The sequence below is a fragment of the Flavobacterium sp. genome, from assembly GCF_965284515.1.
Taxonomy (GTDB): domain Bacteria; phylum Bacteroidota; class Bacteroidia; order Flavobacteriales; family Flavobacteriaceae; genus Flavobacterium.
This window is the reverse complement of record NZ_OZ260089.1, coordinates 1,095,758-1,153,428: the sequence shown is the minus strand read 5'-3', so window position 1 is coordinate 1,153,428 and position 57,671 is coordinate 1,095,758. Positions and strand designations below refer to the sequence as shown.

Annotated in this window: 51 protein-coding genes (2 of these 51 running past the window's edge); 12 read left to right on the top strand and 39 right to left on the bottom strand. The window is 31.1% G+C overall.

What is annotated here, in order from left to right; genetic code table 11:
• The 8 genes from clpX to ACQ65T_RS05225 all read right to left on the bottom strand — a co-directional run.
• On the bottom strand, positions 1-770 hold the 5' portion of the coding sequence (gene clpX / locus ACQ65T_RS05260) for an ATP-dependent Clp protease ATP-binding subunit ClpX (protein ID WP_430400049.1). 463 nt of this gene lie to the left of the window's left edge; 770 of the gene's 1,233 nt are visible here — the first part of the coding sequence; its start codon is at positions 768-770; its stop codon lies beyond the left edge, outside the window.
• Between the two features lie 78 nt (positions 771-848).
• Complete coding sequence (gene clpP, locus ACQ65T_RS05255) at positions 849-1,523, bottom strand: ATP-dependent Clp endopeptidase proteolytic subunit ClpP (RefSeq protein ID WP_430400048.1); 675 nt, start codon at positions 1,521-1,523, stop codon at positions 849-851.
• An 88-nt stretch (positions 1,524-1,611) separates the two neighbouring features.
• Positions 1,612-2,937: a trigger factor gene (tig, locus tag ACQ65T_RS05250; protein ID WP_430400047.1), complete on the bottom strand. Its 1,326-nt coding sequence runs from the start codon at positions 2,935-2,937 to the stop codon at positions 1,612-1,614.
• Positions 2,938-3,038: 101 nt separating this feature from the next.
• Positions 3,039-3,383, bottom strand: a complete 345-nt coding sequence (locus tag ACQ65T_RS05245; protein WP_430401330.1) for a phage holin family protein — start codon at positions 3,381-3,383, stop codon at positions 3,039-3,041.
• Between the two features lie 70 nt (positions 3,384-3,453).
• Positions 3,454-4,950, bottom strand: a complete 1,497-nt coding sequence (locus ACQ65T_RS05240) for a G-D-S-L family lipolytic protein (RefSeq protein ID WP_430400046.1) — start codon at positions 4,948-4,950, stop codon at positions 3,454-3,456.
• A 16-nt stretch (positions 4,951-4,966) separates the two neighbouring features.
• A complete protein-coding gene (locus ACQ65T_RS05235; RefSeq protein WP_430400045.1) occupies positions 4,967-6,202 on the bottom strand; it encodes an OmpP1/FadL family transporter in 1,236 nt (411 codons plus the stop codon).
• 119 nt (positions 6,203-6,321) lie between these two features.
• The gene (locus ACQ65T_RS05230) at positions 6,322-7,086 is read right to left on the bottom strand and encodes an alpha/beta fold hydrolase (RefSeq protein WP_430400044.1); all 765 of its coding nucleotides are present in this window, start codon (positions 7,084-7,086) and stop codon (positions 6,322-6,324) included.
• Positions 7,086-7,799, bottom strand: coding sequence for a pyridoxine 5'-phosphate synthase (locus ACQ65T_RS05225; protein WP_430400043.1), 714 nt, complete (start codon positions 7,797-7,799; stop codon positions 7,086-7,088). Before ACQ65T_RS05225 ends, ACQ65T_RS05230 begins: the two co-directional genes overlap by 1 nt.
• Positions 7,800-7,891: 92 nt before the next feature.
• Here ACQ65T_RS05225 and ACQ65T_RS05220 point away from each other — a divergent pair, with 92 nt between their 5' ends.
• From ACQ65T_RS05220 to murI, 8 genes are all read left to right on the top strand, one after another.
• On the top strand, positions 7,892-8,551 hold the full coding sequence (locus tag ACQ65T_RS05220; RefSeq protein WP_430400042.1) for a CBS domain-containing protein: 660 nt from the start codon (positions 7,892-7,894) through the stop codon (positions 8,549-8,551).
• A gap of 10 nt (positions 8,552-8,561) precedes the next feature.
• Positions 8,562-9,437, top strand: coding sequence for an NAD kinase (locus ACQ65T_RS05215; RefSeq protein ID WP_430400041.1), 876 nt, complete (start codon positions 8,562-8,564; stop codon positions 9,435-9,437).
• 109 nt (positions 9,438-9,546) lie between these two features.
• A complete protein-coding gene (locus tag ACQ65T_RS05210; RefSeq protein WP_430400040.1) occupies positions 9,547-10,230 on the top strand; it encodes a DUF6089 family protein in 684 nt (227 codons plus the stop codon).
• A gap of 1 nt (position 10,231) precedes the next feature.
• Positions 10,232-10,975 carry an isoprenyl transferase gene (locus ACQ65T_RS05205; RefSeq protein WP_430400039.1) on the top strand — a complete coding sequence of 248 codons (744 nt, stop codon included), beginning with the start codon at positions 10,232-10,234 and terminating at the stop codon, positions 10,973-10,975.
• Between the two features lie 4 nt (positions 10,976-10,979).
• Complete coding sequence (gene bamA / locus ACQ65T_RS05200; protein ID WP_430400038.1) at positions 10,980-13,607, top strand: outer membrane protein assembly factor BamA; 2,628 nt, start codon at positions 10,980-10,982, stop codon at positions 13,605-13,607.
• A gap of 117 nt (positions 13,608-13,724) precedes the next feature.
• Complete coding sequence (locus tag ACQ65T_RS05195) at positions 13,725-14,714, top strand: OmpH family outer membrane protein (protein ID WP_430401328.1); 990 nt, start codon at positions 13,725-13,727, stop codon at positions 14,712-14,714.
• Between the two features lie 25 nt (positions 14,715-14,739).
• Complete coding sequence (locus tag ACQ65T_RS05190) at positions 14,740-15,243, top strand: OmpH family outer membrane protein (RefSeq protein ID WP_430400037.1); 504 nt, start codon at positions 14,740-14,742, stop codon at positions 15,241-15,243.
• 71 nt (positions 15,244-15,314) lie between these two features.
• Entirely contained in the window at positions 15,315-16,094 is a 780-nt protein-coding gene (gene murI / locus ACQ65T_RS05185; RefSeq protein WP_430400036.1) for a glutamate racemase, read from the top strand.
• 4 nt (positions 16,095-16,098) lie between these two features.
• Here murI and ACQ65T_RS05180 read toward each other — a convergent pair whose 3' ends face one another.
• A complete protein-coding gene (locus ACQ65T_RS05180; RefSeq protein ID WP_430400035.1) occupies positions 16,099-16,614 on the bottom strand; it encodes a gamma carbonic anhydrase family protein in 516 nt (171 codons plus the stop codon).
• A gap of 68 nt (positions 16,615-16,682) precedes the next feature.
• Complete coding sequence (locus ACQ65T_RS05175; protein ID WP_430400034.1) at positions 16,683-17,681, bottom strand: PorP/SprF family type IX secretion system membrane protein; 999 nt, start codon at positions 17,679-17,681, stop codon at positions 16,683-16,685.
• Positions 17,682-17,883: 202 nt separating this feature from the next.
• On the opposite strand from ACQ65T_RS05175, the gene ACQ65T_RS05170 reads away from it, so the two are divergent.
• Positions 17,884-18,783, top strand: a complete 900-nt coding sequence (locus tag ACQ65T_RS05170) for a NifU family protein (RefSeq protein WP_430400033.1) — start codon at positions 17,884-17,886, stop codon at positions 18,781-18,783.
• A 60-nt stretch (positions 18,784-18,843) separates the two neighbouring features.
• On the opposite strand, the gene ACQ65T_RS05165 is transcribed toward ACQ65T_RS05170, so the two are convergent.
• Positions 18,844-21,090 carry an inorganic phosphate transporter gene (locus tag ACQ65T_RS05165; RefSeq protein WP_430400032.1) on the bottom strand — a complete coding sequence of 749 codons (2,247 nt, stop codon included), beginning with the start codon at positions 21,088-21,090 and terminating at the stop codon, positions 18,844-18,846.
• A 148-nt stretch (positions 21,091-21,238) separates the two neighbouring features.
• Between ACQ65T_RS05165 and ACQ65T_RS05160 the strand changes: the two genes are divergently transcribed.
• Both ACQ65T_RS05160 and ACQ65T_RS05155 read left to right on the top strand, forming a co-directional pair.
• Complete coding sequence (locus ACQ65T_RS05160) at positions 21,239-21,439, top strand: dodecin family protein (protein WP_430400031.1); 201 nt, start codon at positions 21,239-21,241, stop codon at positions 21,437-21,439.
• Positions 21,440-21,540: 101 nt separating this feature from the next.
• On the top strand, positions 21,541-22,359 hold the full coding sequence (locus tag ACQ65T_RS05155; protein WP_430400030.1) for a mechanosensitive ion channel family protein: 819 nt from the start codon (positions 21,541-21,543) through the stop codon (positions 22,357-22,359).
• On the opposite strand, the gene tsaB is transcribed toward ACQ65T_RS05155, so the two are convergent.
• The 3 genes from tsaB to ACQ65T_RS05140 all read right to left on the bottom strand — a co-directional run bounded on the left by tsaB (position 22,360) and on the right by ACQ65T_RS05140 (position 25,752).
• On the bottom strand, positions 22,360-23,019 hold the full coding sequence (gene tsaB, locus ACQ65T_RS05150; protein WP_430400029.1) for a tRNA (adenosine(37)-N6)-threonylcarbamoyltransferase complex dimerization subunit type 1 TsaB: 660 nt from the start codon (positions 23,017-23,019) through the stop codon (positions 22,360-22,362). It lies immediately after the preceding gene.
• Positions 23,020-23,124: 105 nt separating this feature from the next.
• On the bottom strand, positions 23,125-24,426 hold the full coding sequence (locus ACQ65T_RS05145; RefSeq protein WP_430400028.1) for an efflux RND transporter periplasmic adaptor subunit: 1,302 nt from the start codon (positions 24,424-24,426) through the stop codon (positions 23,125-23,127).
• A gap of 3 nt (positions 24,427-24,429) precedes the next feature.
• A complete protein-coding gene (locus tag ACQ65T_RS05140) occupies positions 24,430-25,752 on the bottom strand; it encodes a TolC family protein (RefSeq protein ID WP_430400027.1) in 1,323 nt (440 codons plus the stop codon).
• A gap of 101 nt (positions 25,753-25,853) precedes the next feature.
• Between ACQ65T_RS05140 and ACQ65T_RS05135 the strand changes: the two genes are divergently transcribed.
• Positions 25,854-27,245 (top strand): DUF4403 family protein, encoded by a 1,392-nt coding sequence (locus ACQ65T_RS05135; RefSeq protein WP_430400026.1) that lies wholly within the window; start codon positions 25,854-25,856, stop codon positions 27,243-27,245.
• Position 27,246: 1 nt separating this feature from the next.
• Here ACQ65T_RS05135 and ACQ65T_RS05130 read toward each other — a convergent pair whose 3' ends face one another.
• The 25 genes from ACQ65T_RS05130 to ACQ65T_RS05010 form a co-directional block, all read right to left on the bottom strand.
• Positions 27,247-27,489 carry a hypothetical protein gene (locus tag ACQ65T_RS05130; protein WP_430400025.1) on the bottom strand — a complete coding sequence of 81 codons (243 nt, stop codon included), beginning with the start codon at positions 27,487-27,489 and terminating at the stop codon, positions 27,247-27,249.
• Complete coding sequence (locus ACQ65T_RS05125) at positions 27,479-28,021, bottom strand: DUF420 domain-containing protein (protein WP_430400024.1); 543 nt, start codon at positions 28,019-28,021, stop codon at positions 27,479-27,481. The genes ACQ65T_RS05130 and ACQ65T_RS05125 overlap by 11 nt, the downstream gene beginning before the upstream one ends.
• Positions 28,022-28,023: 2 nt before the next feature.
• Complete coding sequence (locus ACQ65T_RS05120) at positions 28,024-28,653, bottom strand: SCO family protein (RefSeq protein ID WP_430400023.1); 630 nt, start codon at positions 28,651-28,653, stop codon at positions 28,024-28,026.
• 1 nt (position 28,654) lies between these two features.
• A complete protein-coding gene (locus ACQ65T_RS05115) occupies positions 28,655-29,362 on the bottom strand; it encodes a hypothetical protein (RefSeq protein WP_430400022.1) in 708 nt (235 codons plus the stop codon).
• Between the two features lie 71 nt (positions 29,363-29,433).
• Positions 29,434-29,784: a cytochrome C oxidase subunit IV family protein gene (locus tag ACQ65T_RS05110; RefSeq protein ID WP_430400021.1), complete on the bottom strand. Its 351-nt coding sequence runs from the start codon at positions 29,782-29,784 to the stop codon at positions 29,434-29,436.
• A gap of 19 nt (positions 29,785-29,803) precedes the next feature.
• Complete coding sequence (locus ACQ65T_RS05105; RefSeq protein WP_430400020.1) at positions 29,804-30,775, bottom strand: cytochrome c oxidase subunit 3; 972 nt, start codon at positions 30,773-30,775, stop codon at positions 29,804-29,806.
• 44 nt (positions 30,776-30,819) lie between these two features.
• Positions 30,820-31,407, bottom strand: a complete 588-nt coding sequence (locus ACQ65T_RS05100; protein WP_430400019.1) for a cytochrome c oxidase subunit 3 — start codon at positions 31,405-31,407, stop codon at positions 30,820-30,822.
• A 1-nt stretch (position 31,408) separates the two neighbouring features.
• A complete protein-coding gene (cyoE, locus tag ACQ65T_RS05095; protein WP_430400018.1) occupies positions 31,409-32,311 on the bottom strand; it encodes a heme o synthase in 903 nt (300 codons plus the stop codon).
• Positions 32,312-32,402: 91 nt separating this feature from the next.
• On the bottom strand, positions 32,403-34,556 hold the full coding sequence (locus ACQ65T_RS05090) for a gliding motility protein RemB (RefSeq protein WP_430400017.1): 2,154 nt from the start codon (positions 34,554-34,556) through the stop codon (positions 32,403-32,405).
• Positions 34,531-35,274, bottom strand: coding sequence for a deoxyribose-phosphate aldolase (gene deoC / locus ACQ65T_RS05085; RefSeq protein WP_430400016.1), 744 nt, complete (start codon positions 35,272-35,274; stop codon positions 34,531-34,533). Before deoC ends, ACQ65T_RS05090 begins: the two co-directional genes overlap by 26 nt.
• Positions 35,275-35,349: 75 nt before the next feature.
• Positions 35,350-36,099 carry a TonB family protein gene (locus ACQ65T_RS05080; protein WP_430400015.1) on the bottom strand — a complete coding sequence of 250 codons (750 nt, stop codon included), beginning with the start codon at positions 36,097-36,099 and terminating at the stop codon, positions 35,350-35,352.
• Positions 36,100-36,193: 94 nt separating this feature from the next.
• Positions 36,194-36,928, bottom strand: coding sequence for an energy transducer TonB (locus ACQ65T_RS05075; RefSeq protein ID WP_430400014.1), 735 nt, complete (start codon positions 36,926-36,928; stop codon positions 36,194-36,196).
• A 38-nt stretch (positions 36,929-36,966) separates the two neighbouring features.
• Positions 36,967-37,275 (bottom strand): VanZ family protein, encoded by a 309-nt coding sequence (locus ACQ65T_RS05070; protein ID WP_430400013.1) that lies wholly within the window; start codon positions 37,273-37,275, stop codon positions 36,967-36,969.
• Between the two features lie 58 nt (positions 37,276-37,333).
• Complete coding sequence (gene gcvH / locus ACQ65T_RS05065; protein WP_430400012.1) at positions 37,334-37,714, bottom strand: glycine cleavage system protein GcvH; 381 nt, start codon at positions 37,712-37,714, stop codon at positions 37,334-37,336.
• An 84-nt stretch (positions 37,715-37,798) separates the two neighbouring features.
• Positions 37,799-45,025 carry a cell surface protein SprA gene (sprA, locus tag ACQ65T_RS05060; RefSeq protein WP_430400011.1) on the bottom strand — a complete coding sequence of 2,409 codons (7,227 nt, stop codon included), beginning with the start codon at positions 45,023-45,025 and terminating at the stop codon, positions 37,799-37,801.
• A gap of 3 nt (positions 45,026-45,028) precedes the next feature.
• Positions 45,029-45,610, bottom strand: coding sequence for a Holliday junction branch migration protein RuvA (gene ruvA / locus ACQ65T_RS05055; RefSeq protein WP_430400010.1), 582 nt, complete (start codon positions 45,608-45,610; stop codon positions 45,029-45,031).
• Positions 45,611-45,647: 37 nt separating this feature from the next.
• Positions 45,648-47,939 carry an NADP-dependent malic enzyme gene (locus ACQ65T_RS05050; RefSeq protein WP_430400009.1) on the bottom strand — a complete coding sequence of 764 codons (2,292 nt, stop codon included), beginning with the start codon at positions 47,937-47,939 and terminating at the stop codon, positions 45,648-45,650.
• Between the two features lie 208 nt (positions 47,940-48,147).
• The gene (gene ruvB / locus ACQ65T_RS05045; RefSeq protein ID WP_430400008.1) at positions 48,148-49,170 is read right to left on the bottom strand and encodes a Holliday junction branch migration DNA helicase RuvB; all 1,023 of its coding nucleotides are present in this window, start codon (positions 49,168-49,170) and stop codon (positions 48,148-48,150) included.
• 75 nt (positions 49,171-49,245) lie between these two features.
• Positions 49,246-51,015 (bottom strand): cytochrome c oxidase subunit I, encoded by a 1,770-nt coding sequence (locus tag ACQ65T_RS05040; RefSeq protein ID WP_430400007.1) that lies wholly within the window; start codon positions 51,013-51,015, stop codon positions 49,246-49,248.
• A gap of 28 nt (positions 51,016-51,043) precedes the next feature.
• Positions 51,044-52,189: a cytochrome c oxidase subunit II gene (locus ACQ65T_RS05035; RefSeq protein ID WP_430400006.1), complete on the bottom strand. Its 1,146-nt coding sequence runs from the start codon at positions 52,187-52,189 to the stop codon at positions 51,044-51,046.
• A gap of 19 nt (positions 52,190-52,208) precedes the next feature.
• A complete protein-coding gene (locus tag ACQ65T_RS05030; protein WP_430400005.1) occupies positions 52,209-53,525 on the bottom strand; it encodes a quinol:cytochrome C oxidoreductase in 1,317 nt (438 codons plus the stop codon).
• Positions 53,526-53,553: 28 nt separating this feature from the next.
• Complete coding sequence (locus ACQ65T_RS05025) at positions 53,554-54,114, bottom strand: c-type cytochrome (RefSeq protein ID WP_430400004.1); 561 nt, start codon at positions 54,112-54,114, stop codon at positions 53,554-53,556.
• Between the two features lie 9 nt (positions 54,115-54,123).
• Positions 54,124-54,648, bottom strand: a complete 525-nt coding sequence (locus tag ACQ65T_RS05020; RefSeq protein WP_430400003.1) for a DUF3341 domain-containing protein — start codon at positions 54,646-54,648, stop codon at positions 54,124-54,126.
• Between the two features lie 4 nt (positions 54,649-54,652).
• On the bottom strand, positions 54,653-56,062 hold the full coding sequence (gene nrfD, locus ACQ65T_RS05015; RefSeq protein ID WP_430400002.1) for an NrfD/PsrC family molybdoenzyme membrane anchor subunit: 1,410 nt from the start codon (positions 56,060-56,062) through the stop codon (positions 54,653-54,655).
• 28 nt (positions 56,063-56,090) lie between these two features.
• A protein-coding gene (locus ACQ65T_RS05010; protein WP_430400001.1) for a TAT-variant-translocated molybdopterin oxidoreductase crosses the window boundary here: on the bottom strand, positions 56,091-57,671 show its 3' portion. The gene runs 1,455 nt beyond the window's last position; 1,581 of the gene's 3,036 nt are visible here — the last part of the coding sequence; its start codon lies off the right edge, out of view; its stop codon occupies positions 56,091-56,093.

Here is a 57,671-nt window from a genome sequence, read left to right as displayed (position 1 = left end):
AATCTTTTAGAAATTACTTTATCAATACCATCAAATGCGCCACCAGCTATAAATAAAATGTTTTGAGTATTTACCTCAACGAATTTTTGATCTGGATGCTTTCTCCCTCCTTTTGGCGGAACATTAACAACAGTTCCTTCAAGCAACTTTAACAATGCTTGTTGAACACCTTCTCCAGAAACATCTCTCGTAATTGATGGATTATCACTCTTACGAGCAATTTTGTCAATCTCATCAATAAAAACAATACCTCTTTCAGCTTTAGCTACATCATAATCCGCAGCTTGTAATAAGCGAGTTAAAATACTTTCTACATCTTCTCCTACATAACCAGCTTCAGTTAAAACAGTTGCATCAACAATCGCCAAAGGTACATTTAACATCTTAGCAATTGTTTTTGCTACTAATGTTTTTCCAGTTCCTGTTTGTCCAACCATGATAATATTAGATTTTTCAATCTCTACATCATCATCTGTTTGTTTTTGCAATAATCTTTTATAATGGTTATAAACCGCTACACTCATTACTTTTTTAGTTTGATCTTGTCCAATTACATAATCATCTAAAAAAGCTTTAATTTCTTTTGGTTTAAGCAAAACAGTATCTGCTAGCAAATCGGTATTACCTGTTTGTTTAATTTCTTCTAAAACTATTCCATGTGCTTGCTCAATACATTTATCGCAAATATGCGCATCAATCCCAGCAATCAACAAACTAGTTTCTGGCTTTTTCCTACCGCAAAATGAACACTCTAAAATTTCCTTCGCCATCTTTATTCTTGGTTTTGGGTTATTGGCTTTGGGTTATTAGCAAACTAATACCTAATACCCTAGCCCTATTCCCTCTTTTTAACTTCTTACTAAAACTTCATCAATCATTCCGTATTCTTTTGCTTCACTAGCAATCATCCAGTAATCTCTATCACTATCATTATGAACTTTATCAATTTCTTGACCAGAATGCTTCGCTATAATTTCATATAGTTCACCTTTTAATTTGATGATTTCACGAGCAGTGATTTCGATATCAGAAGCTTGACCTGATGCTCCTCCAAGTGGTTGATGAATCATCACTCTTGAATGAGGCAAAGCACTTCTCTTCCCAGCAGCACCAGCACATAATAAAACCGCTCCCATTGAAGCTGCCATACCAGTACAAATTGTAGCCACATCTGGCTTAATAAACTGCATAGTATCGTAAATACCTAGACCTGCATAAACACCTCCACCTGGAGAATTTACATAAATTTGAATGTCTTTAGATGCATCCAAACTTTCTAAAAACAACAATTGAGCTTGTACTATATTTGCAATTTGATCGTCAATTCCTGTCCCTAAAAAGATAATTCTATCCATCATTAAACGTGAAAAAACGTCTAACTGAGTTACATTCATTTGGCGTTCTTCCATAATATATGGAGTCATACCTATTGGAGTAATTTTACTTACGATTTTATCGTAATACATATTGTTTATTCCGTGGTGCTTAGTAGCGTAATTTTTAAATTCTTTTCCGAAATTCATATTGACTTTACTTTTATGTATTGTTTAAACTAAGAACGTCAAACTTATTTAAGCCTGACGTTCAAAGATAATTATTTTTTATGAGAATTTATTCTCCGTACATTTCTTTTACAAATTGTTCATAAGAAACATCTTTTGCTTTTGCAGCAACTTTATCTTTAAATAACTCAAGCATTTTAGCGCTCATTACTTGCTCAGACAATCTCTTAGCCTCTTCTTGATTAGAAAGCACTCTTGCAACAATTCCTTCAACTTCTTCATCAGTTGGGTTTAATTGTCCAAACTGAGCCATTTGTTGTTTGATTAAAACTGATGTATGTGCTTTTAAATCTTCAAATTTGATTTGCAAATCATTTCCTGCAATAATCTTACCTTCAATTAGTTGATAACGTAAACCTTTCTCTGATTTTTCGTACTCTTCATTAGCTTGCTCAACAGTTAAGGGGTTTTCCCCAGCAGACATAATCCATTTTTTTAAAAATTCAGCAGGCAAATCGAATTTTGTGTTCTCAATTAAGTTTTCAATTACATCACTTAAGAATTTTTGATCTGCTTGTTGAGCAAATTGTCCTTCTGCATCTTCTTTAATCTTAGCTTTTAATTCATCTACAGAAGAAATTGTTCCTTCTCCGAATAATTTATCAAACAATTCTTGATTTAATTCAGCCTTTTCAACGTTGTTAATTTCTTCAATAGTAAAGTTTACTACAATATCTAAACCATGAACATTGTCATGATCTACTTTTAAATAATCCATTAATTTATGGTCATCATCAAATAAACCTTTTGTAGATAATTCAACAATATCACCGACTTTCTTGCCAATGAATAATTTAGCTGTTTTTTTATCACCAAAAATATCTAATGTAATATTTGTTGTGTTATTGATATTTGCTTCTTCATTTGAAAAAGTACCTCTTAATGTAAAATCTTGTTCAACTTTATCTTGAGGAATTAATTTACCATATTGCTTTTGAATACGCTCAACTTGTTCGTTTAGCATTTTTTCATCTGCTATAATGTTAAATTTATTTACTTTTTTCACAGAAGCTAAATCTACATTGAATTCTGGAGCTAAGCCTAATTCAAATTCAAAAGTAAAATCTTCTTTTTCCCAATTAAAATCTTCAGTAATTTTAGGCAATGGATTTCCAAGTATATCTAATTTCTCTTTAACTAAGTAATCATTTAAAGACGATTGTAAAATTTTATTTACCTCATCTAAAAGAACTGCTTTTCCGTATTGTTTTTTAATCATCCCAGCTGGAACTTCTCCTTTTCTGAAACCTGGTATATTAGCATTTTTTCTATAATCTGCTAATATTTTTTCAACTTTACTAGAATAATCTTCTTTAGAAATCGCAACTGTAACAACAGCATTTAACGCATCTACATTTTCTCTTGTAATATTCATTTTATATTATTTAAAGGTCATAAAATTTGGGTTGCAAAATTATACATTTTTTCCAACTCAAACAAGTTTTTAATTATTTGAATTTCAATTGTCTAAAAAAATTATTTCTCTGAAATAAAAATTCCATTCATGACAGATTGACTTAATGAGAGCAGTATACTAAATATAAAAGCACTCCAAAAACCATCAACAAGAAACCCATCTACTAAATAGTCTCCAACTAAAATTACTACTGCATTTATTACTAATAAAAACAGACCTAAAGTAAATATTGTCGCAGGTAGCGTTAGCAGAATAAGAATAGGCTTTAAGAAAGCGTTTAGAATACCTAGTACTAATGCAACCCACAAAGCTGATGTATAATCTTGAACAGAAATTCCTGGTAAAAAATGAGCCAGAACAACAACTAAAATAGTTGTAATAATAAGTCTAATTAATATATTCATATCTATTTGATTTAAGTATATAAAAAAAGGCACCAAAAATGGTGCCTTTTTTAAATTTTATTAAATTTTATTAGTTTGATGGCAGAATTGTAGCTCCAGGGAATCCAGCCGCACTAACTAATGGAATATTAGCATTATAAAAAGAGTTAATAACTTTGATTATTTCATTAGAAATAACGGCATAACCTCTTGCATTAGGATGAACTCCATCTAAAGAGAACAAAACACTTGATGCTGTAGTTGAAGAAAAATAATTAGCTGTATAAATCGTTCCATCTTCAACAGTTAATCCTCCTTTTAACTTTGTCATGATAGCATTCATATCTGCTACAGCAATGTTTTTTGACGCTGCTATTGAAACAATTGCACTATTATAAGCCGCAGTTGCATTTGCAACTAACATTTTTTCATCTTTAGACAAAATCCATTGATCAGCTAAAGGAACACTTACTCCGTTAACTTGTAAAGGATCACCTCCTACTAATGTCCCAATAAAAGACATAGCTGGTAAAACGACTAAATCATTATAAGTAGCATGACGATATGAAGGAAGCCCTAAGCCCGATAAATCAGTCAAATACTCATCAACCATTACCACAGCATTCTTACCCGCTTTAAAGTTAATTATTCTACTTGCGAATTCTTCACGAGTAATAAAACTATTGTCATATGCAACTCTTAATCCAGCATTATATGCTGCATAACCAGAATTTAGCTGAGATGCTGTTGCAGCATCTAATGGAACTGCATTATAAGGAACTGTTGTAAAATAAGGAATTGCTGTAACTTCTGGAATTGTAGCTACAACTCCTTTAGCTCCACCTGAAGTCAAAGTATTTACTAACGTAGAATAAACACTAGCAAAAACTTGAGGATCAGTTATGTCATTAGATCCATAAGTTGCAGGATTTAAATTTCCTAATTGATCAACTCCTAATCCACCAGAAGTAGCGAATGATAAAACATCGTTATTTCCTATCCAGTTAGTAAAAAAAGTTGGATTCATTTGCATTGCATCTCCTAAAACTGTTGCAGTTGCAGAAGTAGCATGACGAACAAAATAAGGATTAGACTGACCTAAAGCAACGCCAGCAATATTTCCATATCCTGCAGAAAGCAAGTGGAATGATTTAGCACCGGGAACTCCCATATTGTGATATGGAGTAGCTTGTAAATTTGAAACTTCAATAGTTGAAGACCCTGCAATATTTTCAGGCCCACCAGCAGAAGCATCAATTACAAGTCTTGTACCTGCAATAGGAAATCCTCCTAAAGTTAATCCTCCTAAATTATCAACATCATCAGCAAATGATGGTTGTGTAAACATTCCACCACCAACAACTGCGAATTGACCTGCAAGAGTATTAGGAAAAGAATATGATTGACCTACTCTAGAAACAGACCCATCCATATATCCTGCAGTTAATGAATTACCTACAGCAACATAAGAAGAAAAATCAGCATCTCCAGAAGTGTAACTTGCGTCTGAAACTTCGTTCTCAAATTCTGGCTCACAAGAAATAAAACCTGCAGCCAAAACAGCTAAGTATATAAATTTATTTTTCATTATCATTTTTTTTAAATTAGAAACTATAAGTTACACCTACACCAGGTGAAAATACACTAGATTTATAAGTACCTCCAAAACTACTTCCATCATTAAAATGGTCATACGAGTTGTCAATTTCGTCAAAGTGCAAGTAAAGGAATGAGAAATCAACTCCTAATTTTTTGTTAACTTGATATGTTAAACCACCTGTGAATCCCATAGAATCATTTCTTGGAGTTTCTGGTGCAAAGTAACCATCCTGTACTGGACTTTCATCAAAATACCATCCAGCTCTAAATGTGAATTTTTCTGTAGCAGCATATTGCGTTCCCACTCTATAAGTACTAGCGTTTTTATAATTTCTTGGATTAACAGAAGTAGGTAATCCGTTATTAAACTCAACATCTAATGATTTATATACATTCCAAAGAGTGTAATTATAATCAAATGCTAACAACCATTTATCAGTAACTTGATAAGACAGACCTGTTGTTAATTCTCCTGGTAATGGTAAATCAGCATTAAAAGTAGTATTTGTCAATGTACCAGCAGCATAAGCAGGAACATCACTAAAAGTTGCATCACCATCTCTAGCCTCCATAATAATTTCTGAACGATAGTTAACCCCTAATCTTAATTTATCAGTTGGATTAAACATAAATCCAGCGGTATAACCCCAAGCAGTGATTCCTTTTGCACTAATAGATAAATCTGTTCTGTTTCCGTCTTCATCAGTAGTTGTTCTATCAACATTTCTATTAAAATCAACTGAACCAGTAACATATATTGGACCTCCACCTATACTAAATTTTTCTCCAATTCTAACAGAAACAGTAGGTTGAACAAAAATAGCCTTTAAATCGATATTATTTACTAAGTGAGATCCTTGCCAATCTTGATCCCATTCTACAGCACTTCCATATGGAGTATAAATTGCCATACCTGCTGTTAACCAATCATTAATTTTATACGTTGCATAAACATTAAATGGAGTACCCAAATTACTAGTTGAAGCTGTCCAATTATACGTAGAATTTTGAAATTTTGTTTCTGCAAAAAGCGCATTAGCTCCTACAGACAAATTAAATTTATCTTCTAAAAAAGACATACCTGCAGGGTTAAAGAATGTAACCTCAGCACTATTAACCACAGCAACACCAGTGTGCCCCATAGCTAATTGTTTTTGACCTTGTATAGCTACTCTGTATCCACCGGCAAAAGCAGTAGAGCCCGCCAAGGCTAATAATGTTAAAGAAAGTAATTTTCTCATAATTTTAAAATGTGTTAGTTTTATTCTGAATTTATTCAAATCAATTATTCAAAATTATAATAAAATATGGAATTACCAATATTTTGTTAAAAAATATTATGCGTTCATAGTAAATTTGTTTAAGAATTTAGATATTTAACTACATATTCATAAAAATCCTTTGGATTTTCAGCATGCAACCAATGACCAGCATTAGTAATTGTATTCAAACTCATTTTTGGAAAATGCCTTTTAATGATATCTACATCTTCATTTAAAATATAATTTGACTTGTTCCCTCTTAAAAAAAGAGTTTCTTTTTTAAATATTTTTTCATCAGACAATTCCTTTCCAATTTCATCAATATTATTTACCAAATACTTAACATTAAATCGAAAATCTAATTGCCCAGGTTCTTTCCAATACAAGCTTTTAAGCAAAAATTGTCTGGTTCCATAATCCTTAACATATAAAGACAAAAGATCATCGACTTCTATTCTCGAAGGTTTTAAAGAAAAATCAATTGACAACAATCCTTCAAGAATGGATTGGTGATGGCGAGGATAAAATTTCGTTCCAATATCTGCAATAATTAGTTTTTCTATCAAACTAGGCCAAGTAGCAGCAAACTCCATTGCAACTTTTCCACCCATTGAGTGTCCTAACAAAACAATTTCTTTAAGGTCATTCTTATCACAATACTCCTTCACATCTTGAGCCATAACTTGGTAATTGAACTCTGGTGATTGAAAACTTCTTCCGTGATTTCTCAAATCCAACATGTGTACTTGAAAGTTTAACTTAGAAAACTCTAATCCAAGAGTTTTCCAGTTATCAGACATTCCGAGAAACCCATGTAAAATTAAAAAAGGTTTTCCCTCTCCTTCAATTTTTGAATACAACATTATTTTAATTTTTGAAGATACATATTTACAACATTCTCTAATCCTAGATACAAAGATTCAGAAATTAAAGCATGACCAATTGAAACCTCTAATAAGTTTGGAATATTATCCTTGAAAAATTTTATATTGTTTAAACTTAAATCATGACCAGCATTTATTCCAATACTCAATTCATTAGCTCTGATTGCTGCTTTAACAAATGGCTCAATTCCTATTTTATTACCTAATCCATATTCATGAGCAAAGCTTTCTGTATACAATTCAATTCTATCTGCTCCTGTTTCTTTAGCTCCTTCAACCATTTTCTCATCAGCATCAACAAAAATTGAAGTTCTAATTCCATTACGTTGAAATTCTTGAATAACTTCTTTCAAATAAGATTGATTTTTAACTGTATCCCAACCAGCATTAGAAGTCAAAGCTCCAATTGCATCCGGAACCAATGTAACTTGTGTCGGTTTGCATTCTAAAACTAAATCAATAAAATTATGTTTTGGATTTCCTTCAATGTTATACTCTGTATACACAATGGGTTTTAAATCACGAGCATCTTGATAACGAATATGCCTTTCATCTGGTCTTGGATGAATTGTTATTCCTTCTGCGCCAAAAGCCTGAATATCTTTAGCTACTTTTAATAAATTTGGAACATCCCCGCCTCTTGAATTTCTTAAGGTTGCAATTTTATTGATATTTACAGATAATTTAGTCATACTATATTTATTAATTTTACAAAAATACAAACTATAATATAGGAATAATAAGCAATTTTTGATTATTTTGCATTAAAATTGAACCACTATAAATGAACATCATTTTAGAATACATCAATAACGATGTAAAACCTTTAAAATCTAACCAAACAATTAATGAGGCTCATGAATTATTTATGGACTTCTCATTTACTCATTTTCCAGTCATAGAAAACAATACTTACATTGGTTGTTTAAGTAAAGAAGACGCAGAAACACTGAATCCTGAATCCAAAATCGAATCCAATAAAATCAATTTAGAACGATTTTTTGCAAAAAACTCAATGAGTTGGCTAGATATTCAAGAACTTTTTGCTCGCAATCAGACAAATATTATGCCTGTATTAGACGAAAAGAACAATTATGCAGGTTATTTTGAAATGGAAGATATTATACGAATTTTTAATGAAACTCCATTTTTAAAAGAAGAAGGCGGTATTATTGTGGTTAAAAAAAAACAAGACGACTTTTCAATGAGTCAAATAACCCAAATTGTTGAGAGCAATAATGCAAAATTACTTGGATTATTTATTTCAAAAATTGAAAACAATGAAATTGAAATAACTCTAAAAACAAGCCTAGGAGGGTTAAATGACATTATTCAAACTTTCAGACGATTTGACTACAATATAATTTCGCAACATCAGGAAGATTCATATATTGAAAACCTTAAAGAACGATCGGACTATTTAGACAAATATTTAAACATCTAATCTTAATACTATGAAAATTGCAATCTTTGGTCAAAACTATCAAGGCAATACTGAAAGTATAGTTTCAGAAGTCATTAAGATTCTAGAAATAAATAACATTGAAATTATTATAGAAAAAAAATTCAAAGATAGTTTTAAGAAAATACAATATGCTTTTGAGACTTTTACATCACATGATCAACTTGACAATTCAACTGATGTTTTAATAAGTATTGGAGGTGACGGCACAATTTTAAGAGCCACAACTTTTGTGAGAGACAAAAACATTCCAATAGTAGGCATCAATACTGGCAGGCTTGGATTCTTAGCAACGGTACAAATTGAAAACATTAACTTATTAATAAATAAAGTTATCAATAGAGATTTTACAATTTCAAAAAGAAGTTTATTAAACCTTCAATGTACTCCTAGAAATCCAGACCTAGTTGATTTAAATTTTGCATTAAATGAAGTTACCGTTTCTAGAAAAGACTCAACCTCTATGATTACCATAGAAACCTATTTAAATGGCGAATATTTAACTTCTTATTGGGCTGATGGATTAATTATATCAACCCCAACAGGGTCAACAGGCTATTCTTTAAGCTGTGGAGGCCCAGTATTAATGCCAGACGTTAACAGCTTAGTAATTACGCCCATAGCACCTCATAACCTAAATGCCCGACCATTAGTTATTCCAGATGACACAGAAATTGAATTAAGAGTTACTGGTAGAGAAGAACAATATCTAGTTTCTTTAGATTCAAGAATTACTTCTGTAACAAACGAAACGTTACTTAAAATAAATAAAACCTCTTTTCAAGTAAATATGATTGAATTTAAGGATGAAGGATTCTTGAAAACGATTAGAAAAAAACTGCTTTGGGGTGAAGACAGAAGAAATTAAACCTTCCGTACAAGAAAATCATTTTTTTGCGTTTTAATATAACTTATAAAATTTACTATAAAATGTGGTAAAGAAGTCAATATTGTTATATTTGCAAACTATTATAAAAATGAGAAGAGTATACCTATATATATGTTTATTGTTTTGCGCCTTAAATTCTAATGCTCAAATCAACGAATTAGGCGTTTTTTTAGGAGGAAGTAATTATATTGGCGATGTGGGGCCAACTGATTATATATCTCCTAACGAACCTGCTTTTGGTGTAATTTACAAATGGAATAGGAGCACGAGACATTCCTTTAGATTTTCATATTACCAAGGTAACATTACATCAAGAGATATTGACAGTGATGTTCCAGGGCGGAAATTAAGAGGATATAGTTTTAAAAACAACATTAAGGAGTTTTCAGCAGGAATCGAATTTAATTTTTTAGAGTTTGATTTACATAATAATGAAAAAACAACTACTCCCTATGTCTTTACTGGCATAAACCATTTTATTTATGACGAAATATTTATTTTAGGAAATGAAAGTAAAAAAGATTACAGACATAGTTCTTTTTCTATACCTATGGTAATAGGATTAAAAACAAGGCTAGTGAAAAATTTTATAATTGGATTTGAAGTTGGTGCTCGATACACTTTTACTGATAATCTTGACGGAAGCAACCCAATTAATGATAATTTTGAAAACTTAAGATTTGGAAATCTTAATAGTAATGATTGGTATGTGTTTTCAGGTTTTACACTAACCTATACTTTTGGAAAAAACCCTTGTTTTTGTACTGAATAATATGAGTTTACTAAACAACATAGATAAAAACAACATTCCCAACCATTTAGCAATAATCATGGATGGAAATGGGCGTTGGGCAAAACAAAAAGGTTTGTTGAGAACAATTGGACATGAAGGAGGAACAAAATCAGTAAAAAAAACAGTTGAATCTAGTGCTAAGCTTGGAATAAAAAACCTGACACTTTATGCTTTTTCAACTGAAAACTGGAATAGACCAAAACTTGAAGTTGACACTTTAATGAAATTACTTATTTCATCTCTAAAAAAAGAATTAAAAACGCTTCAGGAAAACAACATCAAATTAAATGCAATAGGAAATTTAACAAATTTACCTTCAAAAGTACAAAGAGAATTAAACGAAGTTATTTCTAAAACTTCAACAAACAACAGAATGACACTAACCTTAGCACTAAGTTACGGGTCTAGAGAAGAAATAATTCAAGCTGTTAAAAAAATTAGCGAGAAAGTTAAAAATAATATAATTTCCAATGAAGCTATTGATGAATCAATTATTAATCAGCATCTTTACACACAAGATTTACCTGATGTAGATTTAGTTATCAGAACGAGTGGTGAACACAGAATAAGTAATTTTTTGTTATGGCAAATAGCATATGCTGAATTTTATTTTACAGATATATTATGGCCCGACTTTAGTGAAGAAAACTTATACGAAGCAATTGTAAGCTATCAAAAAAGAGAGAGAAGATTTGGAAAAACAAGTGAACAAATTTCAAAGTAAAAAAATGTTAAATAAAGGAATAAAAACGATACTTACCTTATTACTTATAGGTAGTTTCAACACAATAGTTGCTCAAGAAATTAAATTTGAAAACGGTAAAGAATATATTTTAGCTGAAGTTGAAGTCACAGGCAAAGTAAGCTATAATGAACAAACAGTAGTTACATTCTCAGGACTTGAGAAAGGACAAAAAATATTAGTTCCAGGTGAGGACATTAGTTCAGCCATAAAAAAATTATGGAAACTTGGTTTATTTAGTGATGTAAATTTTTACATTAATAAAATTGAAGGAGATAGTATTTTTTTAGAATTAAACTTAAACGAGTCTCCAAAATTATCTGATGTAAAAATCATTGGGCTAAAAAAAGGGAAAGCTGACGAAATCATTAAGCAAGCCGATTTAAAAAAAGGGAAAATAGTAAATGAAAATTTAATCACTACAACAAAAAACTATATTGAAAGTAAATACCGCAAGGAAGGTTTTTATAATACTAAAGTTTTAATTAGTAATTCACCAGATTCTACAGGAAATAATGTAAAAATGCTTGTTAACATTAACCGTGGTGAAAAAGTAAAAGTTAAAACAATTGAATTTATAGGAAATTCTGAAATTAAAGATAGTAAACTTAAAAAAGCATTTAAAAACACAAAACAAAAAAACCCTTTACATCTTTTCAAAAGATCTAAATATATTAAAGATAAATACAAAGAAGATTTAGTAACTGTTATTGATAAATATAAAGAAAAAGGATTTAGAGATGCAAGAGTGCTATCGGACTCTATATCTTATGATAAAAAATCAAACACTATAGCTATAAAAGTAAATCTTGAAGAAGGAAAAAAATATTATTTTGGGAACATACGTTACCTAGGAAATACTGTATATACTGATCAGCAATTAGACAGAATACTTGCTATCAAAAAAGGAGATGTATATAATGGAGTTATGCTTCAAAAAAGAATTGCAGACCAGTCAAAACCTGACGGAGAAGACATTACAAATCTTTACCAAAACAATGGATATTTATTTTCAAGCATCAACCCAGTTGAAGTAAAAACTTATAACGACACTATCGATTTTGAAATCAGAATCACTGAAGGACCAATCGCTTATTTTAATAAAATATCTGTTGTTGGAAACGATAAAACGAATGATCACGTTATTTATAGAGAACTTAGAACTAAACCTGGTCAAAAATATAGCAAAGAAGAACTAATTAGATCTATTAGAGAATTAGGCCAACTAGGATTTTTTGATCCTGAAACAATAAAACCAGACTTTAAAAATGTTGATGCTCAAGCAGGAACTGTAGATATTGAATATAGTGTTGTAGAAAAAGGATCAAGTCAAATAGAACTTCAAGGAGGTTACGGCGGTGGAGGTTTCATCGGAACCCTAGGTCTTTCTTTTAACAATTTCTCCGCAAGAAACATGTTTAAAAGAGGTGCTTACAAACCATTACCTATGGGAGATGGTCAAAAAATGTCTCTTAGATTACAAGGTAGTTCATATTTCCAAACATACAGTCTTTCATTTTCAGAACCATGGTTCGGAGGTAAAAAACCAGTTAGTTTTTCAACATCTATATCTCACAGTAAACAATTTTTATACAATTTTCAAACAAGAGATGTTAATAGACAGCAAAGTTTTAATATTACATCGTTATCTGTTGGATTAGCGAAAAGATTAACTGTACCAGATGATTTCTTTGTATTATCACACACAGTTTCTTTCCAATACTACAAACTAAACAACTATAATACTGGATTATTTACATTTGGTAATGGAGCCTCTAGAAACTTAGCATATACAATAGGCTTAAGTAGAAATAGTAAAGGAACAAACCCAGTTTTCCCTACTTATGGATCTGAATTTAGTATTTCAGGGAGATTTACTCCACCCTATTCACTTGTAAATGGTATTGATTATGCCAATTTAGAAAACAAAGAAGAATACAAACTTAGAAACACTACAGGAAACGGTTACTTTAACGCTAACAACAATTGGGTTCCTACTAATGCTTATTTAGATGCAAATGGAGATGCAGTAACCGACTTTAACGATGCTGTTGCAGACCAAGCAAAAGTGGATCAAAAAAAATACAATTGGTTAGAATATTATAAAATAAAATTTAAAGCAGATTGGTATACTAGAATCTATGACAAATTTGTATTAAGATCCTTAGGAGAATTTGGTTTTCTTGGAGCATATAACAACGATAGAGGCCTTGTTCCTTTTGAACGATTTTTCTTAGGAGGTGATGGACTAGCAAATTTCGCTCTAGATGGAAGAGAAATTATTCAACTTAGAGGGTATCCAAATAATTCATTATCGTCAACTGATGGAGGAACGGTATATAACAAATTTTCTTTAGAATTAAGATATCCAATAACACTTAAACAAGCAGCGTCTATATATGCTTTATCATTTGTTGAAGCTGGTTCTGCTTTCGATAATTTTAGAGATTACAACCCATTTAACTTACAAAGATCTGCAGGATTTGGTCTAAGAGTATTTATGCCAGCATTTGGTTTATTAGGTATAGATTTTGCACATGGATTTGATGCGATTCCTGGCCAAAATATAAAAAGTGGTTGGCAAACACATTTTATCATCGGACAACAATTCTAAATTAAATGCGTTTATATAAAATATAAATTTTTGAATTTTTACTTAAAAAAACATTTCATATCTTTCGGAATGTTTTTTTAGGTTTTTAAAAATGCATTTAAACTTTAAAATATGAGAATAAATAAACATATATCTACTGTTATTTTATTAATTTCCGTTTTATCTTTCTCTCAATCTAGAGGTGTTAAAATAGGCTATATAGACATGGATTACATACTAGAAAAAGTCCCAGATTATGCTGAAGCAAAAAACCAACTAGAACAGAAAGCTCAAAAATGGAAGCAAGAAATTGAAGTTAAAAAGAATGATGTTAAAGCACTAAAAGAAGCTTTAAATACAGAAAAAGTACTTTTAACAAAAGAATTAATTGAAGAAAGAGAAGAAGAAATAGCTTTTTTAGAAAAGGAATTATTAGATTATCAAGAAAAAAGATTTGGAGCGAGAGGCGACTTAATTATTCAAAAATCATTATTAGTAAAACCGATACAAGACCAAATTTTTACAGCAATTCAAGATATTGCTGAAACAAAAAAATATGATTTTATTTTTGATAAATCATCAGACTTGACAATGCTTTTTGCAGCTCAAAGATTTGACATAAGCGACCAAGTTGTTAGGATTCTTACTAGAATTCAAAAAAGAGAACAGCTATCTAAAAAACAGCTTAAAGAGCAAGACGCCAAGGAAGCAGAAGAAGATATGATTGATGAAAATCCTGCAATGGCTGAAAGACAAAGAATATTAGATGAGAGAAAAGCTGCTAGAGAGAAACTATTAGAAGAAAAAAAACAAGCGGCTGAAGAGAGAAAAAGATTAGCGGCTGAAAAAAGGCAAAAACTAATTGATGAGAGAGAAGCTAAAAAAAATGGCACAGTAATTGAAACTAACAATTCAGACAAGGAAGATAAAAATTCAAATACAGGCGAAAAAGATGCGTCTAAAGAAAAAGAACTAACTGCAGAAGAGAAAAGGCAATTAATAATTGAAGAAAGAAAATTAAAAGCTGAGGAAAGAAAAAAAGCATTAGAAGAGAAAAGAAGAAAAATTTTAGAAGAAAGAGAAGCCGCTAAGAAAGCAAAAGAAGAAGAAAACAAAAAAGAAGAATAATAACCTAAATAAATTAATCCTAAGAATGAAACAATTAAAAACTTTAGCAATTGCATTAGTAATGTTTATTGGTACACAAGTATCTGCACAAACTAAAATGGCACATATTGATGTTCAAGCATTAATGACTGCTATGCCTGAAATGAAAACAGCACAAACTCAAATTGAAAAAGTACAGGCTACTTATGACAAAGAGTATAAAACTATGGTACAAGAATACCAAACAAAATTACAAAAATATGAGCAAGAAGCTCCAACAGTTGGAGAAGCAGTAAATGAAACTCGCTCAAAAGAAATGCAAGATATGGGTGGAAGAATTCAACAATATCGTGAAAATGCTACAAAAGAATTACAACAAAAAGAATTAGATCTTATTAAGCCTATCATGGAAAAAGCGCAAGCTGCTATTAAAAAAGTAGCTAAAGCTAAAGGTTTTCAATATGTTTTAGACTCTACTACTGGAAGCGGAGTATTGGTTGCTGATGGAACTGATTTATTAGCTGATGTAAAAAAAGAGTTAGGTTTCTAATTTGAAATCTTTAAAAAATTTAACTGCTCAAACTTCAATTAGTTTGAGCAGTTTTTTTTTACATTTGTTATATGAGTAATACAAACCCTATAGGATTATTTGATTCTGGAATTGGTGGAACATCAATTTGGAAGGAAATCCATTCTCTTTTGCCATTTGAAAACACAATTTACTTGGCAGATAGTAAAAATGCACCTTATGGAATTAAATCGAAGGAAGAGATTATAGATTTGTCAATTAAAAATACTGAACTTTTATTAAACAAAAACAGTAAACTAATTGTCGTAGCCTGTAATACAGCAACTACTAATGCAATTAAAGAATTAAGATTAAAATACAAAGTTCCATTCATCGGTATTGAACCTGCAATAAAACCTGCGGCAAATAAAACCAACACTCACACAATAGGAATTTTAGCAACAAAAGGAACACTTAATAGTGAGTTATTTCATAAAAACGTAGAAAATTTCTCTGACGTAAAAATAATTGAGCAAGTAGGCCATGGTTTAGTCCAACTAATTGAAAATGGTGACATTGAATCAACCGAAATGACTTTACTATTAAAAAGCTACATTGAACCAATGCTAGAACAAAATATTGATTATTTAGTTTTAGGTTGTAGTCATTATCCTTATTTAATTCCACAACTAAGAAAAATAATACCTACAAACGTAAAAATAATTGATTCTGGCGAAGCTGTTGCAAAACAAACGCAACATATCTTAAATCAATATAAATTAACAAATAGTTCAAATGAGCAAAGCTATCAACACTTTTATACTAATAGCGATTCTAAAGTTTTAAAAACCATATTAAAGAACGACTCTACTGTTTTTGAAAAAAACTTTTAATTATCTATTCTTCTTTAAACCAACTTGAATACATTACATAATTATTAGATATTCTATCTATTTCTCCTGCAAAGTCACTTTGATCAATATCCTTAACCTTTTTTGCAGGAATTCCAGCATAAATAGCTCCAGACTCTATTACAGTATTCTGAGTAACAACTGAACCTGCACCAACTATAGAATTACTGTGTATAACGCAATTATCCATTACAATTGCCCCCATTCCAATTAATACATTATCATGCACTACACAGCCGTGAACAATCGCGTTATGACCTATCGAAACATTATTACCAATAATAGTTGGATGCTTTTGATAAGTACAATGAATTACTGCTCCATCTTGAATATTCACTTTGTTACCAATTTTAATAAAATTTACATCTCCCCTTATCACAGCATTAAACCAAACACTGCATTTTTCTCCAAAAGAAACATCACCTACAATAGTAGCATTTTCTGCAACAAAACAATCAGAAGGAATACTTGGTGACTTACCATTTACATCTTTAATTAACATACATTCTAATTTAAAAAAAATGTCCTGAATAAAATTCAGGACATATATATTATATAAATATTAATTCTTTAATTAACCGCAGGACAATTACAATCCCAATCAGCAGCTCTACAAAATATATCAAACCCAAGAGTGATTTGATGGAAACCACCATTATCAAACTTAATATCTCCTAATAAATGAGAATAAGTATATGAGAACATGAATTTTTTATAATTCACACCAATAATTGGAGTAATATATTGTAATTTTTGTTCTTTAACTGTCGATCCACTTAAATACTCAGCTCCATCAAAACTTCTTCTATAAGATACACCACCCCATAGTCTTCCAAAGTCAACATTCTTATAAACCTTAAGATTTAAATCAATTGATTTTTCAGAAGTTTCTTCAACCATTTGAAACATAAATGAAGGCTCAAACATTAATTTATCACTATCGCCAAAAACGGCTCCAGCACTCCAAAGATATTTTCTTAAGTTATCAGATTCAATTTCACTAGTATATAACTCTCTTCTATTTGCAAGAAAATTTTTAACTGTCAAATGTGTGAAAAAATCCATATAATGATATGAAGCTCCAATATCAACATTAAAATAAGCGTCTTTCTGAATAACACCTGGAACTATTACTGGATCAAAACCAGTAAAATCTGTACCATCAATATTACTCTGAACGAATGCAGCACTTAAACCAAAAGATAATTGATTTAAATCTGAAGTTCCTCTAGAAAATCTTAAATGATGAGCATATGTCAACTTAGCACCTCTTTGAGAATGATATCCATTTCTATCATTAAACAAAATCATACCAACTCCTGAAACACCATCTTCATCCAAGGCAGTATTAAAACTTATTGTTTGTAAAGCAGGAGCGTCTTCTTGTCCAAGCCACTGTTGACGACCCGTTAAACGAATTTTTCCACAATTTGCAGCTCCAGCCATTGAAGGATGAATTAAGTAATAATTATCCGACAAATAATCTGAATAAACAGCTACTCCTTCTTGTGAAAAAGTAATTTGAGACAATGCAAAAGCAAAAATTAAAAAAATCTTTTTTAAATTCATTTTCAATAATTTAATGTAAACAACTGTTTATCAGCTGATATATATAAGCTTTAAAGCCCGTAAAAATTACGAACTTGCCAAAGATATAAATTTTAATTTAAGTTTAATAACTTATTTTTATCTAAAATGAATGTTAAAAGTTAAAAAAATAAAAATGAAATATGTATCCAGGTTTTGTTTATTACCTTTGTAAAAAAAGAAAATGCACAAAATCGCCATAAAAGAAACTAACAATCCATTAATTATTAAATTTGAATTAGAGGAATTTATTGTAAAAAATCAAAGTTTTGAATTTAAAAACATTGACGAAACAAAAAACTCACCTCTTGCTCAACAATTATTTTATTTACCTTTTGTAAAAACAGTTTATATATCTGGTAACTTTATTGCAATTGAACGATTTTCAATTGTTGAATGGAAAGATGTTCAAGATGAAGTAGCAGAACAAATTGAAAATTTTATAAACTCTGGAGGAGTTATTGTAAAGGTTGAAGAAAACAGCACTAAAAAAACTCCAGTTTCAATTTATGCTGAAAACACACCAAACCCTGCGGTTTTAAAATTTGTAAGCAATAAATTACTTACTAAAACAATGGTTGAATGCAAGAATATCGATGATACAATTGCATCTCCTTTAGCTAAAGAATTATTTAAATTTCCATTCATAAAAGAAATTTTTATTGATGAAAATTATATTTCAATTACAAAGTTTGAAATTGCAAATTGGGACGATGTTACCTTAGAAGTTAGAACCTTTATTAAAGAATTTATAGAAAAAGGCAATGTTGTTGTTGATGAATCTCTTATCGTTAAAACAGAGAACCATAAGAAACAACAAGAAGAATATTTTGACAAGCTTGATGTTACTTCACAACAAATAATTAATATCCTTGAAGAGTATATAAAACCTGCTGTTCAAAGCGATGGCGGAAACATTATGTTCGAATCGTTTGATCCAACAGAAAAAAGAGTAAAAGTAATTTTACAAGGAGCTTGTAGCGGCTGCCCTTCTTCTACATTTACTTTAAAAAACGGAATTGAGAACATGTTAAAAGACATGCTAAAAGATCAAGACATAAAAGTTGAAGCAATAAATGCTTAAAATGTTTTAATAAAAAAGGGAACCAATCGGTTCCTTTTTTTATTGGCTTTACTTTAAATACTACTTAACTTTATTAGCGGCATATTGATTAAAATCTTTAAACAATTCTAACAAACTCATTGTAGCCTTAATTAAATCATTAGTTTCTAACAATAATGCAAAATACAATTTACTATTTTTAGGACTATTTTCAGTAGTTCTAATTCTTTCAATTTGTTTTTGAATCAAGTCAGAAATTTTATCTAATGTTACATTTTTCTCAGCTAATATAGTATCAATGTTTTTAAAATCTTTATTATTAAAGACCAAAACAATATTATTGAATAATTCTAAAACTTGTAATTCAACACTTTTTAAATCTCTAGTTTGATTAAACTTTAATTGTTTATGGTTATTATTTACATGGGAATAGCCATTTTGCGCTATGAAACTCATTGACTGCGAAATATCTTGTAAATAACCTAATATTAATATATAAAATTTACTTCCTTCAACCGAAGTTTCATCTAAATTTTTAATAAAATAATATACGTTATTCTTTAGGTCATCAACTTGTTTTTCAAGTTTTTTAATTGCCTTTTTATTTTCCTTTAAAATCAACAAATCTTGCAAACTTAAGCCGCTTATAACTCCACTATAAATTTTATTAGACTTGTTAATTAGGCTAGCTATTTGATCTGAACTCTCATTAATAACTTCATTAATTGTTACGATATCTTCTTTGTTTAACAAAGTTTCTTCTTCTTTTTCTTTAGATTTTTTGATATGGTTTCTTGAGCTTCTATACATTAAAATAGCTACAGCAATCATTAAGGCAAAAAAGGCAAAAACCCCACCAAATTGTAAAAACAAAGTTACTAGACCCGCTGTTAGAAACGCAGCAAAAGCAGTAACGAACCATCCTCCAATAACATTAATAACTCCAGCAACTCTAAACACAGCACTTTCTCTATCCCAAGCCCTATCTGCAAATGATGTACCCATAGCTACCATAAAAGTAACATAAGTAGTTGAAAGTGGTAATTTCATAGAAGTTCCTATAGCAATAAGAATACTAGCTACCATTAAATTAACCGATGCTCGAACCATATCAAATGCTGCTTGATCGGCTTTTCTTGATTTTAATTCAGGTTTTTCGAACCTTTTATCAATTTTAATTTGAATTGATTTTGGCAAAACATAATTAATCATTTGACCAATATACATAACGCCTCTAACTACAACTCTTGATAAATTATTAGCATCAAACTTCTCAGTTCCCTCACTTTGTCTTGACAAATCAACTCCAGTTGCAATTACATCTTTAGCTTTTTTTGATGTCCAAATAGTATACACCATAATACCACCACCAAAAAGCAATAACCAAAAATTAGCTTTTAATTCTGAAGAAGCTAGTGCACCCATAAGCATAGAAGAATCGCTCCCGTTTGCGACATAAATTTCATATGATTGCAAAGCTGCTATTGGAACACCAATAAAGTTTACTAAATCATTTCCTGCAAAAGCTAATGCAAGCGCAAAAGTCCCTATAACAATGATTATTCTAAATATATTTACTTTAAATGAAATGAATATTTGAGAAAGGATAGTCCAAAAAACAAAACTTACACCAATAATCAACAATTGATGTGTACTCATATAATCTTTTATATTAGCAGATAAAATGGTTGAACTTTTAAGTCCTTTGAAAAGAATAAAAAAAGAGATGGCCGTTATACCAATACCTCCAAAAATAGCTCCAAAATACTTTACCTTTTTCTCGTACTCAAAAGAGAACAATATTCTTGAAATATATTGAACAAAAGCCCCTATAGAAAAAGAGAGGAGTACCGATAATAAAATACTTGTTACAATTTCTGTTGCTTTCTTTTGATTAATATACTGCAAAATACTACCTGTAGCAGAAGTATCCGATAATAGTTTATATGCCCCTAAACACACAGCACCTCCCAACAATGAAAACACAATAGAAACCGTTGTAGAAGTAGGTAGTCCTAGTGAATTAAACAAATCTAGCAATAGTACATCAGTAACCATCACTGCAAGAAAAATAATCATTACATCATTAAAAGTAAACATTGAAGGTGTAAAAATTCCACTACGCGCAATTTCCATCATTCCACTTGAAAACAAAGCCCCTAATGCAATTCCAACACTGGCAACAATCATTAAAGTTTTAAAAGAAACAGCTTTTGAACCTATACCTGAATTTAAAAAATTTACAGCATCATTAGCTACTCCAACCATTAAATCGATTGATGCTAGAATTGCAAGAGCAACAAGCATTATCACATAAATTTGTTCCATCTAATTGTATATAATTATTTTATGCAAAATTCCTTTAACTAATTATATCTAATGTTAAGTTAATGTTATTAATTAAAAAAAGAAATTTGCAAAAGTTCTTTGCGTTTTGTAAATTGGTTACTTATTAACAATCTTAAAAAAAACAGTAATGGCAATTTTAAAAGTTATCGAAGTATTATCTAGTTCAGAAAAAAGCTGGGAAGATGCAACAAAAAAAGCAGTTACACATGCGTCTAAATCATTAAAAAACATTCGTTCTGTTTACGTCCAAGATCAAAGTGCATCAATAAAAGACAATGCAGTTGCAGAATTTAGAGTAAATCTAAAAATTACTTTTGAAATAGAATAACTTTTCAAAAGACGTACAACAAAACATTCTATTTATAGGATGTTTTTGTTTTATAAGACCATTTGAAAAATTACCTTTGTAAACAATACAAAAAACAAAAAATGATTGACAATAAAATAGAAGGCTTCTTCGAAGTATTTAAAAAAATTATTATACAATATTCTCCTAAAATTATTTTTGCTTTATTAATTCTTTTTATTGGTTTGTGGGCAACGAGTATCATAACCAAATTAGTAAAGAAAATTTTAAAAAAGAGACATGTAGAAGAAACCTTAGTTAATTTTGTTGGAAACCTCCTTTTTTGGACATTAAGAATCCTTGTATTTATAACTTTTATTTCAAAACTTGGAGTTGAAACATCTTCTTTTGTAGCCATTTTAGGAGCTGCTGGTTTAGCCGTTGGTTTAGCCTTACAAGGTTCACTATCTAATTTTGCAGGTGGAATTTTGATTATTTTATTCAAGCCATTTAAAGTAGAAGATGTTATTGAAACCCAAGGCGCAATTGGTAGTGTTAAAGAAATTCAAATTTTTAATACCAGATTACTAACTGCCGACAATAAAACCATTTATATCCCAAATGGAATTTTATCAAACGGTGTAGTTACAAATTATACACAAGAAGGAATTAGAAGAGTTGACATTGTTATTGGTGTTGATTATAGCTCAGATTTACAATTAGTAAAAAATACTATTGAAGAAGTAATGAATAAAAACGCTCAAGTTTTAAAAGAGCCCGAAGCAGCCACTTTTATATTAGATCTTGCAGACAGTAGTATTAATATGGCAATTAGACCATGGGCAAAGGTTGACGATTATTTCAAGGTTCGTTCAGAAATACTAGAAGAATGTAAAATTGCTTTTGACAAAGCAAACATTGAAATTCCATTTCCTCATCAAGTGGAAATTAAAAAGAAATAACTATTTATTTAACACAAAATCTTTTAAATAATAAGGTTCAAAGTAAGCGACATTTTCAAAGTCGCTTTTTTTGTACTTTTCAAACGCCAAACAACTCATTTCATTTGCAGAAGGATAAACAACATCTTCGTAAAATTTAAACTTGTCATTAGTTAGAGTTTCTTTAAACTTTAATGCTCCATCTCCTACTAAATGGACCTTGCTTTCAATTTCTGAAAAGGAATTTTCATCAACAATTAGTGCTTCTACTTCTTTAATCATTTTAAATTCAGGATTAAAAACAGCCGTATACACTTCCATTCTTCGGGCATCAATCATTGGTACAATTACACCTTCTTTGACAGTAATTTGTCTTGCTAATAAAGTTAAAGTATCTATTGAAATTAAAGGAATATTTAAAGCATAACACAAACCCTTAGCTGAAGAAACTCCAATTCTTAAGCCCGTGTATGAACCTGGACCTTTACTAACCGCAAGTGCAATTAAATCTTTAAAAGTAATTTGATTTTCAGTTAAAATCTCTTCAATAAAAACATGGAGTTTTTCTGCATGAGAAAAATTTTGGTTTGCAATTTCTTTTAATGCAATTGTTTTCCCTTCTTTCGACAATGCGATTGAACAGTTTTTTGTTGCAGTTTCTATACTTAATATAAAGCTCATTCCTTAAAAATATTATGATGCAAAAATACGAAGTTTAGCGTTAGTATTCCAATAAAAAAGAGGCGTGATATTCACACCTCTTTTTCACTAAATTATATCAACAAATTATTCTTTCTTCTCTGACTTGTCTTCTAGTTTAATCTTATCATTAGAATTTAATTCTTTTGAAACCATTGTATAAGGTCCGGTAATAATTTCGTCCCCTTTTTTCAAACCAGAAATAATCTCAATATTCGTATCGTCTTGAATTCCTGTTTTTACAACTCTAATCTGAGCTTTATCTCCATTTTTAACAAAAACACATTCAAACTTTTGATCAGATTTATAGGTTCCGTTTTTTTCTTTTACTTCTTTATCTAACTCAGCAATAATATCTTTCTTTACTGAAGTAGTATCGTCTTTGATTACAACTGCACTAATTGGCGCACCAATAACTTTCTCTTTTCTATTTGTTATAATATCTACCGTTGCAGTCATCCCTGGTCTAAAGGGAGAATACGTTTCTGGTTTCCCTTCAATCAAATCCATATAAGACTCTTTTAAAATTCTAACCTTTACTTTAAAGTTAGTCACCTGATCAGCTGTTAATGCAGAACTAGCTGAATTAGAAATACTTGTAACAATTCCTTTGAATTCTTTTTTCAAATAAGCATCAACTTCAATTTTAGCCGAATCACCAACACTTACCTTAACAATATCATTTTCGTTTACATCTACTTCAACTTCCATATGGTTTAAATTAGCCACTCGTAAAATCTCAGTTCCTGCCATTTGCTGTGTTCCTAGTACTCTTTCACCTAGTTCAACAGAAAGTAATGAAATGGTTCCATCTGCAGGTGCATAAATCGTAGTACGACCTAAATTATCTTTTGCTTCTGTTAAAGTTGCTGAAGCACTTTGAACATTGTAATATGCTGATTGTTTCGATGCTACTGCAACTTCATAAGCAGAAACAATTCTGTCCCATTCAGATTTTGAGATAACTCCTTTTTCAAATAAAGATTTATTCCTATCATAATTAGCTTGAGCTTCTTTAACTTGAGCTTCTGCCTGACTTAACCCTGCTCTAGTATTTGATACCGATGCAGCAGTTCTATTTACTCCTGAAACATAGATGTCTGGATTTATTTTCACCAACAAGTCACCTTTTTTAACCTGCTGTCCTTCTTTTATAGGTAAATCAATAATTTCTCCCGAAACCTCAGAAGAAATCTTAATTTCTACCTCTGGTTGAATTTTTCCAGTAGCAGAAACTGTTTCTACAATTGTCATTTCATTGACTTTTGCTATTTCCACAACTTTAACATCTTCATTATTCCCTATAACTCCTGCATTTTTCAACACTAATAATACAGCTATAAAAGCAATTACAGATCCAACTGTAATGAATATTGACTTCTTTGTCATAATTTATTGTTTTTCAATTAATGGTATTCCGAAATAAAACTCTAATATTTTTGTTCTAAATATGTAATCATATTTTGTTCTTAAGACATCTGATTGTGCATTATCTAATGCGATAGAAGATTGAGAAAAATCATATGTATTTAATAGGCCTACTTCATATCTTTCTTTAGAAAACTTAAAAGCTTGTTCTCGAGCTTGTAATGTTTTTTGTGCTGCTTCATAGCTCTTTTTCGCATTAACAACATCATTATAAGCCTGATATACTTTACTTTCTAAATCTAACTCTGCTTGCTTTAATTGATATTCTGAACGCTCTTGATTAATTTTCGCCCTCTGAACTCTACCTCTTGTAGCAAAACCATTAAGAATTGGAACATTTAATTGTAATCCAATAGCAGTTCCATCAAATAATGACAATTGATCAACAAAGTTAAAGGGAGTGCTTTCTGACCAACGAGTATTATAGCCTACAAAACCAGATAAAGTTGGTAGATATGATGAGCGAGAAAGAGCAACATCCTTCTTTGCAATATCAACATTAGATAGCGCAATTTTAATATCATTTACAGACTCTTTTGCTTTTGCTAGTATCTCTTGTTGTGAAGCATTACTTAAATCCGTCAGTGGCATATCTAAAATTTCATCAGAAACATCAAACGAAGTATATTCATTTATTAACAACATTTGACACAAAGCAATTTTTGAAATTAACAGTGTATTTTCTGTACTAATAATCTGTTGCTGTTGAGAGGCATCTGTTGCCTGTAGCTCATATATATCTCCCGCTGGTAATGAACCCGCATCAATTAACTGTTGAGTTCTAATTAAATTCTCTTTAGTAATACTATTTTGGTTAATTAAAACTTTCAATTGCTCTTTATTAAATAAAATTTGCAAATATGAATTGGCAACTGAAAGAGCAATATCATCTTTCATTTTATCTAAACGATAGGTGTTTGCTATTTTATTTAGCTTGCTTCGCTGTAAAGTTTTCCAGTTAGCCAGACCGTTAAATATTGTAATGCCAGAATTAGCTGACGCTGAGAAAGACTTAAAAGTTTGATTTTGAAATTGATTTGTTACTGGGTTTATACTTGCTCCAGTATTCATACTGTAGTTAGCATTTCCACTTAATGTTGGCAAAAAACCTCCAATTGCTTCCATTTTTTCAACCTCTGATGTTTTTAAATCTAACTCAGATTGTTTAATAGAAATATTGTTTTCAATTGCGTAGTCAACACATTCTTTTAAAGTCCATTTTTTTTCTTGAGCCGATAGTTGAAAACCTATCATCAATAGAAAAAATATTATTTTTTTTAATGTCATTATATATAATTTATAAATGATTTAATAATAAGACCAAAAAACAACTGATTTGTTACAGGAAACAATTAAAATTTTACTTTTACACTAAAATAATTTCTACAATGAAAACATTTATTTCTTTATTACTAGTCAACATCCTTGTTTTTACTTTTACTTCTTGCAGTACTGTTAAGAAAATTGAAGCCTTAAAACCAATAGCAACAGAGAATTCTCCATTAATATACAAGAATAAAATTTCGTTTATTGCTATGCCTATAGAAATTGGATTGGTAGATATTCAATCACAAATAAATAAAAATCTAAAAGGTTTAATATATGAAGATGATGATTTTGAAAGTGACAACACAAAAATGAAAATTTGGAAAACAGATGCGATTATTTTAGAAGAAAAAAATGGAATAATCTTTTCGAAAATTCCTTTAAAAATTGTTGCAACAATTAAATACGGAACTGATCTTTGGGGCTTAAATGACACTAAAGATATTTATTTAAATGGAGTTTTAACCTTGGAAAGCAAAACCCACCTAACAAATTGGAAACTTACTACAAATTCAACAATTGAAAAACTAGAATGGAACGAGAGCCCTAGTATTGTTATTGCAGGAAAACTTGTTCCCATAACCTACTTAATTAATCCTACTGTTTCATTATTTAAAAACAAAATCGCAAAAGAAATTGACTATGCTATTGATTCAACCTGTGACTTTAAACCAAATGTTCTTGAGGCATTAGAAACGCTAAGCAAACCTTTTTTAGCAAACACATCATTCGACACTTGGTTTAAACTACAACCAATAGAACTTTACGACACTTCTGCAGTTATAAAAGACAAAAAAATAACAATGCAAATGGGATTAAAATGCATCATGCAAACAATGGTTGGGCAAGAGCCCAAAAACAATTTTAACAAAGAAGACCTTATTTTAAAACCGGTTTCCAGTATGCCTGACAAAATAAATGCTTCAATTGCCGCAGTATCAACTTATAAAAACGCATCTGAAGTCATTACAAAAAACTTCAAAGGAGTTACTTTTGCATCTGGAAGTAGAAGTGTAACTGTACAAAAAGTAGACATTTGGCAAAAAGACACAAAATTAATAATTGCTTTAGACTTAATAGGTTCTATAAACGGAACCATCTATCTATCTGGCTACCCCAACTATAATTCATTATCAAAAGAAATATATTTTGATGATTTAGATTATGTTTTAAATACGAAAAACATACTATTAAAATCTGCAAATTGGCTAGCTCAAGGAACCATTTTAAATAAAATAAGAGAAAGCTGTAGATACTCAATTCAAGAAAATTTAGAAGAAGCAAAAAACAGCATGTTGCCATATCTAAATAATTATTCTCCAGCTAAAGGAATTTATATAAATGGAACTTTGAATGATTTTGAATTTGAAAAGGTGGAAATATCCGATAAAGCAATAATTGCATTTATAAGTACCTCCGGAAAAATGAAAATATCTATTGATGGACTAGAATAAACTAATTATCTTCAATATCTTTTTTATTAGTTCTTATTTTATATATAGCATATGCGCCAACGGCAACTAAAACATAAGGAATGATCATTAAATAAACAATTCCGTCATTAATTGCTTCTGCTTGCCTACCTCCTTCTTCACTTTCTAATGCAGCTCTACACATTGCACATTGCGCATTTGATGAAAAGGAGATAAAAAGAAACAAAACAAACAAACCTTTTTCTAAGTATTTTCTAATGGACATAATATGGAGATATCATTAGGTAAACTATTACACCTGTAACAGCAACATACAACCAAATAGGAAAAGTGATTTTCGCAATTTTTTTATGTTTGTCAAATTGTTGAGTTAAAGCTTTAACATATGTAATTAAAACTAAAGGGATAATTATTATTGAAAGTACAATATGTGTTATAAGAATAAAAAAATACACATATTTAATTGCTCCTTCACCTCCAAATTTAGTAGAATCTGATGTCATATGATATGCAACATACATTACTAAAAATGCAACTGAACATGCAATTGCTAATTTCATTAATCTTTCATGTAAGGTTCTTTTTTTATTTTTGATTGCAACAACGGCTGCAATTAACAAAACGGCCGTAAACCCATTTATAGTTGCGTAAATTGGCGGTAAAAATGACAGAGGCTCAACATCGTAACCTAATTTTCTTAAATTGACACCAAAAAGGCCAGCGACAGCAAGTGGAATAATAACTGATAATGCAATTATTAGCTTATTATATTTTGTTTCTATGTTCTTTTGTTCCATTTTTATTCTTCTAATAAAATTATAATATCTTCTTTTATAGCATCAATACCTGACTTTTCAAGCCCATCATAATACAATATAGGATTTCCAAATTCATCTTTTCTACATCTAATATTTCCGTCTTTATCAATTAAGGCAAAAAAGCCAGAATGCTCAAAACCTCCTGCTACCTTTTTATTTTGAGAAGCATATAAATTAAAGCCTTTGTTAGCAATTTCATAAATATAATCTTTATCTCCAGTTAAAAAATACCAGTTTTTATGACTTACGCCTAAATGATCCGCGTGATTTTTTAATACTTGATAAGTATCATTTTCAGGATTAATTGTTATTGAAACAATTCCAAAATCATCATTTGAAATAAATTGTTTTTCTATTTCAAGCATATTTTGATTCATTTTTGGACAAATAGTTGGACATGTTGAAAAGAAGAATTCAACCACATACACTTTGTCATTTAAATCTTTATCTGAAATGCTCTTATTGTACTGATTAATTAATGAAAAGCTCGGAGCAGAACCAATTTCAATTAACTCAGATTTTGTAAAATAACGAGCCTTTACTTCTTTTACGGTCCAAATTCCAAAAATTAAAACAATAAACGAAATTCCTATATAAGATTTATTTTTCATATTATTTGTCTTTAACTTGTTCTTCAACATTCTTAGTTATTTTATCCCTAAACGCGTCTTTCCTTTTATTCTTTTTCAAAGCTAAACGATATTCTCTTAAGATAATCTTCATGTCGTCAGTCATTTCATTATGAAGTTCAGCTGCAGAAATAGTATTATAACTATCTCTATAATCTTCTTCACCTTTTAAGTCTTTACCTTTTCTACCTCTGTGATTAATCTCTTTATCTATAATTAAAACTGATGGAGTACTTAAATTTTCATCAAGACCACCAATTAATTTAAAAGTATCAAAATAAGGTATAATCTCTGTTTCAGGTGCAAAAACAAACTTCCAACCACTCATATCCTCAGTAATTGGCTTCAATTCCATGATAACATTTTTAACTGCTTCTTCTTGTCCTTCTGAAACAACCATTACTAATTGAAAATCATTAAACCCAAAATATTTTTTATATATTTTTTGATTTAAATTAAATAAGTTTCCCTTACTCAATTCTACATTTTTTCCTAAAAAACCTAATACAGTAATTTTATTTTTAAGATGAACTTTTTCAGAAATATTCAAGCTTTTCCAATTAGAAGGTAATTCTTTATTTGATTTTGATAAAGTAGGCAGGAACAATGAATTGTGTTTTGCAGATGCAAAAATTAAATATGTTACTATAGGCAATATAAAAAGCCCAATTAAAACAATTTTCTTTTTCATTTAGATTATAATATATTACAAAAATAAAAAAATCCCGCGAGATGCGGGATTAAGTATATCAAAATATCTTGTTAAAAATTCCATTTAATATGACCAGTCTTATATACTTCATAAACATAGTCACCTTCAACTAATAAAATAAAACATAAATACAATATAAGAAAGACTAATGGAGCTACTATAGACCATCTTAATCCTTTTGTTTCTCCTTCTAAGTGCATAAATGCCCATACAATATAATAGGCCTTAACAATAGTTAAAATAATAAATATCCAATTCAATAAACTCGTTGAAAGAAAATGAACTCTAAATAATGAATCTGGTTTAATAATACCTAGCGCTACTTCAACAGTAGTAATCACAGATAATATTGCAAAAACCATCCAGATTCTTTTTGTATTTGATTCGTGTGCGTGTGCCATGATACTTTTTATTTTAAAATTATACTAAGTAGAAGAATGTGAATACAAATACCCAAACTAAATCTACAAAGTGCCAATATAAACCTACTTTTTCAACCATTTCATAACTATTTCTCTTCTCGTATGTACCTAAAATTACATTGAAGAAAATAATAACATTAATTAAAACACCTGTAAAAACGTGGAAACCGTGGAAACCAGTAATAAAGAAAAAGAAATTAGCAAATAATTTATGCCCATATTCATTTCTAATCAAGTTAGCCCCTTCAACAACGTATTTAGCAGACTCCATCTTTTTTAATGATTCTTCTCTAGAAAGAACGACCTTTTCTTTATCTACAATTTGTTCTGATTTAATAAGGATATTCGGATTTGCCTTAAATCCCTCAACAACTTCATTAACTGAAAATGTTGGTAAGGCAGACTCTTCGGTAAACCAAAACCCTTTATCTCTTGTAAGTTGCGTTCTTTCTTCAGGCAATACTTTAGCAAATTCATGTAAAGCAACTCGTTTACCATCTTTGTCTACAAATTGTAATATTGAACCACCTTTTGTTTCAATTGCACCATACTCACCTTTGATAAAGTTTTTCCATTCCCAAGCTTGTGACCCTAAGAAAATAAAACCTCCTATGATTGTTAAAAACATGTAAAACGCAACCTTTGATTTCTTCATTTGATGACCAGCATCTACTGCCAATACCATAGTTACAGAAGAAAAGATTAAGATAAATGTCATTAAGGCAACATAATACATAGGCGCTGGAACACCATGTAAAAAAGGAAAGTGAGTGAACACCTCGTCGGCAATTGGCCAATTTTCAATGAATTTAAATCTTGAAAAACCATACGCCGCAAGAAATCCCGAAAATGTTAAGGCATCTGATACGATAAAAAACCACATCATCATTTTACCATAAGTAGCACCTAAAGGTCCTGGACCGCCGTCTAATAAAGCGTGTTCGTCATGTGAAGTAACTGTCGCTCCCATATATTTTTTATTGTTAAAAAGTTCCCAAATTTATTACTTTTTTTCTATTTGAAAAAATAGAAAAATAAAAACAAATAAACCCAAATAAAATCCATAAAGTGCCAATACATCGCACTTAGTTCAATACCAAGGGTTTGTGAGGCATTGTATTTTTGTTTATAATGATTATAAATTACAGCAAGTAACGAAATAAAGCCTCCAATTAAGTGTGCTAAATGCACAATTACAACAATATACAGAAAAGAAGTGGTAACATTACTTTCGCTTCCTGTGAAATAATAACCACTTTCAACTGCTTGTTGAAATCCTTTGAATTGGAAATATACGAATGATATCCCTAATAAAAGAGTTAACCATAAAAATAATGTTGCTTGAGACCTATTATCTGATTTTACTGATTTATAAGCTAAGTAAAATGTAACACTACTTGTAATCATAACCAAAGTAGAAAAAATAAAGGCCGATGGCATTTCGAAACTATTCATCCAGTCTGGCCTAGAAGTACTTACCACAAAAGCACTTGTTAAACCTGCAAAAATCATAAGAATACTTATCATTCCAAACAACAACAACAGTTTATACGATTTTCCTTTTCGTATTTGATGTTCTTCTAAAGTCATTTTTGTTTCCATATTATCTTAAAAATTTATCTAAAACAAATATTATTTGAACTAATGAAATATACGTTACACTAACAATCATAAGCTTTCTTGCAGCTTTTGCATCCATTTCTTTATACAATTTAATTGCAGCAAAAAGCATCCAGACACCAAGTGCAAATACAATAACTGCAGATACTCTTGTTAAAAATAACCTTCCTGTAATTCCCAGCACAGGAATTAAAGAAGCCAAAATCATCCAAATAGTATACAATATCGTTTGTAAAGCTGTCTTTTTATCTCTTTCTCCAGTAGGTAACATAAAGAAACCTGCTTTTTTATAATCATCGTATAAAAACCAACCAATTGCCCAAAAATGTGGAAATTGCCAAAAAAATTGTATCATAAATAACGCACCGGCTTCTATTCCAAAATGGCCTGTGGCAGCTACCCATCCCAACATATACGGTATAGCTCCTGGAAAAGCACCAACAAAAACGGACAACGGTGTAACTGTTTTAAGCGGTGTATACAAACTCACATACATGAATATTGAAATCGCTGCAAACATCGCTGTTTTAGGATTTATACAGAATAGAATAATCAAACCAATCGCGGTTAAAACGCTTCCTAATAATATTGCTTGATTTTTTGTGATTTCTCCAGCAGGTAATGGACGATTTTTAGTTCTATCCATTAAGGCATCCAAATCTACCTCTATAACTTGATTGAAAACATTTGACGCACCAACCATGCAATAACCGCCTATAATTAACAATAAAACCGTTAACCAATTTGAATTTTCCCAATTTTCAACTCCTAATAAATAACCTGCAATTGTTGAAAAAACAACACTAATAGCCAGTCTGGCTTTTGTAATTGCCACAAAATTTGCAAATATTGATTTTTTAGTAGTATTCAAAGTTGTAGTACTCAAAATAGATGAAAAACTTTAATTTTTATTGATGGCAAAGATACAAATAAGATTATTGATAAAACAGCAACAATTCTTAAAAGATAAAAAGATTTTAATAATCAAAATACCAATTGAACAAATCACTTCTTAACCCTATAGAAAACCAAGTTGTATTAGACTTTAATGTGGTAGCAGTTTCTGCAGTTGGATCAAAATTTCTATACATAAAATTACCAAAAACTTTTAAATTCGCTGATGGATTCACCACATAACCTAATTGTAAATCAGCAATAATTACACTGGTTTTATTACCTTGAGCTATAGAAACACCAGTATCATATGGCCTATTATCATCATAATCCAAATAAATATTTCCCCCATAATTAAATGTATCTGTTGAAGAGTTAAAATCAAACCCTCTCTGCCCATAAATGAATTTAGCTTCTCCAAAATATCTTCCTTTAAAATATCTTGCAATTCCAATTAACTCTCTGAAATTAGCGCCCCAATTATGCCCCATACTTTGATTATTATGTGCATAATTAGTCAATGGATTACTATGAGAATAGACATATGGTCGTATTTGATTATACTCCATTTGCAACATCAAGTTTTTAACTTTAAATGCATCAAAATACTTAACACCAACTTGGTAACCAAATTTATTCCTCCAACTTTGATTACTTTCTTTAACATCACCAATAGCAAATTCATCGATTAGAAATTGTCCGTAAAAATTTATTTGATTATTCCATTTGTATTTTGAAGTAATCCCTAAAACTGCATTTCCAGCTTTTGAAGAAGAAGAAAACTCAACTGCCCTATAAAAAATAATAGGGTTCACAAAGTTTACATCAAAACCTCTATCATTAGTATTTGACCAAACAACATTTTCAAAAAGACCAATATTTAACTTTTTTGAAACATTATAACTCAAATAATGACTTGCCATATACTTAGTTGCGTATGCTTCATCAACCGTAACTTCTGGACGGACATCTTTCAACCACATATAAGTATTGGTATATTTAATCTTCCAAAAAGTCGTATTAATCTTTAAAAACGGATAAGGACTAGCTCCGTCTCCTTGTAAAAGCGAACGATATCCATCTCCAATAAAGTTTCTACCATAACCTAATTGCAAATTAACAAATTTACTAGGTGTATACTTTATATTTGCTTCTGCCAATGGAAAATCAAAAGCGTCCGTCTTAAATTCTTTAGCGATACCAATTCCCGGAATTATAGCTGGATTTCCTCCCGAAGGTCTTATACTTAAGGCATATTGATTGTAATAATCAGCAAATCTTCCTTGACTTTCAAATATGGAAGCCGAGAAGCTCAATTCTTCACCTAACTCACCCTGAACGAGTACACCTCTAGTATTTACGAAAGTATTTGACAACTCACTATCCAAATCCTTACCAACTCTTAAATCTAAAATCGGATTCATTGTAAACCAATAACCTTCTCCTTGAATAGCTACTAAATTCTCGTTCCATAACTTTCTACCTAACCAAGTTGATTTATCTTTTTGTAAAGATTGATTTACCGTTTCAAAATCATAATATTTTGCAACTTCTTGATACGAATAAGGCTTAGTTGCTGTATGATTATTGCTTCCTACTTGATTCATTAAAGCATCGAAATTAGAATAATTAAGATGCGTAAAAGGAATATTCAATCTGCTTTTATAAGTAGCGTTTTCATAAGGTTTGTAATTCTCGGAAACTGCTTCAAACTCATTCAACACCTTACTATTATCAATTAATTTAGAATTAGTTTTGTCAAACACTTGTTCAATTGAACTTGAACTATATGGCTGTGGTTTCTGTAAAGGAATCGGGATTTTAATAGTAAATTTTGAATATATTTTTCTTCCTGAATAAGTTGCAGACTTTACCTTAGGCAACATATCAAAAATTCTTTTAGTCTCTTTTTTTAAATCTTCAGTTAAAGCATCAACATAAATCACACTAAATTGACCTAGTGTATCTGTTTCAAATAACGCTACCACATTCCCCTTAAAATTTGAATTAGAAGTTTCTTCTGGAACTTTAAAGTTTTCAAAAAAGAAATCTTGAATGGTATTATAAAAACAAGCTTCATATTTATCAGAAGTTACTTCTTCACAATTTGGAAAAAGAGGAAGCTGCTCGTTTGAAGAATTAATTTGTGCTTTCAATGAAAAGCCTGAAGCCAACAATAAAACGATATAGTATATTTTTTTCATATCTAAATTAGTAATCTGTATTAGTAATTTCATTATTGGCAATTTGCTTTGCCGATGAAGTTCCGATTCTTTTAACACCAAGGCGAATCATTTGAACTGCATCTTCGTAACTTTTAACTCCACCTGAAGCTTTAACAGGTAACGGAAAAGCATTTTCAATCATTAACTTAATTGCCGAAATTGTTGCTCCGTTTGACGAACCATCATGAGTAACATAAAAACCAGTTGAAGACTTTACAAAAACCTTATCATATTGTGATTCATTAAAATTTGAAATCACACAATTCTTAATTAAAGCTGTCAACTGAACTATTTCATGATTATTTAACGCTGCAATTTCAATAATCCATTTTACAACTTTATTGCTGCTTAAACCTAGCCGAGTGCACTCTACAACTTGCTTCTTCACATAATCCAATTCATTTCGTTTGAACGCTTCGTAATCAACAACATAATCTAATTCGTCAACGCCGTTATTTATTGCATTAAGAGCTTCACTACATTTATACTCAGTTGAACTTGTTCCTTTTGGAAAATCTATAACCGTACCTACTAATAAATGAGAATTTAACTTATTAACTAACTCTTTTGCTAAAGCAACATATTCTGGCCTAATCATGATAAGTTTAAAACGCTCAGAAATAGCTTCATTTATTGCCGCTTTAACAATTTCATCATTCTCTTTCTCACTTATTAAAGATTGTTCTGAAGTTTTTAAATACGTAGAATCTAAATATTGTTTAATATCCATAGTTAAATTATCATGAAAGTTGTAAAAATAAAAAAATCCCTTTTAAAAAGGGATTTTTTTATTTTTTAAATTATTTTATTTCAATCTAAATGAAACAGGAATGATATATTTTATTCTCACCGGTTCTTTTCCTTGTTTTGCAGGAATAATTTTAGGTATTTTTTTAATTGCTTTTTCAGCAGCCATTCTCATTTCATAAGTAGCACGTTTATTGTCAACTGAAGCTACATTTGTAATATTACCTTTCTCATCAATAACAAATTCAACTAGAGCCGTACCTTGTTTACCACTTTCGTAATCAGACTCTGGATAAGTTAAGTTTCTTGAAATAGCTTTTGCTAATTGGCTATCAAAACATTCTTTTTGTTCACTTCTAGGAATTCCTTTACAAGCATCAAACATTGGCAATTGTTCTACAGAAAAAATAGTATTCTCACGAGGTGATTCAACTATTCCTTTAATCGGAGATTCTTTAGGTTCAGAATTAACCACATTTGTTGTATTATTTTCAGCAGGAACATTATTTGTTTCTGGATTTAAAACTTTGTTATTATCCACTTTCTTAAAAACTGGACTTGTTATATTGACTTTTACAACTGGCTTTTCAATTCTAGCAACAGGCTTACTTTCTGAAACAATGGGATTGTATCTGAAAACTGATTCTTCAATCAATGTTACATCCTCACCTCTTTTATCAATCGGTTTTTTATGTTCAAATTTATACTCTAACACAAAAAGCGATACAATCATAGTAATAATTAAACCTATTTGAAAATAGGCAAAACTATTTTTTGCTTTTCCTTTAAACTTTACATCTGGTCTCATACTATGATAATTTTAATTAAACAATACTTTGATAATTATCATAATACAATTTATGTGCCAAAAAAAACCCAATCAAATGATTGGGTTTTAAATATTATTGAAGTTTAAATGTTATCGGCTGAGCATATCTAACACTAACTGGTTTATTTCTTTGTTTTCCTGGAGTAAACCTAGGAAGCTTAGAAACAATTCTCTGAGCTTCTTTTTCAAGTAACTCTCCTCCTTTAGGACCCCTTACTCTAATATCAGTTACATTACCTTGTTTATCAATTACAAATTGAACTTGAACCCTACCTTGAATCATGTCTTCTTGAGCTCTTTGTGGGTATGTAAAGTGTTTATTGATGTGGGCAGTCATTTTCTCGTTAAAACAATCAGCTTGTTTATTTTTAGGCAAACCTTCACAACCAGGAAATACTGGGATATTTTCAATAACCGCAAATGGTAATTCATCTGGTATATCATCAAAATCTCCTCCCGCTTCTCCAACTTCAGAAGCTTTAACAACTACAACAGGTTTCTTTTCGTCAACCTCTGTAGTCTCGATTTTCTTGTCTTCTAGAATAATTTTATCCTCAACTACCTGAATAACTTCTGGAGCAGGCGGCGGCGGCGGCGGTAGTCTTTGAACAGGAGGAAGTGTAATTATTGTTTCCTCGTCATCAACAAAATTATCAACCAAACTCAATTTTTCCGTTTCAATTACAGGATCTGCAGATTTTAACTCTATTCCTATAAATGTTAATAATAATACTGCTGCTAAACCTACTTGGAAATAAAGCGTACTATTTCTTTTTGGGTCAACATTTGGGTTTTTCTTTAGTTCCATGACTTCATTTTTGTGTTGCTAATATAAATATTATTTTTTTAATTTTTAATTTTTGTACTATAAAAAACTTTTACAAAGTAAGGAAACGTAAAAAATGCAATCAACGCCCCTAATGAATTTGCAATAACATCAAAAAAATCAGCTGTTCTTGATACAGTTATAGTATCTTGTAATATCTCAATAATTATGCCATAAAAAATTGCACCTACAAGAATTTTAAGCCTGAGATGAAAAGTCTTGTGATTAAAACTAAAACTCCATAAAGTGACCAAAATGAAATAAAACAGAAAATGAACTATTTTATCTTTCAAAGGTAACTTCATCATAAATGACGGAGTAGCAATCATTGAAATTAGACTTAGGAATGTAATTAAAACAGTCCAGACAACAGCTATAAAAATAAATTTACGCTCCAATAAGAGCCGCATAATCTTCATTAGATAGTAATTCTTGAATTTCAGACATATTTGAAATTTTAATTTTTACCATCCATCCCGCACCATAAGGGTCAGAATTTACAACTTCTGGCTCAGACTCTAAACTATCATTAAATTCAATAACTTCACCAGATAAAGGCAAGAACAAATCAGAAACAGTTTTAACAGCCTCTACAGTTCCAAAAACTTCATCCTTGTCAAGAGTTTGGTCTAACGTTTCAACTTCTACATATACAATATCTCCTAATTCACTTTGAGCGAAATGAGTAATTCCAACAGTTGCAACATCTCCTTCGATAGCAACCCATTCATGGTCTTTTGTATATTTTAAATTAGCTGGTATATTCATTTTTTGTAGTTTTAAAAATTGAAGTACAAATGTAGTTTTATTAATTTAAATGAAAAATAACTTTTTTGTTATTTTTCATTTAAATTAATTTCCAAAGTTATATCTGATTGTAAAACCAGACCTAATATTAGTTATCGGGAATGATGTTGAGATAACTGCTTGAGAAAATTGATGATCGTAAAAGAAAATTGCGGTTAAATTTTTGCTAAAAGAATAGTCCGCCGTTAATCTAATTGACCACATGTTTTGTCCGCCTGCAAGTTCATTATTATCATAATCTAAATACCTTACAATTGTATTATTCCTTCTGTATGTGAAATCAGTTTTAATATTTATATCACTTTTAATGACACCTGTTTTAGTATCAGCCAGAGCAGAGTTGATTGTAACATCTTTAATCCTGTATCCAATTCCTAATGTATACTCATTACCACTTACTTCCGTAAGCAAATTATTATCAAAACTCATGTTTAACGTTCTGTCTTTTTTCATTTCTGCGAGAATTTTGATTGAATTTTTCATTTCAAAATCAATTCTCATTAATGGATTAAACTGCTCTGCTAAATTTACGTTCGAAATTAATTTATCAGAATAAAAATTACCGTTTACATCAACAGGAGACGTATTAAGATTTGTAGTGAAAGCATTAATATTATAACTTGCTCTATAGCCATGTTGTAATGAGAAACGTTTAAATTTATCTTTAAAAAACTTATAACGCATCAATCCTGTATATTTTATAGTCCAATTAGGTAATGGAATATCTTTAAATGCTCCTGTTGAGACAGAACCGGCATCTTTCCCTGAATAAGCAGCAATAAATGAAGGCAGTAGTACTTGCTGACTGTTTTTTCCAAATCCTAACGGATATCCTTCTGTATCTGTAGGAAAAGATGAACTTCCATAATAAGAAGTTGCAAGCCTATTAGCAACAACCAACCTGTTTTCTCTAAAATCTTGAAAAGCTTGAGAAAAATTTTCATCACTTTGACTAAATGAAGTTGACAAAAGAATTGTAGAAATATTATAATTTCCAAACTCATAAGGAGACCTAGAATTATATTGCCCACTTGAAACATCATATTGCTCAGAATAATTTTCAGTATATGATCTATCTGCTTTCAAATCGATTTTTAAATCTGGAAATAACTCCATCTGTGCAGTAAAATCGAGTTGTTTTGTTTTAACTCTAGTGAAATTTTGGTTGAACTCAGGAAAAGTAGTTAGCCAGCCATTTTGAGCAGCTAAATATCGAACATCCGATTGACCCCCAAATACAAATCCTAAACTAGGTTTTGACGAACCAAAAAATCCTAAACCTGGTAAATAACCCGGTAAAACTGTACCGTTATTTTCAGTATAGTTGGCTTGAATATTTTTCACACTCATTAATATTCCTTTCAAGCCTTTTATAAATACATTACCGTCAGAATTTGATTTCTTATCAGCTGCTGTTAACTTTTGACCCGGTAATGGAATAGCGCTTTTATTTCCCTGTGTATTTTTTTTGTTTTTTGATTTTTTATTACCTGTTAAGCCAATATATCTATAAAACAAATCCATATTAAACGTAGTATTCAACTTATGAGAACTTGCATTTTGAATTGTATTCCCTAATGGGTAAATTGTACCGTCTTGTGCTTCAATTGTTGAAAATGCATCAGATGAACGTTGCCAATTATAATCCCCCGTATAAGAGTAGGTTGATTTTACAAATGCTAGAGCAGGTATTTTGTTAATTGGTAAATCATAATTCACTACTAATTGCTGATTGTGTTGGTTTGATTCTCCAATATCCCAATAATCATCCCATATACCTAATCCATCAATCGGAACATTATTCTCATCTAAATAATTACGAACAATATTGTTTGAAGAAGCTGTATAGTTTAACTTTAATGATTTAGTTAAATTATAATTGAATCCATATTGGTAATTAAAGAAATAATTTCTTCTATATAAAGGATCAATCCCTATTCCAGAAACATCAACTAATCTGAATTGTTGTCTGTTAAATTGCCTAATAATATTTGAACTAAAAGAAATATTCGATGGCAAAAAATTAAAATTAAAATCGGTCAACATTTTATAATATCCGTTCTTCTTTAATTTCTCAGATTTTTTAAATGGTTCTATCTCTAGAGGTTTAAATGAATAAGCATAATCAACTGAAGATCTATTTTGTTGATCAACCAAACTCTCAATTTCATAATCGTGATGTTCAGTTTCATTAAAAGAGTACGACAATGTTAAATTTTCAACATCGTAAAAATGCTGTTTTTGTTCTGGAGCTCTATCTTTTCTTACCCCTATAAAGTTTATACTTGTTCTCTTTGTATAATCAATTGCTCTGTTCTCAATATTATCTCTCTCATCCGGATCACTTGTAATGTCTAGCAATTGATTTAATTGAATGTCTTGATAAAATGGATCGAATTTTGGAGTTATTGTTTCTTCTCCAACCGCATAATTAAAAGGAAGCTTAATTCCCCACTTCTTTGGTAATAATTGACCTAAATTAATATTAGTAACAATGTCATATTGAAAAACCTCTTCTCTACTTCTTTCATTTGGCCCTTCCTCTATTCCGCCAAAACCAATAGTACTCATTCTTGTCGTTGCAGAGACATTGGCAAAATCAGCTAAATTTGTATCTAAATTTGCAACTGCTGCATAACCTCCTTTGTTATCCATATCAGAAAGTCTCAACTCATTAAACCAAACCTCACCTCTTTCTGTTGGTCCTCCATTTTTATTTTTTACCCCAACCATTATTGTTCTAACCAATCCAAAATTTGGATTTCCTTTTATTCCTAGGGTAAGTTTATTATTTGACGATCCTATTACAGGGTCCTCTTCTTCAATAAACCCAATTCCATTTGGATCTACAATTATTGAAGGGTCGTTATTGATATTTAAAATTTTTAGTTTAGTTAAAAAATCTAACGGAAGTTCTATTTCGTTATCTAAAGGCCAAATAATATCAGGAGCAGTTGAACCAGGTGGCGTTACTTTTAAAGGAATCTCTATTTGATAAAAATTCTCAGTAAAATCATTACCAAACCTTAAAAAAGCAACTAGTTCATCGTCTGCAAGGGTATTGTCTTGTAAAGCTTCAGCATGTAAAAACATACGTAGTTTTTTGAATTGACGCATGTCTACATTTACATTTTTAAAGACCGCTCTAGAATCATTTAATTGTAAACCATTTACATTTCCACCAAGTTTATCATAAACTCTTAAAGACAAAGATTGCTCATTTTGATTAATTACAGTGTTATTATTATAAAGTTGCTCCCTTACTACACCAGGAGGGGTAACATAATTAATTGGTGTTCTGTTCCCATTTTCCTGTATGTTTACTGCGACCACATCAAAACCTGTGTTATCATCATCTGGATCGGCATCTAAAGCATCTAAAGTACTTGTATATCTTCTCCATTCGCCTCTTACTAAATCTAAAGCTCCGAAACGTAAAGTAACAGCGTCTTTAAATCCAGTCATATACATTCTCATGAAACGAATCGATCTAAAATCAGTAATTGAACCTACTTGATTTGCAGCAGTAAATTCTTGAATTGGAATTTTATACAATATCCATCTAACCTTTCCTGTAGTCCCATTTGGTAAAGTAACTGCATTATCCTCTCTTACATCTGCTATATAGTTTTGACCTGTTGGTACTGTAGATCCTTCTGGATAATAATCAATCGGAACTTCAAATTTAAAATATGCATTAATAGTGTTCATCGTGTTATCACGATTTATATCTTCAACATCAGGCAATGTCGTATTTCCTCTATTTGTATCTGTAACATTAACTGGTGAGTTAGCCTCAACACCATTATAATTTCTATATCGATCAACAAGTCCACCTGTAGTGTTTAAGTAAAATTGGTAATTATCATTTGAAGGGTCGGGCTGTGATGCAAATGCCGGAAACTTAATAGCTTCTTCCGCATCTGATAAACCATCAAATCCAACATCTTGAATCGTTCTATTGTTCTCATTAGTATCAAAAGCATAAATTAAAGATTGAGATGTAGGTATTTCTCCCCAATTAGTTGCAATTATAGGCTGCGTAGAACCAACTTCCGGTAATCCGTTCTCATATAATTTTCGACCATCTTTTAATACATCTTCAGCTATTTCACCTAAATTAAAAACCAATTTACCAGTGTTTGTTATATCTGCAGAAGGATTTCCATAATAAGGATCCATTACCCAAAATTGGATGTATTCAACATTTGATTGTTCAAAATTAGTAGTATTAATAGACCTCATAATACCCCCCCAGTTATTAGGTGCGTCAATTGGAGGAAATTGATTTGTAGCAGCTAATGCTGGATTAAAATTATAAGCTCCTCTTTCTAGTGGGTAATAGGTTAAATCTAAAGTATTAACTACAGACGACTGGCCTTGTGCAATATTTGTTACAGGATATAATTCATTAATAAATATCCTTCTTGTACTATTTAAAGACAAATCATTATCATTTATGCCGCTTGGTGTTTGAGTATAAAACACAGGGTCAATTGAATACCAAGAAAATTTAGCCCTTTTGTACCCTATAGTTAAATCATCAGAAGTTGATTCATTATCAGAAGGATCACCATCAAAGTTATCCTCCAAAGGAACACTTGCCAGACTCCATGTATTTGCAGATCTTAAATCAATTGTTGACTGAGATCCCTCAAAGTCATCTACATAAGTTGTGGCCTCTCCATTGAATTGATCAGCCTTTGAAGCTCCTGGCTTTAAATAAGCAATTTCTCCCCTAAATGATAAATTTGAAGGCACATCTGTGTCAATATTAGGGAACTTATTAACTAATCTTGTTAAGAAAGGGACTTCTGTTGAGAAATTTGTATTAACCCCAAATATTGTGTTATTGATAGATTCTTGTCCGTAATTTGATTTATTTGTAAAAGGTCTCTCAGATAAATTTAACAATGTTGCACCTACTAAAAAATTCTTATTAAATTGATGTTCGACATTAACACCCCAAAACCTTCTTGTTTGTTGACCAAAAACAGAATTGTTTTCAACTGAAATCTCAATAGGTGTATTTGATGCTTGTAGCGAAGGGTCTAAAATTTGAACTCTACCCAATTGATAATTAACGGTATAATCAACTCCTTCAACCAATAACCTACCGCCAGCTGTAACTACAACAGAACCCTGTGGCACATTAAAAGCACCAATAGAAATACCATCTCCACCTGTAGATTTAAATTTACCTCTTATTTGAAACTTATTTTTATCACTATCTTGAAGCGCAGAAGCTTGAGTAGACGTATATAAGTTTCTAAAAACATATTTCGATTGATTAGAATTATAGGAACCAATTACTGTAGGGTTATTATAATCTTCCGAAACATTTGACCTTAATTTTTCAAAAATATGCTCTCCAAAAGGTTCTTTTGTAGTAAACATTATCCTCCCGTATTGAGTGTCAATAGTTACTCCTGGCACAAAGTCAAAAAACCCATCTCCCCCTACTTGCGGATCATTCGTATAATTAAGTTTATCTACATTAAATACTTTTAACAATGGGGTATCTGCAACATCGGCTGGTAATGGAGTTACGCCAGATTGTGTTATATAATTTAAAGGTGACGGATCGGTATATAGAATATTTAACCTAAAATCTTCTTGTTGCAATTGATATGCTCCTGGAATTTGATAAATATTCTTCATCATCAAGTTCCATGTAGGCATTGTTAAATCATCATTAGGAACTTTTTGCTTTACTGCCGTTAGATTACTTTTTAAAAGTTTCAAAAGTAACGCTTGAGATGTTGGAACCCCTGTAGAACTTACTTGTGTTGCATCAACTCCGTCAGTACCAAATTCACCAACTTGATAAACTTGATCTCCAATTGTATATTGATATGAAACTGCTAGAACTTCATCATTAGCCAGTTTTTGATTTAATGAAACATATCCTAATTGCGGATGAAAGGTAAATTCAGAAGCTGTTAATTTCCTAGCATTTTCAAGTTTAGCATAATCTAAACCTTCATTCATTCCAGTAATATTAAATCCGTTCCCTGCTGTTGCAACTTCTCTAATATTTGAGTTTAAAAAGTTACTACCTATTTGATTAGGGTTGAATTTATTATTTGCATTATCAGATGGAGTATCAGATGGAGCATTAAAAAAAGTTGGATTCAATGCTAAATCTATAGCCACAAGCTCTTGAGGATTGACTCCTGAAACTTGGGTTTCTCCAATATCTTGTAGAGCTATAATATTTCGTAAATTATTTTCTGTTGAATTTACTCTGTTTTGCTTATTCGTAATCCAAACTTCAATTCTATTAATTTGAACCCTACTGTTTATGTATGGATAATTTAAAAGAGCTTTATCATATTGTTCTCTAAAATATTGTGACAAGAAATAATGCCTATCTGCATCATAATCTAATGCAAACACTTCAAAATCTTGCAATGTACCTCCTCCCTGAGAAGTTACAGAACGTGTTTGCGATTTTTGTTCTGAGAAAACACCAGTAACGGTTGTTTTTCCAAATTGAAATTGAGCTTTAACACCAAATAAACTTTGCGCCCCTCTGATTAAAGAATTTGACAATGGGAAACTCACGTTACCAACTTCTAATTTCTGAAGAATATCATCTTCATCAGATCCATATTCTAATTTTATCAAATTTTGAAAAGCAAAAGTTGATTGTGTATCGTAGTTTATATTTACATTTAATCTTGTTCCAACTTTTCCTTGTAAACCTACACTAATTCTTTGATCAAAATCGAAAGTTGTAGTTTTCCTATTTCTAGGAGAAAAAGCAGGATTGTCTTGTTTTGTAAATCGAACCCCTAAGTCCAATTCCACAGAACCTGTTGGTTTAATATCAATTGTATTACTCCCGAAAATGGCTTCAAAAAACCTTGAATTTACATAATATCTAGGAAGCAAATCTTTCTTAGCCTCTTCACTTCCAGCTTTTTTTCCATCAATTGCAGCTGACTTCTCCTGATAATACTTTCGCATTTCTTCTCGGAGCACTAATTCTTGATATTGATTAGGAGTTAAAACGAGTGGATAATTGATGTTAAAACCATCAAATGTATTTGTATATATGTATCTATCGGTTCCAGGGTCATAAGTATACGCTTCAACAATACTTTGCGGATTCGGAACTTCAATTTTACCTATATCAACACCTGTTTTTATAGAGTCATTTTCTTCCTCATTTACTTGAGAAAAAACTAAAAAAGGCGCAATAAAAACAAAAACCTTTATTACTTGTATAAATTTATAAAACGTATTTTTTATAACTGTATTTTTCAAATTTTATAAACTTTTTAATGCTTGCTTGATTAAATCTTCAACAGTAGCATTTGGGGAATCTCTATTGATTTTTTCAATTACTTTTTCAGCTGATTTTCTTGCAAAACCTAAAACTTCTAAAGCAGATAACGCTTCTTCTTTATTAGTATTGCTTTCAATCACAGAAACTTCATCTAAATTATAAACTTTTAGTACTTTATCTTTTAAATCTAATATTACTCTTTGTGCTGTTTTTGCACCAATACCTTTTATACTTTGCACAGTTCCAACATCATTTGAAGCAATTGCTTGAATTATTTGTTGTGGGGCTAATGAAGATAACATTGTTCTGGCAATATTTGCTCCAATACCAGAAACTGAAATAAGTAATTTGAATAATTCTCTTTCTTGTTTTTCGACAAAACCAAATAAAGTATGCGAATCTTCTTTAACTTGAAGAAAAGTAAACAACTTTAAACTTTCGCCATCCGGCAATAAAGAAAAAGTATGTAATGAAATATTAATATGATAACCTACACCACTACAATCAATTACAACTTCGGTTGGAGTTTTCTCTACTAATCTACCTTGTATGTGTGTTATCATATATTATTTTGTGTTAGTCTTCAAAAATAAAAAAATATTATTGATTTACTTGCCTTAATCTTCTTTCCTTTTCTTGAGCATCAACTACAGAAACTGCAGCCATATTTACCATTTCTTCTACACTTGCTCCTAATTGAAAAATATGAACTGGTTTATCAAGACCTAACATTATAGGTCCAATAGAATCTGACTTATTTAGTTCTTTCATCATTTTGTAAGTAATATTTGCAGAATCTAAATTAGGGAAAATTAAAGTATTAACTTTTTTATCTACTAATTTAGAAAACGGAAACTTACTTTTCAACAGTTCGGAATTTAATGCAAAATCTGTTTGAATCTCTCCATCAACAATTAAATCGGGATAATATTTATGTAAATAAGCAACTGCTTCTCTAATTTTAGAAGAGTTATGATTAGCTGATGAACCAAAATTTGAAAATGAAACCATTGCAATTACTGGTTCCATTCCGAACATTCTAACAGTTTTTGCAGTCATTAATGCAATTCTAGCTAAATCTTCAGCTGAAGGATCAGGATTAATTGCTGTATCTGATAAAAATATTGGACCACGGCTAGTCATCATCATATTTGTTGTAGCAATCTTATCTACTCCAGGCGCTTTATCTATTAATTCTAGCACTGGCTTAACTACTGTAGGATAACTTCTAGAATAACCCGTAACTAATGTATCAGCTTCACCTTCATTTACCATCATTGCAGCAAAATAATTTCGCTCTCTCATCCATTTTTGAGCATCTAAAAAGGTAATTCCTCTTCTTTGTCTAGATTTCCAAAATGACTGAGCATAGGTATCTCTTCTATCCTTTTCTTTTTTAGATTTAGGATCAATAATAGTGACATCAGCTTCAAAACCAATTTCTTCTTTTAATTCTTGAATGATTTCTCTATTTCCAAGTAAAATTGGTATTCCAATTCCTTCCTCTAAGACAATTTGTGCAGCCTTTAAAACATCTAAGTGATCTGCTTCAGCAAAAACTACACGCTTTGGATTCGTTTTGGCTCTATTTACCAGCATACGAATCATCTTATTATCAGAACCCAATCTGTTTAATAACTCTTCTTCGTATTTATCCCAATCTTGAATTTCAACTTGAGCTACTCCAGATTCCATAGCTGCCCTTGCAACTGCCGGAGCAACTACTGAAATTAATCTAGGGTCAAATGGCTTAGGTATAATGTAATCTTTACCAAAATTTAATTTAGTTTCTCCATAAGCAATATTTACTTGCTCAGGAACAGGCGTTTTTGCTAATTCAGCCAAAGCACGAACAGCAGCCATTTTCATTTCTTCATTAATCTTTGTAGCACGTACATCTAAAGCACCTCTAAAAATATAAGGAAAACCTAAAACGTTGTTAACCTGATTAGGATGATCAGAACGACCGGTAGCCATGATAATATCATCCCTTGTATCTATTGCAAGATTATATTCTATTTCTGGTGTTGGATTTGCCATTGCAAAAACAATGGGGTCTTTAGCCATAGACAAAAGCATCTCTGGCTTTAGAACATTACCCGCAGAAAGCCCGAGAAATACATCTGCACCTTTTAGAGCATCACCAAGAGTTGTATTTGGTTTTCCCTTAGCATATTTTTTTTGTAAATCTGACAAATCTGTTCTTTCAGAAGATAATATACCATCTTTATCAAACATTATTATTTTTTCTGGATCAACCCCTAAAAGCACATACAAATTTGCACAAGCTAATGCTGCAGATCCAGCTCCAGAGACAACAACTTTTATCTGATCTATATTTTTCTCAGCTAATTCTAAAGCATTCAAAAGAGCTGCAGAAGAGATTATTGCAGTTCCATGCTGATCATCATGCATTACTGGAATGTTTAATTCCTCAACTAACCTTCTTTCGATTTCAAACGATTCAGGTGCCTTTATATCTTCAAGATTAATTCCTCCAAATGTTGGAGCAATGTTTTTAACCGTTTGAATGAACTCTTCAACATCTTTTGTTCCTACTTCTATATCAAAAACATCAATATCTGAAAATATTTTAAACAAAAGTGCCTTTCCTTCCATAACTGGCTTTGAAGCTTCTGGACCAATATCTCCCAGACCTAAAACTGCGGTACCATTTGAGATTACAGCTACTAAATTACCTTTAGCAGTATATTTATAAACATTATCTACATCTTTAGCAATTTCTAAACATGGCTCCGCAACCCCAGGGGAATAAGCCAAAGACAAATCTCTTTGTGTAGCGTACTTTTTTGTAGGAACTACTTGAATTTTACCAGGTGTAGGCTTAGCGTGATATAATAATGCTTCTCTTCTTTTTGTATCTTTATGCATATGATTAAATCTATATGAACTTACAAAGTTAACATAAGCACATCAAGAAAAAAAATTAAATTGCCCTTTTAAAAAATTAAATATTTCTAACTAAATTGACTAATCCTCTTTACTTTAAACCTATGCATATATACTATTTATGAATAAAAAATACCGAAGTTAACACTCCGGTATTTTTTATTCATTTTTCTTAAAATCACAAATACATTTAAAACAATCCTCCTTGAATATTTGATTTAATTTTACCTAAATGTGTATATGCTTTTTCAGTGACTTCTCTTCCTCTTGGCGTTCTCATTAAAAATCCTTCTTGTATTAAAAATGGCTCATAAACCTCTTCAATTGTTTCACTACTTTCTGAAACAGCAGTTGCTATTGTTGTCAACCCCACAGGCCCGCCTTTAAATTTTTCTATAATAGTAACTAATATTTTATTATCCATTTCATCCAATCCGTTTGCATCAACATTCAAAGCTTTTAGAGCAAATTTAGAAATTTCAATATCAATACTTCCATTTCCTTTAATTTGAGCAAAATCGCGAACTCTTCTCAATAAAGCATTTGCAATACGAGGCGTCCCTCTACTTCTACCAGCAATCTCTATTGCAGCTTCTGTTGTAATGGGCATATTTAAAATGGATGCTGATCTTTCAACTATAGAAGTTAAAAGCGCCGTATTATAATATTGTAAACGACTTTGAATTCCAAATCTAGCACGCATTGGCGCTGTTAACAACCCTGAACGAGTAGTCGCACCAACAAGTGTAAAAGGATTAAGATTGATTTGTACAGTTCTAGCATTAGGACCAGACTCAATCATTATATCTATCTTAAAATCCTCCATTGCCGAATACAGATATTCTTCCACTATAGGACTTAAACGATGAATTTCATCAATAAAAAGTATATCTCTATCATCTAAGTTAGTCAATAGTCCGGCCAGGTCACCTGGCTTATCAAGAACAGGCCCAGAAGTAATTTTAATACCAACACCTAATTCATTAGCTAAAATATTAGCCAAAGTTGTTTTACCTAGACCTGGAGGGCCATGAAACAAAGTATGATCCAAAGCCTCTTCCCTTAGATTTGCAGCTTGAACAAATACCTGTAAATTTTCCAAAACTTGTTCCTGACCAGCAAAATCATCAAAAGAGAGAGGCCTTAGAGCTTTTTCAACGTCAATTTCTTGAGGAGTAAAACGTTCTTTATTAGGGTCTAAATTTTCATTCATATTACAAATATAAGCAAAGTTAAAACAAAAATACCTTTCCGAATGGAAAGGCATTTTATATATATTTTTTTAATCTTAGTGGTGTAATTCTTCTTCCCCGTCCTTCATTGGAACTGTTTGAGGAACAAAATCATCGTCATGACCAGGCTTACTGTAATCGTAAGGCCAACGGTGAACTTCAGGAATTTCTCCTGGCCAGTTACCATGTAAATGTTCAACCGGAGTAGTCCATTCTAAAGTATTAGATCTCCATGGGTTTTGTGTTGCTTTTTTACCGTAAAACATACTGTAGAAGATGTTCCAGAAGAAAACTATTTGGAATGTAGCTCCTACAATAGCAAACATTGTAATTAATACATTAACATCCGCCAATTCATCAAATAATGGAAAAGCTGTATTGGTGTAATAACGTCTTGGCAAACCAGCCATTCCAATAAAATGCATAGGGAAGAAAACTCCGTAAGCACAAACAACGGTTACCCAAAAGTGAACATAACCTAAAGTTTTATTAAGCATTCTTCCAAACATTTTTGGATACCAGTGGTAAACACCTGCAAAGAATCCATAAAGTGCAGATATACCCATTACTAAATGGAAATGAGCAATTACGAAATATGTATCATGAACGTTGATATCTAATGTACTATCTCCTAAAATAATTCCTGTTAAACCACCAGTTATGAATGTAGAAACAAAACCGATAGAAAACAACATTGCTGTATTTAACTGTAGGTTTCCTTTCCATAAAGTAGTAATCCAGTTAAATGCTTTAACAGCTGAAGGTATTGCAATTAACAATGTTGTAAATGTGAATACAGATCCTAGGAAAGGATTCATACCTGATATAAACATATGGTGACCCCAAACAATAGTTGATAAAAACGCAATTGCAATTATAGAAGCAATCATAGCACGGTAACCAAAAATAGGTTTACGAGAACTTGAAGCCATAATTTCAGAAACAAGTCCCATTGCTGGTAAAATTACAATGTATACCTCAGGATGTCCTAGGAACCAAAACAAGTGCTCAAATAAAACTGGAGAACCTCCTTGATAATGTAAAACTTCACCTGAAATAAATATATCTGACAAGAAGAATGATGTACCAAAACTTCTATCAAAAATTAACAATAAAGCTGCAGAAAATAATACTGGGAACGAAATAATACCAATAATTGCAGTTACAAAGAAAGCCCAAACCGTTAATGGTAAACGAGTCATTGTCATTCCTTTCGTTCTTAAATTAATAACAGTAACAACATAATTTAAAGATCCCATTAATGAAGATGCGATAAATATAGCCATAGAAACTAACCAAAGTGTCATACCTGTTCCTGAGCCTGGGATTGCTTGTGGCAATGCACTTAAAGGAGGATATATTGTCCAACCAGCAGAAGCAGGTCCCGATTCAACAAACAATGAAATTATCATAATTACTGAAGAAACGAAGAACATCCAATATGAAATCATATTCATAAAACCAGACGCCATATCTCTTGCACCAATTTGTAGAGGAATTAACAAGTTACTGAAAGTTCCACTTAAACCAGCAGTAAGTACAAAGAAAACCATTATGGTTCCATGAATAGTAACTAATGCTAGATAAATATCATTTCTCATTACTCCACCCGGAGCATAATCTTCACCTAAAAATATTTTAAATATCTCAAAAGATTCTTCTGGCCAAGCTATTTGCATACGGAAGAATATAGACATCATAACCCCTATGATACCCATTAACATACCTGTAATTAAATATTGCTTAGCAATCATCTTATGGTCAATACTAAAAATATATTTAGTAATGAAAGTTTCTTTATGATGACCGTGTTCGTGTGCTGACATAATCTTATTCTAAAATTAAAAACCTAAATTATTTTATAACTTGCGCCATTACTGCAGCAGTATCAATAACTACAACTGGTGCAATCTCTTGAACTGGAGCTGGTGCATTTGCATCTTTCCAAACTTGTGTAACAGTAGGCTTTTCAGCTAACCATTTTTTAAAATCTTCTGGAGTATCAACTACAATTTTCATTTGCATATTATAATGAGAAGCTCCACAAATTTTATTGCATAATAATAAATAATCAAAAGTATATGGCTCTAAAGCTTCTTTACCTTCTGCAACTAATTTAACGCTATTTGCAGCTCTGATTTTATTAATTTTATTAACTTTTGCAATGATTTTTTCATCTAAGCGCATATCTGCAGTTGTAACCGTAGGAACAAAAGCAAATTGCGTAACCATTCCTGGAACACAATTCATCTGTGCTCTAAAATGAGGCATATATGCAGAATGTAAAACATCTTGTGAACGAAATTTAAAAACAACCTTCTTACCAAGTGGAATGTGCAATTCATTAACAGCCTTATCATCATTTGCAGCTGGATCTTCCATATCAACACCTAATGTGTTAACACCTTCAATATATCTTACATTAGCCTTGCCTAAAGTATTATCTTCTCCAGCATAACGTGCTTCCCATGCAAATTGTTTTGCATATAATTCAACATACATTACATCTTCTTCTTCATCATAATACATAATGTCATTCCAAGTATATAATCCATAAAGAATTAAACCTGAAAGAACAATTACAGGAATTATAGTCCAGATTGCTTCTAATTTATTATTATCTGCAAAATATAGTGCTTTTTGCCCCTCTTTACCACTGTATTTATGTGTAAAATAATGTAATAAGAATTGAGTAATCGTTTGAACGAAGAAAATTAATGCCATTGAAATGTTCATTAAATTGTCAACTTCAGGACCATGAGCAGAAGCAGGAGTTCCTAAAACTAAATCTCCCCAAGTTACTAAAGAATAAATAGTAAACAGATAAATGAAACCAACAAAGGCAAACATTAAATAACCGTTAACTTTATTATCGTAATCATTAGCTACTCCAGAATCATCTTTTGAAGTGCCAACTTGGGTTAAGTCAAAAATTTTAGTCAATTGCCAAACAGCAATTCCAATTAGAGCTAAAACTAAGAATATCAATAAACTTGTCATTTGTTTATTTCTTTAAATATTAATAATGAAAATGTTTGCTTTCTTCAATATATGGATTTCTTTTTGCAACAAGTGGAGCTTTTGTTAAAGCAGTAAATACAACAAAAATAAATAATCCTAAGAAGAACAATAATGAACTAATTTCTGGAATTCCAATATACCATTGATCACCAACTGTAGCAGGCATAATCATATTGAAAAAATCAACATAATGACCAAATAAAATTACAACACCAGCCATAACAATAATCCAAGTTAATCGTTTAAAATCAGTATTGATTAAGATTAGTAATGGAAAAACGAAATTCATAACTAACATTCCAAAAAATGGTAAATTATAATCTTCAATTCTTGTTACATAATAAGTAACTTCCTCAGGAATGTTAGAATACCAAATTAACATGAATTGAGAAAACCATAAATATGTCCAAAAAATACTAAACCCAAACATAAATTTAGCTAAATCATGTATATGACTTGTATTTACATCAGGTAATAATCCTTTTGATTTTAAATATAGTGTTACGAATGCAATAACAGTTATTCCACTAACCATAAAACTTGCAAAAACATACCAACCAAATAAGGTACTGTACCAATGAGGGTCAACAGACATAATCCAATCCCAAGACATCATAGATTCTGAAATAATAAAGAAAACTAAAAACATTGCTGAGATGTTAAAATTCTTTTTAAAGAAAGTATTGTCAGAAGCATTATCTTGTGCTATAGAGTTTTTTCTAGAAAAATAACGGTATAAATTCCAAAAGCCTAAAAATATAGCAGCTCTTATTAAAAAGAAAGGTACATTTAGAAATCCAACCTTACCCTGTAATAAATGATCTTTTGCAACAACAGCATCATCCATCCATACAAATAGATGGTTAAAATGCATACCTGCTGCTACTAACACTAAAAAGAATATAATAGAACCTGGTAACAAATAACTTGTTATACCCTCCATTACTCTAAATAATATTGGAGACCATCCAACTTGAGCTACGTATTGAATTGCATAAAATGCTAAAACCCCTACAGAAATTAACATGAAGAATATACATGCAACATAAAAAGCAGCCCAAGGCTTATTTTGCAATTGATGTAAAACATGCTCTAAATGTTCTTTGTGTTCAGCAGTTGCATGAGCATCGTGAGCATCGGCTCCGTGATGAGCTGCTTCATTTGCATGAGCATCATGTCCATGGTCAGCACTTAATATCTGTTCAACTTCTTCAACAGTTTTTGGAGCGCTCATGAAGCCAACACCAATACCAATTACCCCTACAATCATAAGGATAAAAGAAAAAGTTTTTAATTTACTTGAAAATGTATACATATCAATGATTTTCAAAAAAGTTTTTAAATTATAATTCAGACTTCAATTTCAATACGTAATCAGCCACTTGCCATCTTTCCTCTTGAGAAAGCTGATTTGCATGAGAACCCATAGAGTTCAACCCGTAAGTAACAACATGAAAAATACTACCATTAGTCACTTCTCTATCAGCGTAACTAGGTACACCTAAGAATTTTTCTCTTTTAACTAAATTACCTTTACCATCACCTTTTTCTCCATGACAAATTGCACAATAAATATTATACAATTCTTTTCCTTTATCTAAATTTTTAGAAATACTATCTAAAGGTGAAGTTGTTATAGTTTTAGAAAGTAAATATCCTTCTGGAGTATTTGGAATTTCATAAGGCACAAAACCTCTTTTAATAGAACCCTCAGCAGGTAATTGACCTTCTTTCCCTTTTAAACCATTCTCAGAATTAAATGCATCTGATTCAACATATGTTTCATATGCTACAGATTCATACATGTTAGGAAAAAACTGGTAGTTAGGTTTCGATTTGTCAAAGCAAGAAGTTGCTATGAATGACAAACCTAATACAGCTACTATTTTATATAAGCTTTTCATATCTTGATATTAATGCTTTTCGATTACTTTAACTTCTACTGCTCCTGTAGATTGGAAGAAAGAAACTAATTCTTCTTCATTTCCGTGAACTCCAACTTCCATTAAAAAATGATCATCAGTTGTTCTTACATCAGGATTTTCAGCTTGTTTAAATGGCCATAATTTACTTCTCATATAAAAAGTAATAACCATTAAATGTGCTGCAAAAAATACTGTCATTTCAAACATAATAGGCACGAAAGCCGGCATGTTCTCAATATAACTAAAACTTGGTTTACCACCAATGTCTTGTGGCCAATCATGAATCATAATGAAACTCATCATGAAAGTTGCTACAGAAATACCAACTACACCATACATAAATGATGCAATAGCAATTCTAGTTGGAGCCAATCCCATAGCTTTATCTAGTCCGTGTACTGGAAAAGGTGTATAAACCTCTTCAATATGATGATGAGCTGCTCTTGTTTGCTTTACAGCATCCATTAGAACATCATCATCATTATATATAGCGTGTATAACTTTATTACTCATGATATTAATGATTATCTGAATGATTATGACCGTTTGCTTCTCTTGCTTTCTTGTAATTATCTCCTGAAGATTTCAAAATAGTTTTAACCTCTGCTTGTGCAATTACAGGGAAACTTCTAGAATATAATAAAAATAATACAAAGAAGAATCCAATAGTTCCTATAAATATACCTGCATCAACAAATGTTGGTTGGAACATAGTCCAAGATGATGGTAAATAATCTCTATGTAAAGAAGTTACAATAATTACAAAACGCTCAAACCACATTCCAACGTTTACAACAATAGAGATGATAAACGAAGCCATAATACTAGTTCTAATTTTCTTAAACCACATTACTTGTGGAGAAATTACATTACAAGTCATCATCAACCAGTATGACCACCAGTAAGGACCAGTTGCTCTATTTAAGAACGCATATTGTTCATACTCAACTCCAGAATACCAAGCAATAAATAACTCAGTTATGTACGCACAACCTACAATTGAACCTGTAATCATGATTACAATATTCATTAATTCAATATGTTGAATTGTAATATAATCTTCTAAGTTAGATACTTTTCTCATGATAATTAACAAGGTATTTACCATTGCGAATCCTGAGAAGATAGCACCTGCTACGAAATACGGAGGAAGGATTGTTGTATGCCAACCTGGTATAACAGAAGTTGCGAAGTCAAAAGATACAATTGTATGAACAGAAAGTACAAGAGGAGTAGCTAAACCAGCTAATACTAATGAAACCTCTTCAAAACGTTGCCAATCTTTCGCTCTACCACTCCATCCAAAAGACAATATTGAATAAACTCTTTTTGTGAAAGGCGTGATTGCTCTATCTCTAAGCATTGCAAAATCAGGTAATAAACCAGTCCACCAGAAAACTAATGACACAGATAAATAAGTTGAAATTGCAAATACATCCCAAAGTAATGGCGAATTAAAGTTAACCCATAATGAACCAAATTGATTTGGAATAGGTAAAACCCAGTATCCTAACCATGGACGCCCCATGTGAATGATAGGAAATAAACCTGCTTGCATTACAGAGAAAATTGTCATTGCTTCTGCAGAACGGTTAATAGCCATTCTCCATTTTTGACGGAATAATAATAATACTGCTGAGATTAAGGTTCCGGCATGACCGATACCAACCCACCAAACGAAGTTAGTAATATCCCAAGCCCAACCAACTGTTTTATTTAATCCCCATGTTCCTATACCTGTAGAAACGGTGTAAATCATACAACCAACTCCGTAAAGGAAAGCTGCTAATGCGATTGAAAATACAATCCACCATTGTTTATTAGCTCTACCTTCAACAGGTGCAGCAACATCTACAGTAACATCGTGGTAGGATTTACTTCCTACTACTAAAGGTTTTCTTATGGGTGCTTCGTAATGAGACGACATATCCTTTATATTGTTTCTTAATTAATAATTATTTATCGTTTCTAACTTTAACATGGTAGAATACATTTGGTTTTGTACCAATGTGCTCTAATAAGTGATACATACGATCATCTTCTACTAAAGTAGCAACTTGACTTTCTTTATCATTTACGTCTCCAAAAATCATCGCTCCACTTGAACAAGCAGCAGAACATGCCGTTTGGAATTCACCATCTTTTACTAATCTACCTTCACGCTTAGCATTTAACTTAACCGCTTGAGTCATTTGGATACACATAGAACATTTCTCCATAACTCCACGTGAACGAACATTAACATCTGGATTTAATACCATACGTCCTAAATCATCATTCATATGATAATCAAATTCGCTGTTTTTATTGTATAAGAACCAGTTGAATCTTCTAACTTTATACGGACAGTTGTTAGCACAATAACGAGTACCTACACAACGGTTATAAGCCATATGGTTTTGACCTTCTCTACCATGAGATGTTGCAGCAACAGGACAAACTGTTTCACAAGGTGCGTGATTACAGTGTTGACACATTACTGGTTGGAAAGCCACTTGAGGATTTTCTGCAGGATCTTCCATAGCAGATAAAGTACTTACTGAATCCATAAGGCCAGAAGTTCCTCCTTTAAGCTTATTATCACCATCAAAAGTATCTTGTGAAGAATAGTATCTATCTATACGCAACCAGTGCATATCTCTACTTCTTCTTACTTCATCTTTACCAACAACAGGAACATTGTTTTCTGCATGACACGCAATAACACAAGCTCCACATCCAGTACAAGCATTTAAATCAATCGATAAATTAAAATGATGACCTGTAGTTCTGTCAAATGAAGTCCATAAATCTACTTCTGTAGCAGGAGTATCTTTATGATCTAAAGAAACCATTGGAACTGGATTCCAAACAGCAGCATCTTTAGAATTAAATATCTCTAAGGTAGTTTCTTTGATGATATCACCCCTACCCATTAATGTTTTTTGTAATTGAACACAAGCGAACTCATGCTCCCCTTCTTCTTTAGCAATAGAAACCGTTTGATTTGCATTTAAGTTAGTATATAATGCATACGCATTAACCCCAACTTGCATTTCTTGTTTCATTGATGCAGTCTTACCATAACCAAAAGCCAAACCAACAGTGCCTTTTGCTTGACCAGGTTGAATGATTACCGGAACTTTATTCAAAGTTGCATTTCCAACTTTTAAAGTTACATAACTACCATTTAAACCTCCATTAGCTTCATTCCAGTTTTCTAATCCTAATTTCTCAGCATCAGCTTTAGAAACCGTAGCATAATTATCCCAAGAAACTCTTGTGATTGGATCAGGAAATTCTTGTAACCAAGGGTTATTTGCTTGTTGACCATCTCCCATTCCTGTTTTAGTATATAATACTAAATCAAGCCCAGTAGTTTTTGAAGAAGCTAATTTTGATGCAGAAGCCGAAGCATCAACATCACTTGTAGACAATGGAGCAACTTCAGCAACAGAAAAACCATCATGAACCGTTTGATTCCAAGATTTACCATTTAACTGACTTGCAGCAAAAGCTTTTAGATAATCGTGATAAGAAGCAGCATTTTCAGTTAA

Excerpts from the sequence above, each read along its gene's own strand:
- clpP (WP_430400048.1), bottom strand. The coding sequence starts at position 1,523 with ATGAATTTCGGAAAAGAATTTAAAAATTACGCTACTAAGCACCACGGA.
- ACQ65T_RS05125 (WP_430400024.1), bottom strand. The coding sequence starts at position 28,021 with ATGGAACAAAAGAACATAGAAACAAAATATAATAAGCTAATAATTGCA.
- ACQ65T_RS05205 (WP_430400039.1), top strand. The coding sequence starts at position 10,232 with ATGAGTTTACTAAACAACATAGATAAAAACAACATTCCCAACCATTTA.
- ACQ65T_RS05030 (WP_430400005.1), bottom strand. The coding sequence starts at position 53,525 with ATGTATACATTTTCAAGTAAATTAAAAACTTTTTCTTTTATCCTTATG.
- ACQ65T_RS05100 (WP_430400019.1), bottom strand. The coding sequence starts at position 31,407 with ATGGAAACAAAAATGACTTTAGAAGAACATCAAATACGAAAAGGAAAA.
- ACQ65T_RS05230 (WP_430400044.1), bottom strand. The coding sequence starts at position 7,086 with ATGTTGTATTCAAAAATTGAAGGAGAGGGAAAACCTTTTTTAATTTTA.
- gcvH (WP_430400012.1), bottom strand. The coding sequence starts at position 37,714 with ATGAATATACCAGCTAATTTAAAATATACAAAAGACCATGAATGGGTT.
- ACQ65T_RS05040 (WP_430400007.1), bottom strand. The coding sequence starts at position 51,015 with ATGTCAGCACACGAACACGGTCATCATAAAGAAACTTTCATTACTAAA.
- ACQ65T_RS05110 (WP_430400021.1), bottom strand. The coding sequence starts at position 29,784 with ATGGCACACGCACACGAATCAAATACAAAAAGAATCTGGATGGTTTTT.
- ACQ65T_RS05245 (WP_430401330.1), bottom strand. The coding sequence starts at position 3,383 with ATGAATATATTAATTAGACTTATTATTACAACTATTTTAGTTGTTGTT.
- ACQ65T_RS05115 (WP_430400022.1), bottom strand. The coding sequence starts at position 29,362 with ATGAAAAAGAAAATTGTTTTAATTGGGCTTTTTATATTGCCTATAGTA.
- tig (WP_430400047.1), bottom strand. The coding sequence starts at position 2,937 with ATGAATATTACAAGAGAAAATGTAGATGCGTTAAATGCTGTTGTTACA.
- ruvA (WP_430400010.1), bottom strand. The coding sequence starts at position 45,610 with ATGATAACACACATACAAGGTAGATTAGTAGAGAAAACTCCAACCGAA.
- ACQ65T_RS05180 (WP_430400035.1), bottom strand. The coding sequence starts at position 16,614 with ATGTTAATTAAAGATGTAAATGGTAAGTCACCAAGTATTCCTTCTGAT.
- ACQ65T_RS05240 (WP_430400046.1), bottom strand. The coding sequence starts at position 4,950 with ATGAAAAATAAATTTATATACTTAGCTGTTTTGGCTGCAGGTTTTATT.
- ruvB (WP_430400008.1), bottom strand. The coding sequence starts at position 49,170 with ATGAATGAAAATTTAGACCCTAATAAAGAACGTTTTACTCCTCAAGAA.
- ACQ65T_RS05155 (WP_430400030.1), top strand. The coding sequence starts at position 21,541 with ATGATTGACAATAAAATAGAAGGCTTCTTCGAAGTATTTAAAAAAATT.
- ACQ65T_RS05090 (WP_430400017.1), bottom strand. The coding sequence starts at position 34,556 with ATGAAATTACTAATACAGATTACTAATTTAGATATGAAAAAAATATAC.
- ACQ65T_RS05145 (WP_430400028.1), bottom strand. The coding sequence starts at position 24,426 with ATGACAAAGAAGTCAATATTCATTACAGTTGGATCTGTAATTGCTTTT.
- ACQ65T_RS05165 (WP_430400032.1), bottom strand. The coding sequence starts at position 21,090 with ATGGAACAAATTTATGTGATAATGCTTGTTGCTCTTGCAATTCTAGCA.
- ACQ65T_RS05020 (WP_430400003.1), bottom strand. The coding sequence starts at position 54,648 with ATGAGTAATAAAGTTATACACGCTATATATAATGATGATGATGTTCTA.
- ACQ65T_RS05215 (WP_430400041.1), top strand. The coding sequence starts at position 8,562 with ATGAAAATTGCAATCTTTGGTCAAAACTATCAAGGCAATACTGAAAGT.
- ACQ65T_RS05075 (WP_430400014.1), bottom strand. The coding sequence starts at position 36,928 with ATGGAACTAAAGAAAAACCCAAATGTTGACCCAAAAAGAAATAGTACG.
- bamA (WP_430400038.1), top strand. The coding sequence starts at position 10,980 with ATGTTAAATAAAGGAATAAAAACGATACTTACCTTATTACTTATAGGT.
- ACQ65T_RS05120 (WP_430400023.1), bottom strand. The coding sequence starts at position 28,653 with ATGAAAAATAAATCTTATATAGGAATTTCGTTTATTGTTTTAATTTTT.
- ACQ65T_RS05160 (WP_430400031.1), top strand. The coding sequence starts at position 21,239 with ATGGCAATTTTAAAAGTTATCGAAGTATTATCTAGTTCAGAAAAAAGC.
- nrfD (WP_430400002.1), bottom strand. The coding sequence starts at position 56,062 with ATGTCGTCTCATTACGAAGCACCCATAAGAAAACCTTTAGTAGTAGGA.
- ACQ65T_RS05170 (WP_430400033.1), top strand. The coding sequence starts at position 17,884 with ATGCACAAAATCGCCATAAAAGAAACTAACAATCCATTAATTATTAAA.
- ACQ65T_RS05025 (WP_430400004.1), bottom strand. The coding sequence starts at position 54,114 with ATGAAAAGCTTATATAAAATAGTAGCTGTATTAGGTTTGTCATTCATA.
- ACQ65T_RS05225 (WP_430400043.1), bottom strand. The coding sequence starts at position 7,799 with ATGACTAAATTATCTGTAAATATCAATAAAATTGCAACCTTAAGAAAT.
- ACQ65T_RS05175 (WP_430400034.1), bottom strand. The coding sequence starts at position 17,681 with ATGAATTTAAAAAAGATTTTTTTAATTTTTGCTTTTGCATTGTCTCAA.
- tsaB (WP_430400029.1), bottom strand. The coding sequence starts at position 23,019 with ATGAGCTTTATATTAAGTATAGAAACTGCAACAAAAAACTGTTCAATC.
- ACQ65T_RS05035 (WP_430400006.1), bottom strand. The coding sequence starts at position 52,189 with ATGACAAGTTTATTGATATTCTTAGTTTTAGCTCTAATTGGAATTGCT.
- deoC (WP_430400016.1), bottom strand. The coding sequence starts at position 35,274 with ATGGATATTAAACAATATTTAGATTCTACGTATTTAAAAACTTCAGAA.
- ACQ65T_RS05210 (WP_430400040.1), top strand. The coding sequence starts at position 9,547 with ATGAGAAGAGTATACCTATATATATGTTTATTGTTTTGCGCCTTAAAT.
- ACQ65T_RS05135 (WP_430400026.1), top strand. The coding sequence starts at position 25,854 with ATGAAAACATTTATTTCTTTATTACTAGTCAACATCCTTGTTTTTACT.
- ACQ65T_RS05190 (WP_430400037.1), top strand. The coding sequence starts at position 14,740 with ATGAAACAATTAAAAACTTTAGCAATTGCATTAGTAATGTTTATTGGT.
- ACQ65T_RS05130 (WP_430400025.1), bottom strand. The coding sequence starts at position 27,489 with ATGTCCATTAGAAAATACTTAGAAAAAGGTTTGTTTGTTTTGTTTCTT.
- ACQ65T_RS05235 (WP_430400045.1), bottom strand. The coding sequence starts at position 6,202 with ATGAGAAAATTACTTTCTTTAACATTATTAGCCTTGGCGGGCTCTACT.
- ACQ65T_RS05070 (WP_430400013.1), bottom strand. The coding sequence starts at position 37,275 with ATGATTGCTACTCCGTCATTTATGATGAAGTTACCTTTGAAAGATAAA.
- ACQ65T_RS05220 (WP_430400042.1), top strand. The coding sequence starts at position 7,892 with ATGAACATCATTTTAGAATACATCAATAACGATGTAAAACCTTTAAAA.
- murI (WP_430400036.1), top strand. The coding sequence starts at position 15,315 with ATGAGTAATACAAACCCTATAGGATTATTTGATTCTGGAATTGGTGGA.
- ACQ65T_RS05140 (WP_430400027.1), bottom strand. The coding sequence starts at position 25,752 with ATGACATTAAAAAAAATAATATTTTTTCTATTGATGATAGGTTTTCAA.
- ACQ65T_RS05050 (WP_430400009.1), bottom strand. The coding sequence starts at position 47,939 with ATGCATAAAGATACAAAAAGAAGAGAAGCATTATTATATCACGCTAAG.
- ACQ65T_RS05105 (WP_430400020.1), bottom strand. The coding sequence starts at position 30,775 with ATGGGAGCGACAGTTACTTCACATGACGAACACGCTTTATTAGACGGC.
- ACQ65T_RS05080 (WP_430400015.1), bottom strand. The coding sequence starts at position 36,099 with ATGAGACCAGATGTAAAGTTTAAAGGAAAAGCAAAAAATAGTTTTGCC.